The 57,671-nt window shown below is 33.6% G+C and carries 42 protein-coding genes, 1 pseudogene, 1 riboswitch and 1 other annotated feature (2 of these 45 cut by a window edge); of the genes and pseudogenes, 31 read left to right on the forward strand and 12 right to left on the reverse strand.

The genetic code is table 11. The features are described 5' to 3' along the window. From COI44_RS02310 to COI44_RS02355, 10 genes are all read left to right on the forward strand, one after another. A protein-coding gene (locus tag COI44_RS02310; protein WP_056473367.1) for a thioredoxin family protein crosses the window boundary here: on the forward strand, positions 1 to 276 show its 3' portion. The gene continues 42 nt to the left of window position 1, outside the view; the window shows 276 of its 318 coding nt (coding positions 43–318); the start codon falls outside the window, past its left edge; its stop codon occupies positions 274 to 276. Between the two features lie 17 nt (positions 277 to 293). Beyond that, entirely contained in the window at positions 294 to 1,091 is a 798-nt protein-coding gene (locus COI44_RS02315; RefSeq protein ID WP_286163717.1) for a DUF1444 family protein, read from the forward strand. A gap of 14 nt (positions 1,092 to 1,105) precedes the next feature. Next, the gene (gene ytpR, locus COI44_RS02320; RefSeq protein WP_098426472.1) at positions 1,106 to 1,711 is read left to right on the forward strand and encodes a YtpR family tRNA-binding protein; all 606 of its coding nucleotides are present in this window, start codon (positions 1,106 to 1,108) and stop codon (positions 1,709 to 1,711) included. 219 nt (positions 1,712 to 1,930) lie between these two features. Continuing rightward, complete coding sequence (locus COI44_RS02325; protein ID WP_098426473.1) at positions 1,931 to 5,329, forward strand: DNA translocase FtsK; 3,399 nt, start codon at positions 1,931 to 1,933, stop codon at positions 5,327 to 5,329. A 98-nt stretch (positions 5,330 to 5,427) separates the two neighbouring features. Further along, on the forward strand, positions 5,428 to 6,543 hold the full coding sequence (locus COI44_RS02330) for a nicotinate phosphoribosyltransferase (protein ID WP_098426474.1): 1,116 nt from the start codon (positions 5,428 to 5,430) through the stop codon (positions 6,541 to 6,543). A gap of 301 nt (positions 6,544 to 6,844) precedes the next feature. After that, positions 6,845 to 8,137, forward strand: a complete 1,293-nt coding sequence (gene murC / locus COI44_RS02335) for a UDP-N-acetylmuramate--L-alanine ligase (protein ID WP_098426475.1) — start codon at positions 6,845 to 6,847, stop codon at positions 8,135 to 8,137. A gap of 149 nt (positions 8,138 to 8,286) precedes the next feature. Then, the gene (gene solA, locus COI44_RS02340) at positions 8,287 to 9,435 is read left to right on the forward strand and encodes an N-methyl-L-tryptophan oxidase (protein ID WP_098426476.1); all 1,149 of its coding nucleotides are present in this window, start codon (positions 8,287 to 8,289) and stop codon (positions 9,433 to 9,435) included. 682 nt (positions 9,436 to 10,117) lie between these two features. Next, positions 10,118 to 11,485 carry an MFS transporter gene (locus tag COI44_RS02345; protein WP_286163718.1) on the forward strand — a complete coding sequence of 456 codons (1,368 nt, stop codon included), beginning with the start codon at positions 10,118 to 10,120 and terminating at the stop codon, positions 11,483 to 11,485. Positions 11,486 to 11,517: 32 nt separating this feature from the next. Further along, entirely contained in the window at positions 11,518 to 13,077 is a 1,560-nt protein-coding gene (gene hutH / locus COI44_RS02350) for a histidine ammonia-lyase (RefSeq protein ID WP_098426477.1), read from the forward strand. A 125-nt stretch (positions 13,078 to 13,202) separates the two neighbouring features. Further along, positions 13,203 to 14,414, forward strand: a complete 1,212-nt coding sequence (locus COI44_RS02355) for a helix-turn-helix domain-containing protein (protein WP_098426478.1) — start codon at positions 13,203 to 13,205, stop codon at positions 14,412 to 14,414. Positions 14,415 to 14,467: 53 nt separating this feature from the next. Here the strand turns inward: COI44_RS02355 and COI44_RS02360 are convergent, their stop codons facing one another. Beyond that, positions 14,468 to 15,241 (reverse strand): SDR family NAD(P)-dependent oxidoreductase, encoded by a 774-nt coding sequence (locus tag COI44_RS02360; RefSeq protein WP_098426479.1) that lies wholly within the window; start codon positions 15,239 to 15,241, stop codon positions 14,468 to 14,470. A 133-nt stretch (positions 15,242 to 15,374) separates the two neighbouring features. Here COI44_RS02360 and COI44_RS02365 point away from each other — a divergent pair, with 133 nt between their 5' ends. Continuing rightward, a complete protein-coding gene (locus tag COI44_RS02365) occupies positions 15,375 to 15,749 on the forward strand; it encodes a MerR family transcriptional regulator (protein WP_098426480.1) in 375 nt (124 codons plus the stop codon). A gap of 37 nt (positions 15,750 to 15,786) precedes the next feature. Here COI44_RS02365 and COI44_RS24430 read toward each other — a convergent pair whose 3' ends face one another. From COI44_RS24430 to COI44_RS02380, 3 genes are all read right to left on the reverse strand, one after another. Beyond that, positions 15,787 to 16,278 (reverse strand): WGxxGxxG family protein, encoded by a 492-nt coding sequence (locus COI44_RS24430; protein ID WP_098426481.1) that lies wholly within the window; start codon positions 16,276 to 16,278, stop codon positions 15,787 to 15,789. 72 nt (positions 16,279 to 16,350) lie between these two features. Then, positions 16,351 to 17,124 (reverse strand): cytochrome c oxidase assembly protein, encoded by a 774-nt coding sequence (locus COI44_RS02375; protein ID WP_179886984.1) that lies wholly within the window; start codon positions 17,122 to 17,124, stop codon positions 16,351 to 16,353. Beyond that, entirely contained in the window at positions 17,114 to 17,584 is a 471-nt protein-coding gene (locus COI44_RS02380; protein WP_098426483.1) for a DUF2243 domain-containing protein, read from the reverse strand. Before COI44_RS02380 ends, COI44_RS02375 begins: the two co-directional genes overlap by 11 nt. Before the next feature lie 154 nt (positions 17,585 to 17,738). On the opposite strand from COI44_RS02380, the gene COI44_RS02385 reads away from it, so the two are divergent. Further along, complete coding sequence (locus COI44_RS02385) at positions 17,739 to 18,971, forward strand: MFS transporter (RefSeq protein WP_098426484.1); 1,233 nt, start codon at positions 17,739 to 17,741, stop codon at positions 18,969 to 18,971. Between the two features lie 260 nt (positions 18,972 to 19,231). Here COI44_RS02385 and COI44_RS02390 read toward each other — a convergent pair whose 3' ends face one another. Further along, positions 19,232 to 20,098, reverse strand: a complete 867-nt coding sequence (locus COI44_RS02390) for an MBL fold metallo-hydrolase (RefSeq protein WP_098426485.1) — start codon at positions 20,096 to 20,098, stop codon at positions 19,232 to 19,234. Positions 20,099 to 20,237: 139 nt separating this feature from the next. Between COI44_RS02390 and ku the strand changes: the two genes are divergently transcribed. The 3 genes from ku to ligD (COI44_RS02405) are packed head-to-tail and all read left to right on the forward strand — an operon-like array spanning position 20,238 to position 23,289. After that, positions 20,238 to 21,074 carry a non-homologous end joining protein Ku gene (gene ku, locus COI44_RS02395; protein ID WP_098426486.1) on the forward strand — a complete coding sequence of 279 codons (837 nt, stop codon included), beginning with the start codon at positions 20,238 to 20,240 and terminating at the stop codon, positions 21,072 to 21,074. Positions 21,075 to 21,087: 13 nt separating this feature from the next. Continuing rightward, complete coding sequence (gene ligD / locus COI44_RS02400) at positions 21,088 to 22,032, forward strand: non-homologous end-joining DNA ligase (protein WP_098426487.1); 945 nt, start codon at positions 21,088 to 21,090, stop codon at positions 22,030 to 22,032. Between the two features lie 12 nt (positions 22,033 to 22,044). Beyond that, positions 22,045 to 23,289, forward strand: coding sequence for a DNA ligase D (ligD, locus tag COI44_RS02405; protein WP_098426488.1), 1,245 nt, complete (start codon positions 22,045 to 22,047; stop codon positions 23,287 to 23,289). A gap of 39 nt (positions 23,290 to 23,328) precedes the next feature. Here the strand turns inward: ligD (COI44_RS02405) and COI44_RS02410 are convergent, their stop codons facing one another. Both COI44_RS02410 and COI44_RS02415 read right to left on the reverse strand, forming a co-directional pair. Further along, on the reverse strand, positions 23,329 to 24,984 hold the full coding sequence (locus tag COI44_RS02410) for a ribonuclease J (protein WP_098426607.1): 1,656 nt from the start codon (positions 24,982 to 24,984) through the stop codon (positions 23,329 to 23,331). Between the two features lie 169 nt (positions 24,985 to 25,153). Then, entirely contained in the window at positions 25,154 to 25,360 is a 207-nt protein-coding gene (locus tag COI44_RS02415; RefSeq protein ID WP_069034689.1) for a hypothetical protein, read from the reverse strand. Between the two features lie 462 nt (positions 25,361 to 25,822). Here COI44_RS02415 and COI44_RS02420 point away from each other — a divergent pair, with 462 nt between their 5' ends. Continuing rightward, a complete protein-coding gene (locus COI44_RS02420; protein WP_098426489.1) occupies positions 25,823 to 30,112 on the forward strand; it encodes a S8 family serine peptidase in 4,290 nt (1,429 codons plus the stop codon). 579 nt (positions 30,113 to 30,691) lie between these two features. After that, positions 30,692 to 34,186: a S8 family serine peptidase gene (locus COI44_RS02425; protein ID WP_098426490.1), complete on the forward strand. Its 3,495-nt coding sequence runs from the start codon at positions 30,692 to 30,694 to the stop codon at positions 34,184 to 34,186. 155 nt (positions 34,187 to 34,341) lie between these two features. Here COI44_RS02425 and COI44_RS02430 read toward each other — a convergent pair whose 3' ends face one another. Then, on the reverse strand, positions 34,342 to 37,857 hold the full coding sequence (locus tag COI44_RS02430) for a S8 family serine peptidase (protein WP_098426491.1): 3,516 nt from the start codon (positions 37,855 to 37,857) through the stop codon (positions 34,342 to 34,344). 550 nt (positions 37,858 to 38,407) lie between these two features. Between COI44_RS02430 and COI44_RS02435 the strand changes: the two genes are divergently transcribed. From COI44_RS02435 to COI44_RS02460, 6 genes are all read left to right on the forward strand, one after another. Then, positions 38,408 to 39,013 (forward strand): DUF6944 family repetitive protein, encoded by a 606-nt coding sequence (locus COI44_RS02435; protein ID WP_098426492.1) that lies wholly within the window; start codon positions 38,408 to 38,410, stop codon positions 39,011 to 39,013. Positions 39,014 to 39,302: 289 nt separating this feature from the next. Further along, the gene (locus tag COI44_RS02440; RefSeq protein WP_098426493.1) at positions 39,303 to 40,022 is read left to right on the forward strand and encodes a sigma-70 family RNA polymerase sigma factor; all 720 of its coding nucleotides are present in this window, start codon (positions 39,303 to 39,305) and stop codon (positions 40,020 to 40,022) included. Positions 40,023 to 40,052: 30 nt separating this feature from the next. Beyond that, positions 40,053 to 40,637, forward strand: coding sequence for an ATP-dependent Clp endopeptidase proteolytic subunit ClpP (gene clpP / locus COI44_RS02445; RefSeq protein WP_098426494.1), 585 nt, complete (start codon positions 40,053 to 40,055; stop codon positions 40,635 to 40,637). Positions 40,638 to 40,835: 198 nt separating this feature from the next. Next, positions 40,836 to 41,327 carry a quercetin 2,3-dioxygenase gene (locus COI44_RS02450; protein ID WP_098426495.1) on the forward strand — a complete coding sequence of 164 codons (492 nt, stop codon included), beginning with the start codon at positions 40,836 to 40,838 and terminating at the stop codon, positions 41,325 to 41,327. An 80-nt stretch (positions 41,328 to 41,407) separates the two neighbouring features. Further along, the gene (locus tag COI44_RS02455) at positions 41,408 to 42,127 is read left to right on the forward strand and encodes a nucleotidyltransferase domain-containing protein (RefSeq protein WP_098426496.1); all 720 of its coding nucleotides are present in this window, start codon (positions 41,408 to 41,410) and stop codon (positions 42,125 to 42,127) included. A gap of 729 nt (positions 42,128 to 42,856) precedes the next feature. Then, a complete protein-coding gene (locus tag COI44_RS02460; protein WP_098426497.1) occupies positions 42,857 to 46,393 on the forward strand; it encodes a S8 family serine peptidase in 3,537 nt (1,178 codons plus the stop codon). 74 nt (positions 46,394 to 46,467) lie between these two features. On the opposite strand, the gene COI44_RS02465 is transcribed toward COI44_RS02460, so the two are convergent. Then, positions 46,468 to 47,586, reverse strand: coding sequence for a GerAB/ArcD/ProY family transporter (locus COI44_RS02465; protein ID WP_098426498.1), 1,119 nt, complete (start codon positions 47,584 to 47,586; stop codon positions 46,468 to 46,470). A 177-nt stretch (positions 47,587 to 47,763) separates the two neighbouring features. Between COI44_RS02465 and COI44_RS02470 the strand changes: the two genes are divergently transcribed. The 4 genes from COI44_RS02470 (at position 47,764) to COI44_RS02485 (ending at position 52,131) form a co-directional block, all read left to right on the forward strand. Further along, positions 47,764 to 48,219, forward strand: coding sequence for a GNAT family N-acetyltransferase (locus tag COI44_RS02470; protein WP_098426499.1), 456 nt, complete (start codon positions 47,764 to 47,766; stop codon positions 48,217 to 48,219). Positions 48,220 to 48,390: 171 nt separating this feature from the next. Continuing rightward, the gene (locus tag COI44_RS02475) at positions 48,391 to 49,374 is read left to right on the forward strand and encodes a ketoacyl-ACP synthase III (RefSeq protein WP_179886985.1); all 984 of its coding nucleotides are present in this window, start codon (positions 48,391 to 48,393) and stop codon (positions 49,372 to 49,374) included. A 490-nt stretch (positions 49,375 to 49,864) separates the two neighbouring features. After that, on the forward strand, positions 49,865 to 50,827 hold the full coding sequence (locus COI44_RS02480) for an NAD(P)H-dependent glycerol-3-phosphate dehydrogenase (protein ID WP_098426500.1): 963 nt from the start codon (positions 49,865 to 49,867) through the stop codon (positions 50,825 to 50,827). A gap of 176 nt (positions 50,828 to 51,003) precedes the next feature. Further along, positions 51,004 to 51,107, forward strand: a riboswitch (purine riboswitch). A gap of 199 nt (positions 51,108 to 51,306) precedes the next feature. Beyond that, a complete protein-coding gene (locus tag COI44_RS02485; RefSeq protein WP_483295458.1) occupies positions 51,307 to 52,131 on the forward strand; it encodes a 5'-methylthioadenosine/S-adenosylhomocysteine nucleosidase in 825 nt (274 codons plus the stop codon). Between the two features lie 83 nt (positions 52,132 to 52,214). Here the strand turns inward: COI44_RS02485 and COI44_RS02490 are convergent, their stop codons facing one another. After that, positions 52,215 to 52,793, reverse strand: coding sequence for a DUF2087 domain-containing protein (locus tag COI44_RS02490; protein WP_098426501.1), 579 nt, complete (start codon positions 52,791 to 52,793; stop codon positions 52,215 to 52,217). 488 nt (positions 52,794 to 53,281) lie between these two features. Here COI44_RS02490 and COI44_RS02495 point away from each other — a divergent pair, with 488 nt between their 5' ends. The 3 genes and pseudogenes from COI44_RS02495 to COI44_RS02505 all read left to right on the forward strand — a co-directional run bounded on the left by COI44_RS02495 (position 53,282) and on the right by COI44_RS02505 (position 56,157). Next, entirely contained in the window at positions 53,282 to 54,559 is a 1,278-nt protein-coding gene (locus COI44_RS02495; RefSeq protein WP_098426502.1) for an MDR family MFS transporter, read from the forward strand. A gap of 120 nt (positions 54,560 to 54,679) precedes the next feature. Continuing rightward, positions 54,680 to 55,381, forward strand: coding sequence for a hypothetical protein (locus COI44_RS02500; protein WP_098426503.1), 702 nt, complete (start codon positions 54,680 to 54,682; stop codon positions 55,379 to 55,381). A 254-nt stretch (positions 55,382 to 55,635) separates the two neighbouring features. Then, positions 55,636 to 56,157 (forward strand): annotated as a pseudogene (locus tag COI44_RS02505) (GNAT family N-acetyltransferase). Positions 56,158 to 56,234: 77 nt separating this feature from the next. Here the strand turns inward: COI44_RS02505 and COI44_RS02510 are convergent. Further along, positions 56,235 to 56,690: an ester cyclase gene (locus COI44_RS02510; protein ID WP_483295459.1), complete on the reverse strand. Its 456-nt coding sequence runs from the start codon at positions 56,688 to 56,690 to the stop codon at positions 56,235 to 56,237. On the opposite strand from COI44_RS02510, the gene COI44_RS24940 reads away from it, so the two are divergent. Continuing rightward, positions 56,596 to 56,799: a hypothetical protein gene (locus tag COI44_RS24940; RefSeq protein ID WP_483295460.1), complete on the forward strand. Its 204-nt coding sequence runs from the start codon at positions 56,596 to 56,598 to the stop codon at positions 56,797 to 56,799. The two genes, COI44_RS02510 and COI44_RS24940, sit on opposite strands and share 95 nt — an antisense overlap. Positions 56,800 to 56,846: 47 nt before the next feature. On the opposite strand, the gene COI44_RS02515 is transcribed toward COI44_RS24940, so the two are convergent. Beyond that, positions 56,847 to 57,332 (reverse strand): GNAT family N-acetyltransferase, encoded by a 486-nt coding sequence (locus tag COI44_RS02515; RefSeq protein ID WP_098426505.1) that lies wholly within the window; start codon positions 57,330 to 57,332, stop codon positions 56,847 to 56,849. A 189-nt stretch (positions 57,333 to 57,521) separates the two neighbouring features. Continuing rightward, positions 57,522 to 57,671 (forward strand) — a binding site (T-box leader) (it continues 82 nt past the right edge of the window).

Consider the following 57,671-nt stretch of genomic DNA (forward strand, 5'->3'; position numbering starts at 1 on the left):
CAAGGAGAAAAAGTGGTTTTCCAATTTTCAGCAAATTGGTGTCCGGATTGCAGATTTTTAGATATGTTCTTTCAAGAAATAATTGATGAAAATAAGGATTTTACGTTTTATTACGTAGATCGTGACCAATTTATTGAGGTATGCCAAAATCTAGATATTTTTGGAATACCGAGCTTTGTAGCGTTTAATAATGGTGAAGAAATTGGTCGTTATGTAAATAAGGATCGTAAAACAAAAGAACAAGTAGAAGAGTTTCTTGAAGGATTAAGAGGCTAATAAGGTAGGTAAAACAATTGGTTAAAAAAACAACACTAGACATAAAAAAAATGATAGAAAACCGCCTTGGAAATGAAGATTGGCGTTTTATTTATGATCGTGAAAAAGAAGACCTTCGAATTGAGGGGATTGAAAGTAATAAAGGGATGAGTGTCTCTTTAAATAGTGCAGTAGCAAAGTATGAAGCAGAAGGTGAAGCGGCTTTTAATGAATTAATTTATTATGTAAAAGAAGCACTTTCTGCTATGCACTCTGAAACTGTATTTCTTGAAGAACAAATTCGACCAGTTATTCGAGCTACATCGTTTCCGACAGATAAGGAAGAAGGAAATTTATTTGTAACTGATGAGCATACTGCAGAAACTAGAATTTACTACGCTATTGATTCTGAAAAAACGTATCAACTAATCGATGAAAATTTATTAGTAAAGTCAGGTTATACAAAGGAGCAGCTCCATTCTATTGCTTTATTTAATTTAAGAAAAATGCCCGTTCAAGTAAAAGAAGATATTGTTGCAGATAATACTTTTTATTTTGTACGTACAAATGATGGATACGATGCGAGTAGAGTACTAAACAGTACATTTATAAAAGAAATTCAATCAAAAGTAAAAGGTGAATTATTAGTAGGAATTCCTCATGGAGATGTACTAATCCTTGCTGACATTCGAAATAACATAGGTTATGATATAATGGCGCAAATGAATATGAGTTTCTTTGCTAGTGGGAAAATACCAATTACATCATTGTCATTTGCTTACGAAAATGAAAAGCTAATGCCAGTATTTATTCTAGGGAAACATAAGAAGCAATAGAGAGGAAGAAATCAGTGAATATTTTTTATAACAAAGAAGGAATCGGCGATACGCTATTAATTACATTAAAACAAATTCCATCAGAAGATCGTAAAGTTGAACGAAAAGGGAATATAGCACGCGTATATAGTGCAGTTACGAATGAAACGGTTGCTATTAATGTGTTTGAGGCATCTACTAATCTAGATGTTCAAGAAAATGGTATCGTTACGATTACTGAACATATTGTTAATACGGTTAATGAATTACTAACAAAAGAAGGATTTGAAGATACATTAGTATTAGACCTTTCACCTAAATTTGTTATCGGATATGTAATTGAAAAAGAAAAACATCCAAATGCTGATAAATTAAATATTTGCAAAGTTGACGTTGGAACAGATACATTACAAATTGTTTGTGGTGCTCCGAATGTTGAACAAGGACAAAAGGTTGTTGTTGCAAAAGTTGGTGCAGTAATGCCATCAGGCTTAGTCATTAAGGATGCTAATTTACGTGGAGTGGATTCATTCGGTATGATTTGCTCTGCACGTGAACTTGATTTACCGGACGCTCCACAAGAAAAAGGAATCTTAGTTCTTGAAGCTGATGCTGAAGTTGGAAAAGCTTTTTTTAACTAAATAAAATATATCTTCGTATAAATGCTAGGCCATTAATTGGTCTAGTATTTTTTATGTTTTCAATAAAAGAATTATTATTTTAATAATAATTTGATTAAATTATATATTTGATATGGAAATATGATTGAACTAGCGCAATTTGTAATAATAATGTGTTTTTTGTCATTATGTCACATGGTAAAATAAAAGGTATGAAAAGAAATAGAGAGAGTGAGAAAAATGAAAAATTGGTTAAAAAGCCTTTTTAAGGCGAATAGCCTTAATGAGATTGAAGAAGAGTTTGAAGAAGGGTATGAAGAAAAGCCTGTTGAGGAGAAAGTATATCAATCACACTCTATCGAAAAAAAGAGAAACGCTTTACATGAGCGTCCAAAATTTAGATTTCCAATTGAATTAGATGAAGAATTACCATCACCGATGCCGATAAAGGAAACAAAAATTGAACCAGTTTTTAAACAAGAAAAAAGTGATGATTTTTGGGAAAAGTCACCTAACAATTTAAATAAAGAATATAAACCTACATATAACCAGAGTAATACCTTTGTAAAAAATACTTTTCAAAGTAATCAATTCGATAAAAGTAATTTATCTAGTCGACTTGAAAAAAATCAGGTCTCAAAAAGTGAAGAAGAACCAGCAAAAGTAGAAAAAGAAGAAAAGGTCGATATTGTATTTCGTCCAAAAAGAAAAACACCATTTCGACCAAGTGAATATATTTCACCAATTTATGGATATCAAAAGCCTCCGATAAAAGATGAAAATGCAACTGATTATAATCTTTCTTCAACTATAGAAGAAATGAGAGTTGAATCTTCTAATGTACTTGAAAATTCGTTTGAAAAAGTTGAAAGCAATATTTTCGAAAAAGGAAGTTTCGGCAATCAAAATCAAGAAAAAATTGATGTGTTTAATCTAGTAGAAAAAGAAGAACTTCAAACTTCAGCTAATCAAGTTGAAAAAGAAGATTTACATGCTGAAGTACATCAAAATGAAATACAAACTCCGTTTAAAGAGGAAGAAGTACAACTTGAAACTCCAGAGATTGAAGCTGACGTTCTTCAATTAGAAACTGAGGTTGAAGAAACGAATGAAGTTGTACAGGATGATGCACATCAAATTGAAACATCAATGGAAGTGAAAGAGGAAGAAGTACAACTTGAAACTCCAGAAATTGAAGCTGAAGTGAAAAATGAAGATTTAGAAGTTGAAGTTCTTCAATTAGAAGCTAAGGTGGAAGAGGCGGATGAAGTTGTACATCAAATCGAAACAGAAGTAGAAGTGAAAGATGAAGTACAACTCGAAACCCTTAAAATCGAAGTAGAGGCTGAAGTTGAGATTGAAGAAGCACAGCCTGAAGTATCTATTCATGAGTCGAATGATCACAAAGTTGATACTTTGGTCCAATTTGATGAAAACGGAGACAAAGGTATTGATCTCGTTCAAAATAATGAAGAGAATGATGTTAAGTCGGAATTAACAGACGAGTCAGATGTGAATCTAAAAGAGATTAAGGAAGAAGCGGTACAGCATGAAAATTCAATTGTAGAAGCAAAAGTAGAAGAAACCGTTGAAATAAATCAACATGCTGTTACCAATTCTAATGAACAGATAAAGACTGAAAATGAAGCTAATAAAGAAGAATCTGAACCTAAACTAATCGAGAAACGTCAGAAAAAACGCCATTTTCCTTTTAATGTAATGATGCTTCGAAGTGATGTAGAGGCTTCAAGAAAAGCAAATATAATGAGACAACTTCGTGAATTACAAAATGAATCTGCTGCAACAGTAGAAAAGGTAAATGAAGAAGTTGAGATAAAACAAAATGAACAGTTGATCGAGAATGCTAGTTTATCTGAACAAAGTGAAATTTTATCTTCAGAGAAAGTTCAACCAATTGCAAGTGAAGCAATCACTCATGAATTTACTACTAAAGAAATTCAATATCAACCAGTTCTTGAAACAGAAGAAGTTGAGACAAAACAAAATAAACAGATGATTGAGAATGCTAGTTTATCTGAACAAAGTGAAATTTTATCATTAGAGAAAATTCAACCAAGTGTTAGTGAAGCAATCACTCATGAATTTACTCCTGAAGGAATTCAAGATCAACCAGTCCTTGAAACTGAAGAAAGTAAAACAGAAACGAGCTTAACTAAAGAGAGTGTTCAGATTGAGGAACCTCAAAGTTTAGATGAACAACCACCAGTACTTTATGAATTACCAGAATTAGATTTATTAGTTGAACCCCCAATTGAACAATTTAATGATGGGGATTGGGTTGAAGATCAAAAGCAACTACTACAAGAAACATTACATAATTTTAATGTAGGAGCTAAAGTAATTGCTGCAACTCAAGGTCCAACAGTAACTCGTTTCGAAGTTCAGCCCGACCCTGGCGTGAAAGTAAATAAAATAACGAACTTACAAGACGATATTAAATTGAGCTTAGCAGCTAGAGATATTCGTATTGAAGCTCCGATTCCTGGTCGAAGTGCAATAGGCATAGAAGTACCAAATAAAGAAAGTAAGCCTGTTTACTTAAGAGAATTAGTTAACCAGGATAAATTTTTGCAAAGTGAGTCACCTTTGACTGTTGCTCTTGGACTTGATATAGGTGGAGATCCTGTCTATGCAGATATTTCAAAAATGCCACACGGCTTAATTGCCGGGGCAACAGGATCTGGAAAGAGTGTGTGTATTAATTCAATTTTAGTTAGCATTTTATATAAAGCGAAACCTCATGAAGTGAAGTTAATTTTAATCGATCCTAAAATGGTTGAGCTTGCACCGTATAATCACATTCCACATCTTATTTCGCCAGTCATAACTGACGCTAGAGCCGCGACTGCTGCTTTAAAGTGGGCATGTGAAGAGATGGATCGACGTTATGATTTATTTGCTCATGCTGGGGCAAGAGATATTAAGCGATTCAATGATTTAGCGAAGAAAAAAGGTGCTTATAATGATGAGTTACCATACTTAGTCATTATTATTGATGAATTAGCGGATTTAATGATGGTATCTCCAGGGGATGTAGAAACTTATATTTGTCGTATTGCCCAAAAAGCAAGAGCATGTGGAATCCATTTATTAGTTGCAACTCAAAGACCTTCAGTTGATGTCATTACCGGTATTATTAAATCAAATATACCGACTCGTATTGCGTTTACAGTATCTTCACAAGTAGATTCTAGAACAATTATAGATATTGGCGGAGCTGAAAAGTTACTTGGACGAGGAGATATGTTATTCTTAGATAATGGAAAATCTCAAGCAATTCGATTACAAGGCGTTTATGTTTCAGATGATGAAATCGAACATGTTGTAGAGATTGTTAAAGACCAACAAAAACCGAATTACTTATTTAACCAAGAGGAACTTGTAGCAAAAGCAGATGCACAGGATGTTGATGATGAGCTTTTTGAAGAAGCAGTGGAGTTTGTCATTGATCAAAAAGGTGCTTCTGTTTCAATGTTACAAAGACGTTTTCGAATTGGATACAATCGAGCAGCTAGATTAATTGACCTAATGTTTGATCATGGCATTGTATCAAATCAAAATGGAAGCAAACCTCGTGATGTACTGATTACATCATTAGAGGAGTTTCGTTCTGAGTGATAAATTAAAAATTCGATAAAAATTAAGTAACGAATGTTAAAGTTTTTTTAACCCATACTAGAAAAAAAAGAACGATACTTTTCAGCAGGTGAAGATTCATGGAAAAAGAATTAGATTTAAAATTAAAAGGTAAAATAAGCCGATTAACGAACCAAACATTTAAATTTGATGAGAGAATCGGAGAAGGCTGGTTTTCAGCTGTATATTTTTTGAAAACTAGAGAAATCATTCGAAAAAAGAAGCCAGATACTGAAGTAACAATGCAATTTTTCCAAAGAGAAAGTGCAGTATTATGTGGCACGGATGAAGCCATTGCGATTTTACAAACTTTTGCAGATCATCCAGAAAATCTTATTGTTCATTCATTAAAGGATGGAGATATGATTGAACCATTTGAAACTGTCTTAACAATTAAAGGTAAATATGCTGATTTTGGCTATTTAGAGGGAATTATTGATGGGATTTTAGCTAGACGTACTTCTGTTGCTACAAATGTATACAATGTAAAACATTCTGCAAAATCCGCAGGCATTAAAAAGCCTGTTATTTTCATGGGAGATCGTGATGATCATTTCACGACTCAAGCAGGTGATGGTTATGCTGCATTTATTGGTGGTGCAACTGCACAAGCAACTCATGCAATGAATGAGTGGTGGGGCAATGAAGGTATGGGGACAATGCCTCATGCACTAATTCAAATGTATAATGGGGATGTTGTGGAAGCTGCGCGTGCATACACAGAAGTTTATCCACAAGATGATTTAATTGTCTTAGTAGATTATAATAATGATGTCATAAATGATGCTTTAAAGGTTGCACGAGAATATGGTAGTAAACTAAAGGCTGTACGTGTAGATACATCGAAAACAATGATTGATCAGTATTTTATTGGTAATCCAGAATTATTAGGAAGTTTTGACCCTAGGGGTGTAAATCCTCCATTAATTTTTGCTTTACGAAATGCACTAGATCAAGAAGGGTATCAGCATGTGCAAATTGTAGTAAGCGGTGGATTTACTGTAGAAAGAATCTTAGCTTTTGAGAAACAAGGTGTACCAGTAGATTTATATGGTGTAGGCGGAAGTTTATTAAAAGTTAATGTAGGTTTTACAGGTGATAATGTCGAGTTAAATGGTGTGCAACAAGCGAAAGCTGGAAGAAAGCTTCGTGAAAATCATCGATTAGAAAGAGTAGAAATGAGCCCTAGACTATAAAGGGACAAAAAATCAATTTGAGATTGATAGTATTTTAAAATAAGCAGATGACTTAAAGTATTTACTTTTCCATCTATTACCTCATAGTGCGACTTAAAATAAATAGTCCTATGGGAGTTAAAGTGATATAATACTAATTGCGTAAAAATTTAAGTTAGTTATCATTTGAAAAATAACTAGACTCGGCAAAGTAACAATGCATCAAATTTATAAAATATTGATGCCATTTCTTTTATTCACACATATACTGTCTAAGAGATAGGCCGTTGTATTAGTGATCGATTTTGGAGGTTCTTTTAATATGACAGTTTACCATTTTGTAGGGATTAAAGGTACTGGAATGAGTGCTTTGGCACAAATTTTACATGATTCTGGTTTGACCGTTCAGGGATCAGATTATGAAAAGCACTTTTTCACTGAAAATGAATTACGAAAAAAAAATATTACGATTTTACCATTTGATAAAGCAAATATAAAAGAAGGCCAATTCGTTATAGCAGGTAATGCATTTCCTGATACTCATGAAGAAATTGCAGCTGCTATTGAAAAAGGAATTCCGATGGCACGCTATCATAAATTCCTAGGGGAATATATGAATAAATTTACTAGCGTTGCAATTACTGGAGCACATGGTAAAACCTCTACGACAGGTTTATTAGCCCATGTAGTTTCTGGTGCGCGTCCAACTTCTTTTCTAATTGGAGATGGTACTGGTAAAGGTGAAAAGGACAGCGAGTATTTTGTATTTGAAGCTTGTGAATACCGTCGTCATTTCCTTTCATACTTTCCAGACTATTGCATCATGACTAATATTGATTTTGATCATCCGGATTATTATAAGAGTGTAGATGATGTATTCGATGCTTTCCAACAAATGGCGGATCAAGTAAAGAAAGGTATTATTGCATGTGGAGATGACGAACATCTTCAACGAATTTATGCAAAAGTACCTGTAATGTATTATGGATTTAACGAGGACAATGATTTCCAAGCTCGTAATATCGAAAAACATACAAATGGTACGACATTTGATGTATTTGTCCGTAATACGTATTACGCTACTTTTGATATTACAGGATATGGTGATCATAGTATTTTAAATGCTTTAGCAGTAATTGCGCTTTGTCATTATGAAGAAATCGATGTTAATATTATTAAAGCTAGATTATTAACATATGGTGGCGTAAAGCGTCGTTTCAGTGAAAAACGCTTCGGAGATCAAATGTTAATTGATGATTATGCTCATCATCCAACTGAGATCCAAGCGACGATTCAAGCAGCACGTCAAAAATATCCTGACCGTGAAATCGTAGCAGTGTTCCAACCGCATACATTTACACGCACAAGTAAATTTTTAGACGAATTTGCTGGTACATTAGAAAAAGCAGATAAAGTTTACTTATGTGATATTTTTGGTTCTGCACGAGAAGATAAAGGTACTTTAACAATTGAAGACCTTTCTTGTAAAATTGCAGGTGCTGAACTATTGACTGATGACAATATCAGCAATTTACAAATCCATAAAAATAGCGTATTAATTTTTATGGGTGCTGGTGATATTCAAAAATACCAAGCAGCATACGAAAAACTATAAAAACTATTGAACCCGTTTATGAATGATCATAAACGGGTTTTTTGTTATTTTGAAAAAGCTTGTTATACAAAAAATGCTTATATAAGAAGGTAAATTGTAAAGACAAAAAGAATATGTCATACGAATGAACAGGGTAAGGAGTGAAATGATTGAATAATCACTATGATGTAATTATTGTTGGAGCGGGCTCTATGGGAATGGCAGCAGGATACTATTTATCAAAAGGGAATCAGAAAATATTATTAATAGATTCTTTTGATCCACCACATAGCTTTGGAAGCCATCACGGCGATACTAGAATCATTCGTCATGCATATGGAGAAAGTAGAGAATACGTACCTTTAGCATTAAGGGCACAAAAATTATGGGAAGAGTTAGAACAATTGTCTGGAAAACAATTATTCTCGAGAACAGGCGTTTTATGTGCTGGTGCACCTGGCTCGACTTTTACGAATGAAGTAATAAATAGTGCAAAAGAATTTTCGTTGCCGCTTGAAATAATGGATAGTAATGAGATCAATGAAAGATGGCCCGGTTTACGTTTACCTAAAGGATTTATAGGTTGTTTAGAAACGTCTTCCGGAATTCTTTTTAGCGAGGAATGTGTTCGGGCGTATAAAGAACTATATATCGAGAAAGGAAATAGTCTTCAAACAAACACACCTGTTGTGGATATTGAGGTAGGTACAAATAAGATGCAAGTGCTTACAGAGAATGCTGTTTACACAGCGGATAAACTTGTAGTATGTGCAGGCGCATGGTCTGGCAAAATTCTTGAAAAGACAGGTATTCATATACCTGTAAAACCTACCCGTAAAACAGTTGCTTGGTTTGAATGTGATCATCAACTATATGATTCTAGTTCACTACCAGCATTTACGATCAATCTAATTGATCGTCATTATTACGGCTTTCCAAGTATTCATAATAGCGGACTAAAAATTGGTCGACATGATGGAGGGCAAATTGTAGACCCTGATCAATTTAATCGAGAATTTGGAGAATTTATTGAAGATGAAACGGATCTGAGAAATTTCTTAAGTAAATATATGCCACTTGCAAATGGTAGATTAGTAAAAGGGAAAACATGCTTATATACAATGACTCCGGACGAGCACTTCATTATTGACCAGCATCCAGAATACAATAATTTAATCATTGCCACAGGTTTCTCAGGCCATGGATTTAAGTTTGCAAGCGTTGTAGGCGAGATTATTGCTGACCTAGTAACAAACCAGAAAACTGCTTTTGATTTGAGTATGTTTTCATTAAACCGATTTTTAAGCAAGAGATTTTAATTTGAGGAAGTGCAAATAAAAATGTTCAAACTGCAAATAAATTTGAGATTGTGCAAATAAAAATGTTCAAACTGCAAATAAATCAGAGTAGGTGCAAATAAAAAAGCTCAAACTGCAAATAAATCAGGCAAATCTACAAATAAAAAAGTCAAATCTGCAAATAAAATTATGAAAACTGCAATTAAGTCGACCGAATCATGTAGAAACGGTGTGAATTGTTCAAAAAATAAAAGGAATAACAGAAAATAGATTGAGTTACAGTCAAATCTAATGAAAATTAATTAAAACTTCTAAATTAATCTTCAAAAAATGGTTCGCAAATCTATCACCAAAGTTCAACGTTAAAATGAAGTTCACTTTGTGTTCGTCCTTCTCGATGTTGATTTTGTTAGATTGATTATGATCGATTTCTGAGAGATAGCTAATATGCTATCTCTTTTTTAAATTCTTTTCAACCATAATTCTCATAATTCCTGCATCCCCTACACTTAATATTTTAGCAATATTGTGCTAGTAATCCGAAACTTTATCTAGAGATAATTTAAGGAGTAATATTTATAATTTATTAAAAATACTGAAAATTTTGGAAGCGCTTTAGAAACAGGTTAAGTAAGTAGTTATTTGATTACTTACTATTTTTTACAATTTTTATATCTGAAAAGTAAAAAAAGGGGGTATTCTTTTGAAGGAAAAAAAATTTATGATGGATGATGCACCGCTTAATAAATTTCATATTCGTATTACTGGACTTACTTTTGGATCGAATTTTTCGGATGGCTATGCTTTAGGAATTATAGGTATGGCACTTTCGCTACTAGGTCCTCAAATGAAATTAAATTCTGTATGGGAAGGATTAATCGGTAGTTCCGCATTAATCGGACTTTTTTTCGGTAGTTTGTTTCTTGGCGGATTATCAGATCGCATTGGTAGGCAGAAAATCTATTTAGCAAACTTTGTTATTATTACAATCGCATCTGCTTTACAGTTTTTTGTTCACGATCCATATACGCTTTTTGCATTAAGGATTTTAATCGGTATTGCACTAGGAGGAGATTATGCTGTAGGATCTACTTTACTTGCGGAGTTTGCACCTAGAAAGTATAGAGGTATGTTATTATCATCATTAAACGTTTTATGGACAGTTGGATATGTAGCTTCAAATCTAGTTGGTTATTATTTAGAAAAAACAGGTCCAGATGCATGGCGTTGGATGTTAGTGAGTGCAGCAGTTCCTGGTCTAATTGTCTTGCTTTTACGTTTCGGAACTCCAGAGTCTCCACGTTGGTTATTAAAGATGGGCCGTGTTGAAGAAGCACGTGCTATTGTAAGAAAGTATATTGGTGAAAATGCTGTAATGGATGAATCAGTGGATGCTAATTCTAAACATGCATACAAGGTTACAGATTTATTCAATAAGCAGCTTTGGAAACGTACTACATTTGGATCACTTTTTTATATGTGTCAGGTAGTTCCGTATTTCGCCATCTATACATTCCTACCAACTATTTTAACTAAATTGGGGTTTGAAGAAACATTTGGTGTAGACATGGTTCTAAACTTGTTCCTTCTAGTAGGAGCGTTAGCTGGTGTATGGTGTACTGAAAAATTAACTCGTAGAGGGTTTACAATTAATACATTTATTATTTTAACGATTTCATTATTCGCATTAACAGTCTTACCACAAGGTCTACATACAATCGCAATTATTGTGTTTGCAATTTTTACATTTGTAATGTCAGCAGCTTCTAATTTAACATTAGTGTATCCTGCTGAACTATTTCCTACCGAGATACGTGGAACTGGAGTTGGATTGACAACAGCAGTTAGCCGAATTGGCTCAGCTGTTGGTACATTCCTTTTACCGATAAGTGTTAGTTCAATGGGGATGGCACCTTCTATGATCGGAATGTCTATTATTCTATTCATTGGTACAATTGTTTCAATCGCCTGGGCTCCGGAAACAAAATCACTTTCATTAAATGAAGCTAGTAATCCATTGCTTGAAGGGGATGTAATTGAGCCGAATAAACAATCAGTTTCAAGTCACTAAACTTAAGATATTCAAAGTAAGAGGTGTTTTATATGACCAACAACGTTTTTATTCATCCAAAAAATATTAAAGAGGTTATTCTTGGAGATAGCGAGTTGTCGATTTATGAAGTGATTGCTGTAGCATGTTATGGTGCAAAAGTATCGTTTACAGAAAACTACTTTCTAAGAATAAATACTTCAAGAAATTTAATCGAAAAATTTCTTGAAGAAGAAAGAGCAGTCTATGGCGTAACCACGGGCTTTGGAAGCAATGTAACAGAAGTTATTTCAAAGGAGGATGCTCAGGCTCTTCAGAGAAATATTGTCCGTTCTCATGCTGTTTCTGTAGGTGAGCCTCTTGAGAAAGAAGTAGTAAGAGCTATCCAATTAATGATCCTAAATAATATAGGGCAAGGCTATTCAGGAGTTAGATTTGAAGTGTTAGAGCTAATTGCTGCTCTTCTTAACAACGATATTTTACCATTTGTTCCTGGTGAGGGATCGGTAGCATATTTATCTCCCGAAGCGCATATGGCCCTGGTTTTAATGGGTGAAGGAAAAGCTTGGTACAAAGGCAAGCTTCTAAATGGGCATGAAGCATTGGAGCGTGCAGGTTTAAAACCAGTCACATTTGAATGTAAAGAAGGAATAGCACTATTAAATGGTACTACTTCAGTAACAGCATTCGCTATACTCTCGATATATAATGCTATTCAAGCTGTAAAAACGGCAGATGTCACTGGTGCCATGTCATTAGAAGCGCTTAAAGGCACGATAAAAGCTTTAGATCAACGTCTACACTCAGTAAAAAAACATGAAGAACAAATGAATACAGCTATAATTGTTTCCAAGATTTTAGATGGAAGTGAGATAGTAGAGAAGTATAAAAACTATCGCTTACAGGATGCACTTAGTTTAAGATGTATACCACAAGTACATGGTGCAGTAAAAAAAGTATTTAAAAATGCATTGGAAAATATTAAAAATGAAATGAAGTCTTCAAGTGATAATCCGATTATTTGGCCAGAGGAAGAAGATGGCACAGCATTAATGGGTGGAAATTTTGATGCTTCATTTGTTGGAATTTATGCGGATACTATTTGTATTGGTATGGCGAATTTAGCCAAGATTGCAGAGCGTCGCATCGATCGATTAGTGAATTACCATGTAAGTGAACTTCCTAATTTCTTAGTTGTAAATCCTGGGTTAAACAATGGATATATGATTCCGCAATATACAGCAGCTGGATTACTTAATGAAATAAGAGTACTATCCCATCCAGCAACGATTGATAATACATCAACATGTGCAAATCAAGAGGATGTTGTTAGCTTTGCTTATTTCGCTGCTAGGAAGGCCTATCAGATTTCAAAAAAACTTGAACATATTTTAGCAATCGAACTAATGGTTGCCACTCAAGCACTAGAATTCCATGATTCACTAAAACCGTCACCGGTAACGGCAAGTGTATATCAGTTAATTAGAAATCAAGTTCCAGCAGTTGAAGAGGATCGCTATTTTTATCATGATATTGAAACAATCCGTAATCAAATTCATGATGGAGATATTGTTGAACTTGTTGAAGAGAAAATAGGGGTCATGGAATTATGAAATTTTTAATGGAGCAGTTATACTCTAAGAGTAGGACAGCTTCTTTTTTTATTGTTCAATCATTTTGATACTTACTACCAAACGTTCAACTAAGAAAAATCATAAGCTAAAAAGGAGAAATTAAGATGAATCGAGATGCTACTCAATCAGCTTTTTCAAATTTGTTACTTTCTGGTACGCTCGTCCATATAGGAACTTTTGATGAAGTTCAAAAAAGATGTGGTATTAATACTTATCCAAATATTGTAATGGTGATTTCGATTGATCGCTATCCTGATTTAGCAGAAGAAAACCCAAAGCAGTGGAAACAAGAAATTGGGCATGAACTAATCAACCAAATTGATCAGACGATCGGAGTTTCTTATTTGTGGAACTGGGTAGAAGAAGGTGTGCTTGCTCTTCTAATTGAACTAGATGATGTAGATAGTGAAATCGAGTTCAATAAAAAGATTTATAGAATGGCAGAAGAAATTCAAAATTCATTGGATAAGGTTCAGATTTCAGTTTCAATTGGAATAGGTAAAAAATATAGTGATCCTTATTTGTTATATCACTCTTTTGAAGAGGCTAGAAAGTCAATGTCAGGTCGTTTTTTTCAAGGGAACAAACTGATATTTCATAGTGGTATTAAACCAGTGGAAGAAAATACACTAAGAGCATTATCAACCGAAGACCGTATTGAATTATTAGCACTTGTTCGAATTGGTGATGAAGAAGGTGTAGTCAAGCAATTAAAAAGTTTCCTTGATAAGGTAGCTAATGCATGCCGATTAAATGAAGACGTATTTAAGACTGAAGTAGTCGATTTAATTATGTTAATCTCTAGGGTTGTAGTTGAGTCAGGCGTGAATGCAACACTAATCATGTCAAAAAATGCTCAAATGATCCAGGAATTATATCATATTATTCGCTATGATAAATTTGTAAAAAAGGTTTGCGAATATGCTTACTGGCTAACGATTCAAATAGCCAATGCATTTAATAATCAGATGAATCCTGTTATTCGTAAAGCAACTAAGTATATACGAGAAAATCATCAAATTAGTATAACACTGGAAGAAATTGCTCAATATTGTTGCGTAAGTAAATATCATTTCAGTCACCTATTCAAAAAAGAAATTGGCACAAGTGTGATCGATTTTCTAAATAGAATAAGGATTGAAAAATCAATGTTTTATTTAGAAATGACTGATTTAACCATGCAAGAAATTGCGACACGAATTGGTTTTCAAGATTCGAATTACTTTAGTCGTATATTTAAAAAATATATAAAAAGTAGCCCTTCTGAATATAGGGCTACTAAATATCCACATTTAAATTTAGTTTTAGAAAATTAAAATTAGGATGCAGAGTTAAGGTTGGAGAAGGTTCTAAAAGACTCTTCTTATCCTTAATCCTGCCTTTCTAATCTTGTAGCATAAGGGTAAAGTGGATCTAATAATTGGAATTCATAAGTAATTCCATCGACTTTTCCTACCACTTTTTCACTGTCATAAAGCTCCAGCATGAAACCGGCCATTTCTTTTGCAGTATGATATTTAGGTAGAACACCTTCAAATTTAATGTTTTCTTCTAAATCATAGGATACTTTTGCAAATTCTGTTTCAGTTGCAGCTGGTGCTAATACTTTAGCTTGCATTTTTGCACCTTTTTCTTTTAATTCATGAGCCAGCCCTTCTGTAAAGGCACTTACATAGAATTTAGTCGCACAATATGTGATGGCATTACCAATAATTGTATACCCTCCACCAGATGAAACATTGATAACTTGTGTACCTTCGACTGTTGAATAATCACGTACATATAGTGAAGTTAAAATCGTTAAAGCTTCAATATTCAAATTGAGCATACTTTCAATTTTTTCTAAATTTTGTTCACCAACAGAAGCGAAATTACCAAAACCTGCATTATTAATCCAAGTTTCAATCTCATATTCTTTCAGTCCTTCATATAAATTATAAGCATTTTTTATAACAGATAAATCAGCCGTTTTTATGATCACATCAAGATCTGAATTCAATTTAGCGATTTCTGATTTTAATTTTTCAAGTTCTTCCGTTCTACGAGCAACAATGATTAGGCTTTTTCCACGTGCAGCAAACGCAAGAGCTGATTCATAACCAATTCCTGAACTAGCACCTGTAATGACAGTATATTTTTTCATCTAAATTCCTCCTAATAATTTGGTTTATACTAAAACTTTAAATTAATTGTGTATCCGTTACGGATTCATTATACTGGTTAGAGTAAACTCTAAGTCAAACTGTTTTTATTTTTCACTCAAACTGGAGGTACTTATGTATTCAATTGGTGAAGTCGCTCAGATGTTAGGAATAAGCACACATACATTACGTTATTATGAAAAGGAACAGATCATACTCCCTGATCGAAATGAAAATGGTGAAAGACTGTATTCTGAATCACATATTCAGTGGTTAAGATTTGTCCTGAAGCTAAAAGAAACGCAAATGCCAGTTAATAAGATTAAAGAGTATGCACATTTATATACAGAAGGTGAGCACACATCTTTGGCTAGGTTGGATCTATTAGTTGAGCATAAACAGTCGATTGAACATCAGCTTAAAACATTAGAAGAAACGAATAAAATGTTAGAGCAAAAAATCAATTTTTATAAAGAGGTAATTCATAATAAAAACATAGTCCATAAATAAAACCTTATTGGGGAAAGCCCCAATAAGGTTATTATTTTTATTCGACTCTTTCCTTTTTTCGAAGACCCGCGAACCCTAATAATCCAAGAAGCCCAAGCCATCCATAATTGAAATGATTATTATCGTTATTGTCAGTTGTATTTAATGTGTTAGTAACAGGTGTAGGCGTTACACTTACATTTCGTCGATAATAGTTGCCATCATTATTTACTGGATTATTTACTCCATTGTTATTGTTATTTAACATGTCGTTTGTTGTATTTTTTATATTATTTTTAGTATTATAATATCCTTCTTTAACCGTGTTTTTTGTATCATAATACCCTTCTTTAACCGTATTTTTCGTGTCATTTACAACGTGGTTTGGATCATTAAAATTATTGTTAAAATCTCTTTTGATATGTTTACCATTATGATCATAGTTTGGTTCTAATTGTGTAGCGTCAGGTCCAGGTGAAGCAGCATGAACATTGGCTGAAATGATAAATGATAATGAAACAGTGCATAATGTAAGACAAATTTTATTCATCTTTAACCCTCCTTCTTTATGCAATAATATTTTGTGCATCTTTAGAAGGAATATATGTGGCAAAAAAGTCCATTAAATAAAAGCTCTTGTTTTATTCGAATTTGCTGAATGATACCAGAAATAACAAAGCGCGGTAATCAATAACAAATCAACAAAGTCCCCTCCATAATACATTAAGACCGCACCATATTGAACATCACTAAAACCGAAACTGTTTAATGGATTTGAAAAAAGAAACTTCGATAAAATATCATGACCTGCTAATGCAAGGATCATAATTGATGAGCGAAACAAATAGCTGAATTTATGAGAGAACGGTTCAATAGCAATGATTGAGATTGTAAATAAATATCCCGAAAAAAACAAATGAATATGTACAAAATTTAACCAAAAGGTACTCTCATGAATTAAGTTAAACACTGTGGAGGTATACAATACCCAAAGTCCTCCGATATTTAATAGCAATGCACTAATTGGATGAGTTAATAGTCGAACAGTAGCACTTCTTAAAAGACGTGTCACACGCCTTGCATGTTGAGTTTTTAATGATGTTAATAATAAAGTAATCGGTCTAGATAAAGCGATAAAAAATGGAGCGAGCATTCCTAGTAACAAATGCATAATCATATGGAAAACAAAAAGATGGTGACTTAGTTTTGCAATTGGTCCAATAACCGAAACTAATATACAAACAAAACCAGTTACCCATAATATAGAACGTAATTTTGGCCAGGGCTTTTTTTTATGTTTTTTCGCAGCAACCAAATATCCAACAATAAAAAGTAAAATGAATAAAATAATGAATAGATCAAACGAATTGAAGTAATTTGAAAAATTATCCCTCAAATTGACCACCTTTATTTCGAGTTTTAAGAATTAGAATGCAACCGATCAATATCATAATAGAAGCAGTAATATTCCAAGTTAAATCATAGGGCATAATATCGACGTTATATCTAATTTGATGAAGCTTCATCCATTTATGCTGAACTGTTCCGTCATAAAGTTGAAACAAACCTGCTCCGAGTAAAACTCCGCCGATCCATCTTTTAATATAGAGTGACTTTTTTCTCCTTATATTCGCAAACATAAATAAGGAGCCAATCGTTGCGAACCAACTAAAGGCATGAAAAAGACCATCAGATATAAGCCCCAAACTTGTTGTAGACTTATCGTAAAAATGATGCCAATGAAGAAGTTGATGAAAAACTGCTTCGTCAAAAAATGCCACCAATCCAAGGCCAAATAAAATTCCAGACCATAAATTTAAATGAGAATAATTAGTTGAATTCTCTAGAGTAGTCATAAAGACTCCTCCTTTCGAAATGGTATATTTTTCATTTTGCCCTTAATTTTACCTGTCAAATCATAATTAGTAAAAATTACAATTCAACCAAGAACCTTACTTGGGAAATATAAGGATTGTGATTGTTTTTAGTTACACAAAACACGGAGGTTATATGGATAAAAAACAAACGCGGAGTTTATGGGCGCTATCTACAGTACCTCTTGTAATGACTTTAGGTAATTCAATGTTGATTCCCGTACTTCCACAATTAGAAAAACAATTAAATATATCTGGCCTTAAAGTTTCAATGATTATTACTGTTTATTCAGTTTTTGCAATCATTCTAATCCCTATAGCTGGTTATTTGTCGGATTTATTTGGAAGGAAAAAAGTAATCATTCCAAGTTTAATTATTGCGGGAATTGGAGGAGCATTAGCCGGCTTTGTTTGTTGGAAATTAGAATATCCTTACGCGTGGTTAATTGTTGGCAGAATCATTCAGGGGATTGGTTCTGCTGGGGCAATGCCTGTTGTTATTCCGTGTGTGGGAGATATGTTTAAGGATGAAAATGAAGTTAGTAAAGGATTAGGCTTAGTTGAGACATCGAATACATTTGGAAAAGTACTAAGTCCCATACTTGGTTCAGTATTAGCAGCGGTTGTTTGGTATTTACCATTTTTATCAATACCGTTTCTTTGCTTACTATCAATTATTTTAATTTTAATTTTTGTAAAACCTCCAAAACAGCCTATGAGGGCAAAAAGAAAAGATAAAAGAAAAAAAAAGTTTAAAATGTTTATTAGATCAATTCGAAAAATATTTCGAAATAATGGCAAATGGCTTTATACCATATTTATATTAGGTGCCATTATCATGTTCATTTTATTTGGTATGCTTTTTTATTTATCAAAAATATTAGAAAAGCGTTATCACATAATTGGAATATGGAAAGGTTGTGTGTTAGCGATCCCACTCGCTGCTTTATCCTACACTTCTTATAAGACAGGTAAAAAAATTGGTAATCAAAAAGGTGCAATGAAAAAATGCATTGTGATCGGATTTATCTTAATAAGTATTGCTTTTGTCATACCGATTATCAATAAAGATATTTATATGATTATCACGAGTTTATTGATTAGTGGGATTGGAATCGGAATGTCGTTACCAAGCTTAGATGCATTAATAACAGAGGGGATTGAGAAGGAACAAAGAGGGACTATTACTTCTCTTTATAGTTCTTTACGATTTGTAGGAGTAGCTGCGGGACCTCCTGTTTTTGCCTATTTGATGAATAAACCAGATAATTATATGATGTATTTTTCCATAATCTTAGGAGTGCTAGGACTTATTTTGTCCATCAAATATATTAAGCCTAACCAAGATACAGAAACCGCTAAATCTTAAAACAAATCTAAAGTTTTGGGGTATTATAAATTATTACAAAGAAGAATTAATCAATATGAGAAGAAATATTTACAGGTAAAACATCGAGTAGAAAACGTAACTGAAACTCCGAAAGGTTTTCCAGTTCCAAAATTTCCTGATATGCCGAATGAACATTGCCCAGGTTTATATGATTTAAATAATTAAATTTTAAAACTCCTTACAAAAGTAGGGAGTTTTAATTTTACCTATAATTCTTGCCAACTAAGTAGCGCTAAATTTTAAACATACCGTCCATAATCAGGTTTGGCGATTGTGTTGAAGTTTTTAACTAAGTAGTCTAATTGTTCACTTAAATCGTCTTCTAACAATGGAAAGCCGTGACCTGTTATTGCTCTTTTAGGGTGTAGAGCCTGCAGTTTTTTTACAGAATTCAATGCTCCCTCCCAATCTGTCGTCAAATATCTAGGTGGACCATTTATTTCTCTTTGTTGAATTAGAACATTGTAAATAGCATCTTGTTTAACATTAACAAAGGCGTCTCCAGCAATCAGTAATTGATCATCATCTCTAAAAAGTGAAATATGTCCAGGTGAATGACCCGGTGTGTGAATCCATTGCCAATTTGGCATTTCAGGTACAGAACCGTTTGTAGGGAGAACATGGATAAATTCTCCTAAATTAATTCCTTCGTTTGGAAACAATGGAGATAACTTTGCAAGAAGTCCACCTTCAACTGTTCCATCTGGTTCTAGATAATTTTTTTCCCCAGTTAAATATGGTAACTCCTTTTCGTGAGCATAAACAGGTACATTGTATTCCTTTATTAAATCAATAATTGCCCCAACATGATCAAAATGTCCATGGGTAAGTATGATTGCTTTTAATTTGTGTTTTACACCGAATCGTGTTTCAGCGGAATCCAAAATATTATCAAATGACTTTGGCATACCGGCATCAATTAATACCCACTCACTTGATAAATTAGGATTACCGTAAAGGCAAAAATTCACAATTTGATTTGTTTCATAGTATAAATCATTCGCTAATTCAAACCCATTCCCACTCGATATAGATGTAATAGGCATATAATGAAATTCCTTATTCATTTTTTGTAGATCGTTTGAGTTATTCATAATATCCTCCATTTAAGACTTATATGCGGATTAACTTTTTTAGTCTTCTTTTATAAGTGTTTTTTATTCTGATGGAGATAAAAAGCAAATTGAATTAAACCCATTCATTTAACAAAAGCTAATCATAAAAATAAAAAAAGGTAGTGAAGATATGCATACAGTTTGGAAAGGTACAATCAGTATGGGATTAGTTACAATTCCAGTAAAGTTGTTTTCAGCAGTTGAGGATAAGGATATAAAGTTTCGTCAATATCATAAAGATTGTAAAACACCGATCTCTTATAAAAAGGTGGCCAGTTGTGACGATGAAGTTACTCCCGAAGAAATTATTAAAGTATTTGAAACTCCAAATGGTAGAGTTGTGGAAATAACAGAAGAGGAAATGAATAAATTAAAAGAAGAATTTGAACTAAAAACTGTATCAATCATTGATTTTGTCAAACTTTCAGAAATTGATCCAGTGTATTTTGATCGAACCTATTATATTGGTCCGGATTCTGGTGGAACAAAGGCATATGCTTTACTTTCGGAAATTTTGAAGAAAAGTAAGAAAATCGGTCTTGCAAAAATTACAATTCGTAGCAAACAGCGTTTAGCTGCTATTCGCCCATATAAAAATTCGATTATTCTTGAAACATTACATTTTCCAGATGAGATTAGAGCAATTGAAAATCTGCCAGGTGGTGTTCCTGAAAAGGCTGGATTGGCAGAGCGTGAATTACAGGCTGGTATGATGCTAGTTGAACAATTAACGACAACGTTTAATCCAGAAAACTATACCGATACATATCGAACAGCTTTAGAGCAATTAATTTCGGAAAAAGTTAATAAAAATGATTATATCGCGACAGGGCAGGAGAAACCGGCAGAACAAAAAAATGTTGTTGATTTAATGTCTGCATTACAAGCGAGTATCGATCGAACAAAAGGACAAGCAACACCTCCGAAAAAGCCTAAAACAAGAGCACCTAAAAAAGCAACGAGTTAAATAGGAGGTAGAAATGGAGCTAAATCCAATTTTTCCTTTTGAGCCTATTTCTTCAGATATTGTACCAATTGGTCCTGAGTGGATTTCGCAAATAAAATGGGACGGTACTAGAATCCTAACCTATTTTGATGGGAAAGAAGTTAAATTATTTAACCGAAAATTAAATGATCGTACAAATATTTTTCCAGAGCTAACAGATATAAAATCCTATTCGACTGCTAAATCAATCATTTTAGACGGGGAGGTCATCGCTCTCGATCAAAATGGCAATCCATCGTTTCATGAGGTCATGCGGAGGGATGGAATTAGACGCATGGATCGAATTGATTCAGCTATAGAAGCTGTACCTATTTTCTATATGATTTTTGATATTCTTTTTTACAATGGAGAATGGGTTACGCAATTATCTCTCCAAGAGAGACAAAATTTACTATCTGAAGCGGTCCATCCTAATAAGCAAATTCAGTTAGTTCCAAATAATACTGATGGAGTTGCCTTATTTGAAGTTGCGAAACAACATAATTTAGAAGGTATCGTATGTAAAAATATAAATAGTAAATACTTGATCAATGGAAAGCACAATGCGTGGCAAAAAGTAAAAAATTATAAGGACGTTATTGCTGTAATCGGTGGGGTAACGTATCGCTCTGGAATTGTAAATTCTATTTTAGTAGGACTTTATAACGAAGATAACCAACTCGTGTTTATTGGGCATGTTGGAACAGGGAAATTAACGAAATCAGAATGGAAAGACCTTACTACAGTCATTAATAAAATAAAAATAGAAAACAATCCATTCAGTAGCCAACCAAAAAGAGTAAAGGAAATTCAATGGATTCAACCATTGTTAACTGTTAAAGTTCAATTCATTGAATGGACTGAAGGTCATTCATTAAGACAACCAAGTATTCAAGCTTTTATCGAAAAAGATCCTAAAGAATGTACTCTTACAGATTAGGGGAAGTAAGATATGAATCATTACTTTTTTCAAAAACGTAATAAAATTTATACAGGCATTTTTTTTATTTTAGGTTTCAATATAAAAGAGGAAACCTTTTTAGTGGGACTTAAAAAAGAAAATGATATTTTGCAAATAGGGTCCTTCTCAAATGGACTTAGCGAGGAAGAGAAGGGTATATTGATTAAAGCAATTGAAGCAAATAAAAAAAGCAAAAATGGTAATATAAAATTTGTTGAGCCTGGGATTTGTATTGAACTTGAGTTTCAAAGTATAGAAAACAACCAATTAACAAATACAAAATTTATATCCTTTCAATTAAAGCATGCATGGAATGAATGTACTTGGGATGGATTACTATTGGGTAATCTTAATTTGGAGGAAGAATTAACACTTACCAGTCCTGAAAAAGTAATATGGAAGGATCCATATATAAATAAAGAGAGCTTTGTTTCGTATTTAGCTCAAATATCCACATATATGCTTCCATTTCTAAAAAATCGTTTATTAACAACGATTCGTTTTCCGAATGGAATAGACGGTGAATCTTTTTTTCAAAAAAACCGTCCAGACTATGCTCCGAGTTTTATTAAAACCGAAGAACATGAGGGAAATAATTTTATAATCTGTAATGATGTATCAACATTGCTATGGTTAGGAAATCAATTAGCAATCGAATACCATATACCTTTTCAAACATATAAAGCCAATAACCCGATTGAAATCGTATTCGATTTAGATCCACCTAATATAGATGCATTTCCTTTAGCAATAAAAGCTGCATTGGAAATGAAATTAATCTTTGATTCTTTTCAAATAAAAAGCTATCCAAAGGTATCTGGAAGTAAAGGAATTCAAATTCATATTCCGATTAAAGAAAATTCTCTTACCTATGATGAAACAAGAGTATTTACATCTTTTATTGCACATTATTTAATTGAAAAATTTCCAGATGATTTTACGATTGAAAGATTTAAAAAAAATCGAGGGAATCGTCTTTATATTGATTATGTACAGCACGCAAAAGGAAAAACCATTATTTCCCCATACTCTACAAGGGGAAAGGAAAAACCAACTGTTGCAACGCCTCTTTTTTGGGATGAGGTAAATGATGAATTAAAAATCGAAACTTTTACAATCCCGTTTGTACTAAATCGGTTAGAAAATAGTTCTTGTCCAATGAATGGTTATTTTGATCAAGAAAACATTTCTTTAATTGACTTAATTTCAAAAATTAAAGAAAACGAATCAAAGTAAAAACTCCCTAATTATATTGTAAGGGAGTTTTTTTAAATTCTATATTTCAATGATTATTGGTAAAATCATCGGTTTTCTCTTTGTTTTCGTAAATAAAAATTGTCCAAGAGACCTTTTAATATTTTGCTTCATAACTCCCCATTGGAGTTTGTTCTCATCAAGTAATTCGTTTATGGATGATGTGACGATTTGATTTACTTCTTTCAATAAACTTTCTGAATCACGCGCATAGACAAATCCTCTTGAAATGGTATCAGGACCTGAGATAATTTTTCTTTCCATTTTATTAATGGTGATGACGATTACAAGCATACCATCTTCAGCAAGTTGTTTTCGATCTCTAAGGACAATGTTACCGACATCTCCTATACCCATTCCATCAACATAAATATTTCCAGCTGGAATTCTTCGGCTTTGAATTGCTTCTGATTGTAGAATATCGACAACATCACCGTTTTTAATGATAAAAATATTATTTCGTTTGACACCAACAGATTCAGCAAGTGAACGATGATGGTGAAGCATTCTGTACTCACCATGAATTGGAATAAAATATTTTGGCTTCATTAATGTAAGCATAAGCTTAAGCTCCTCTTGATAAGCATGACCAGAAACATGCATTCCAGTCGAGCTTCCTGAACCATAAATAACATTTGCACCGAGATTGTAAAAATTATCGATAATTCGAGAAACGCCGCGCTCATTACCGGGAATTGGTGAAGCAGCTAAAATAACAGTATCACCGGGATAAATGTCAACGCCTCTAAAGCTTGAGCTAGCTAGTCGAGCAAGTGCTGCAAGGGGTTCACCTTGACTACCTGTACATAAAATTGTAATTTCTTCTGGCGCAAAATTATTAATTTCATCTTTATCAATTAACATACCTTCTGGGATTGATAAGTATCCTTGCTCCATCGCAACTTGAACAACATTCACCATGCTTCTACCTAGTAGAGCTAATTTCCGATTTGTGATAATCGATGCATCAACTATTTGTTGCACCCGGTGTACATTAGAAGCAAATGTTGAAATAATGACTCTTTGTTTTGCCTTCATAAAAGCATCTACTATATGCTCACCAACAATCCGTTCGGATGGTGTTGAACCTGGCCGTTCAGCATTTGTGCTCTCTGATAAAAGTAATAAAACTCCTTTACTACCTATTTCTGCCATTTTATGAATATCTGGATATTGATTGTTAACAGGAGTTAAATCAAATTTAAAATCCCCTGTATGCACAACAGTTCCTTCAGGCGTTTCAAATACGATGCCTAAGCAATCAGGAATACTATGATTTGTTTTAAAAAATGAGATCGAAAAATGTTCAAATTTAATAACTGAATCAGAATCTATTAAAATGAGTTCAGTTTCACCTAAGAGACCATGCTCTTTTAATTTAAGCTCAATTAATCCAAGCGTTAATCTCGTTGCATAGACTGGAATATTCAATTGCTTCAATAGATAAGGGATTCCACCAATATGATCTTCATGACCGTGCGTAACAAATAATCCTTTAATCTTTTCTAGATTCTCCAATAGATAAGTTATATCAGGAATGATTAAATCAACACCTAATAAACTCTCGTCTGGAAACTTAGAACCGCAGTCTATTAGAATAATTTCTTTTAAGTATTGAATAGCATACATATTTTTTCCAATTTCATTAATTCCACCTAAGGCAAAGACCGATAGCATACTTTTTGTTGGACTCAAAATCGTATTCCTCCTAGTACATTGAAAAGTATAAACATTTCCTTTTAAGAAATTGCCATATTTTTCTTAGTATGTACGTTTGCATTAAAATCATTCAATCGACGATTTGGGTAAAAAAAATGAGCCGGTGCAAACCTGGCTCATTTTTCTATTACTCTTCGAAATAATTTTTAAATGGTTTTTTAGGTGTATGCGTTTCGTTACGATAATAAGGATTATCAACAGTAGAATCTTTAGGATCCAAATTTGTTTTAATCACTAATGACGGTCCCGTTGTACCATGTTCAGCAATAATCCGATCGTTTAATTCATTAAAATCAGGAAGTTTTTTATTCCCTGGTTGTAATGGTTCAGACATAAAACCACCTCCTGACAATAGGATGGTTTCTCTAAGGAAAATTATGTATTTGGTAAAGAAAAAAGATAGGACTTAAATAAGTATCAAATGAAGAAAATAAAAATTTATTTGTTGAGACACTTACTTCTAGGTTGAATGAGATTGAAAAAGAGACGAAAAGAAATCGGGTTGAAAAGGTCATTAAAAAGATTAGTTAAAATAAATGAAATAAGCCACAAACGCTTAATAATTTATCATTCGTGCTTTTTGTTTGAAGAACCATCTTCAATTTCTATTATCGTAATGTTCATTTGTTATAAAAAAGGATAGGATTGCAGATATTCATTCTGCTTTCTTGTCCTTTTTTTGTTGGAAATGTTCGAATTATAAAAAAATGTAATTTGATAAAATTTATGAAATCTAAAATTCTGTCAAATCTCAATATAATGAGACTATCAAGAGAGAGAGGAAGATGGGGGAAAGATGAAAAAAATCAAAAAAAATGTTACAACTGTGGCACTTACAACAGGTCTTGTAGCAAGCGTATTTAATCCAATGTCTATTACACACAATGTTCATGCACAACCAGTTTCAAAAGTGGAGCAAGTTTTATCAGCTCTTACACCAGCTCAACGTGAGGCAATTAAACAATTAAAAGTTAGTGACAAAGAAGGACTTCAAGTATCTCCAGATTTAGATTTAACAAGTGATGCACAAACTTCAGTTATTGTTGAATTTAAGGACAAGCCTGCACAAACAGCGGTAATGGTAGCTGAGACAGCAGGTTCAAATCTTTCTGAATCAGATGCACAAGCAAAAGTAGATGCTTCACACGAAACGTTTGGTCAAGATCTAAAAACGATCTTCAGTAAAGAACTAAAAGAGAAGAAAAATCCATACAAAATTAAACGTTCATACAAAAAAGTATTTAATGGGGTTTCAATGACACTCCCTGCTAATAAAGTAAAATCATTACTTAAATCGAATGCCGTTCAAGCAGTATGGAGTGATTTACAAGTTCAGTTAGATGATCCAACTGTTAAAGAACAAGCGTCTGGGCAACAAAGACCAACTCATAATATGGTAACTTTCCCTGGCGTTGAAAAACTTCATGAAGAAGGTTATACAGGTAAGGGCGTGAAAATTGGTATTCTTGATACGGGAATTGATTACAATCACCCGGATTTAAAAGGTGCATTTAAAGGCGGCTATGACTTCGTTGATAATGACAATGATCCAATGGAAACAACATATGCTGATTGGAAGAAATCTGGACTACCTGAAACAAGTGGTGGTGAAGCTTTTTATACTGAGCATGGAACACATGTAGCTGGGATTATTGCGGGACAAGGTAAAAATAATGCGGACTATGCGGTTACGGGTGTTGCCCCAGATGCTGACATTTATGCTTATCGTGTTTTAGGTCGATATGGATCTGGGCAAACTTCAGCAATTTTAGCTGGTATTGACAAAGCAGTATCAGACGGTATGGATATCATCAGTATGTCACTTGGAGCAAACTACAATGATCCATTATATCCTACGGCAATTGCGGTAAATAATGCTGTACTTTCAGGTGTAACAGCGGTAGTTGCAGCAGGAAATTCTGGTAATAAAATGTATACATTAGGTTCTCCAGGAAATGCACCTTTAGCAATCACAGTTGGAGCAAGTGATACGTCTGTTACGATTCCACAATATACAGCATCAGCTCATTTATCAACTGGTGATTCACCAACTGATCTAAAGCTAGCTGCCCAAGGAGATTCTGATAATATAGCGGATTTTCAAGGTCAAACATTGAAAGTGGTAAACGTAGGATCTGGTGCAGATACTGCTTATTATAAACGTGATGCGGATGGTGGTTATACGATACCGATTGATGTAAATGGAAAAATTGTTATCGCACAACGTGGTAACCTAGGCATAGCTGATATCGTCAATACAGCTAAAAAACACGGAGCAAAGGCGGTATTTTTAATCAATACGCCTGGAGATACATTACAAGATGTATTTTTAGGTAACACATACGGATATATTCCAACGTTTTTAATAAACAACCAACAAGGTACAGCTATAACAAGTAAACTACTTCTAACTGAAGCTATGAAAGGAAATTCGATTGACTTTACATTCGGTAATATGAGTCAAACTGTCACACAAGGTAATAAATTAGCAGACTTTAGTTCTCGTGGTCCATCACGTGTGCTATATGATATAAAACCAGAAGTAACAGCACCAGGTGTCTCTGTATTCTCAACAGTACCTGCATATATGCATAAGGACGATAATGGGAATGCATTAACAGATTATCAAAATGCTTATGAGCGCTTATCAGGTACATCAATGGCTACACCGAATGTTTCTGGGGTAGCAGCATTGTTAAAACAAGCTCATCCAGATATGACGCCAGCAGATATTAAAGCATCACTTATGAATACAGCTGATCCTTTAAATGATAAATATAGTGTATATGAAGTTGGTGCTGGCCTTGTTAATCCATACAAAGCTGTGCATTCTCAAATGGAAATTCAAGTGAAAGACAAAACGAAGACGTATAACGGTAATGGTAATTCAGAAGGTACGATTACACTTGCCAGTAAAGGAATCAAAACGATTAAAAACATTACTGGTGCATTAAGTTTTGGTGAACAGTCTACTGATGGAAAGGATTTAGCAGATCAACGTTCAATGACTTTATTTAATAAAAGTTCTGAAGATAAAACGTTTGATGTAAAAGTCCAATTCCAAACATTGGATGGAAGATTTACAAATGACTCTAGAGCAGACCAAGACGCTGCTGCTAACGGCGTTACATTAGACGTTAAATCAACGGGTAAAGTGAAACGTTACAGCAGTGCGAATATGGATGCTACAATTAATGTTCCTAAAACTGCTAAACTTGGAACATATGAAGGCTATGTAGTATACACGAATCAAAAGAATCCTGATGAAACATATAAAATTCCATTTGCTATTCATACAGTAAAAGAAGGAATTGATTATGTTAAAGGAGCTCCAGAAGCATTTACCCTACCATATGAAGCAGGTAGTAATGCAACAAGATGGTCGATTGGAGTTAACTTTAAGCTAAACTCCCATATGCGTAACTTTGATTTCTTCCTAGTAGATCCAAAAACAAACGAAGAGATTGGTTACCTTGGTTCAGCTGATGGAATGGGCGCTCAAGAAAATATTGACTATTATTTCCAAGGTGTATTGAACAATGGTCAATATTATCCATTAACTGGAGATCCTGATAACCCAATTGCATTTGATTATAAGGAAGTTGACCCAGGATTATGGAAAATTAGATTAGTAGGTACAAATGATAATGGTGAAACCTTCACTAGTGATGCACCTGTTTATTATGGTGAGAAAGAGCCAAAGGTTACGATGAACTATGAAGCAGGACAAATCGTTGAAACAGCTAATGCAACTGATAAAACTGTTACGGTAACAGGTGCGGCATTTGATAAAGACATAGCTGAAATGCAAGCTGCAGGAATTACTGCTTCACAAGGCGAGAATAAAATGTATTATTATAATCCAAATAATTCTGCTGAAATTAACATCCCAGTAGACCAAAATGGAAACTTCAATAGTTCAATACCATTGGCTACAGCTGGTCCAGTATCATTGCCAATTACACATTATGATTTTTATGACCGAAATAAATCAACTGTTGAAAATTATGGAAGTTTTAGAGACGTTTATTTTGTGAAAAAAGGCACTGCTTATTCTACAGCAGTTTCGGATAAACAGAGAATCAACATGGGAGATACAACAACAGTAACGTTCTCATCAAAAAATGTAGGAACTAAAGTGAAAAAAGCTGAATACTCATTCTTATATCCAGTCCAGTTCTTAGATACTGTAAGTGTTAAGCCGCATGGAACATATAGTGGAAAACTAGATGTTCAATATACAACTACTTCTTTTAACAGTACTTACAATAAAATGACGATCACAGCAACAGCACTTGGTGACCTTGCGACTACAGGAATTACTGGAGATACTTCTTTAGTAGACTTGACGTTTAAAGCAAAAGACCAATACTACAAAGGTCCAATGACATTTGAAGATTCAACTGGGTCATCTACTTTCTTTAGTGCTATTTATACGAATGTGGATGATAGTAAGGTAACAACACAGGGTATCCAACCTTATTTCTATATTACTCCTACTTATTCCCTAATGAGGAGTTCAGTTCAGCCAGAAGGATTAGTTACAGGAATTGGTACGGCTGGAGTAATTGTTGCGAAAAAGATTGACTTTAACAAAGCTGGAACAAAAATTAGTGTAAAAGATTCTAATGGTAAAGAATATGGAGTATCTGATCCTCTAGGATATAGCTCAAGTGCTCCAAACGGCTTTACGACTAGATTACCGATCACAGATAAGCCATTTACATTATCAATTGACGTTCCAGGGCATTTCACATTCAAGAAAGACTTTACAGTTGGCATTAAAGAAGACGGTAAAGTTACTGCAGGATCTAAACCAGTTGATTATGATTATATCCCTGGTGGAGATGTAAATAAAGATAATGTAATCGACGTGAAAGATGCTCTATACATCCAAACATATTGGGGCACAAATAAGCGTGACGCAGATATCAACTATGATGGTGTAGTAGATGAGCAAGATATGCAGTATGTAATTGATAACTACTCTATGCAAAATCCATGGAACGACAATGCACCAAATGCAGTTAAGAAATATAAAGGTGAAACTTTAGATGATGTTTTAACTGACCTGGGTTTAGAGTAATTGAATAATAGGATTATCGTAAAATCGGTGACAACAACATGTTGTTACCGATTTTTTTATAACTGATCATATCTAAGAGGCAATCTACTTTATTCCACCGAAGGAAGGCGTAATGAAATTTAAACAAGAGATCCTCTATTTCTACATAATGAATTACTGTCAAAAATACCATTTTCTAAGTAGTTCTTTATATACATTTTAATTAATTACTAACTAAATTTTATTAGTGCTTTTAGAAACTATTAACAATACTGGTTTATTACCCCAAATCTTTATAAGTACTCCACTAATAAATTATCCTTTTAAAGTAGTTATTAACATTTTTCGAGGTAAAGACCCTAAATTCTATTTAAAAGTCGTTTATTAGACAATCTTTTTAACCGAAATTGCCAACTTATAATTCTATCGAACTATGCTTCATTCCCCCAATTTACTGTGGAAAGTGGAGTATGTAAAATTCATATTGTATTTATTTTTTACTAGGAATGATTAGTAATCTGTCATTTTATTAATTTACTAATTTTATAAAAGTAGCAAAATAAATATAAAATTTAAAACGGAAAAAAAGGAGCAATGTTAATGAGCAAGCGAAATTTTAAGGCTTTTAAAGTAATGTCTACTGCGGCTGTAACATCCTTACTTTTTTCATCATTCACAGTGTTAGCGGAAACAAATAGCAATTCGAATCAGCCAGAAAATCAAATTATCGCAGCTAAAGATCTACCAACTAATCAGGAGAACGTATCAGAACAGCAAGTCCAAAAGCAAGATCATTACCAATATTCACCTAACGATTCAGTACGAGTGATTGTTGAAATGACAGGAGAACCTGTACAAAGTGGCAAAGGAAATGAAACGGAGAAGGAAAAATTAAAGCAATCTCAGCAATTATTGATTCAAGAGATGAAGAAAACGAAAAATATGAAAATTAAAGAGCGTCATCACTTTGTGACAGGTATTAACGGATTTAGTATGGATACAGAATATAAAAATATTAAAGAAATTGAAAAATTACCAGGAGTAGCTAGTGTCCAAATTGCGCAAGTCTATCAACCAGCAGCAAATCCAGGTGCATCTATGGTACAAGCCCAAAAGGTATGGGAAGATTTAGGTTACCACGGTGAAGGTATGCTAGTTGCAGTTGTAGATTCAGGGGTCGACTATAAACACCAAGATCTAACTCTATCTGACCATGGAAAAGAGAAAGCAAAATATAACTCTACTAATATACAAGCCAAATTTGATGAAACAGCCGTAAATGAACGCTGGTATTCAGATAAAGTACCAACTGGCTACGATTGGGCTGACGATGATCAAGATGTTTTCCCTTATGCCAGCTCACATGGTATGCATGTAACAGGAACGATTGGAGCAAATGGTGCTGATGAAACAGACGGAGTAAAAGGAATTGCACCAGACGTGCAAATACTAGCAGAAAAAGTCTTTTCTGATTATTCTTCTGTGGGGGCATATGCGGATGATATCGTAGCAGGAATCAATCATGCAGTCGAAATGAATGCCGATGTTATCAACTTAAGCCTAGGCACTGACGGCTCGTTTGTGACTGAAGACGATCCAATCCAAAAAGCAATTCATAATGCCACAGAGAAAGGGGTATTAGTAGTAGCAGCTGCTGGAAACGCATACTACAGTTCGAAGAGTGGTACTGTTAAATATAATTCTCTTCCTTATGCTCAAGATCCAGATATTGGAGTAGTAGGTGCACCAGGTTCAAGTCCTTTTGCTTTGCAAGTTGCTTCTTATGAAGGCGATCAAGTCCATATGGATACACTTAATTTGTCGAATGGAAAATCACTAATTTATAAACGTATTTCAGGTGCTCAAATGGCTGATGTATTTCCTCAGAATCAAGAAGCGGAGTTAGTGTATGTAGGTAAAGGGGATACTCAGGATTACACTGGAAAAGACGTAACAGGTAAAATAGTAGTAGCTGAACAACAATATATTGGAAGTGAAGCCTATATACAATCCCCTGCTGTACAGAGGGGAGCAAAAGGACTTATTGTAGTTCCTCTAGCAACACAAGGTGATTATGCTTCATTAAGTCTTAATTCGGGTTACTACATGCCAGGTTTAAGTATAGGGATTGCAGATGGTAAAGGTTTAATCGATCGCTTGAAATCGGGTGAAAAGATTACGGCACGAGTAGGTAAGGGAACATGGATTGATAATAAAAATAAGGGGAAAATGTCTGAGTTCTCTTCAATTGGAGCACCACATACCCTTGATTTTAAGCCTGAAATCAGTGCTCCAGGTGGAAAGATTTATTCTACTGTTGTTAATAACAAATATGATACATACAGTGGTACATCCATGGCCTCACCTCACGTTGCAGGTGGTGCGGCTCTTGTTTTACAGTCTCTTTATAAAAAAGGACTAACGCATTCAGAAAGTGCAGCTTTAAAAGCGAAGTTAGCGTTAATGAATACGTCGAATATATTAATGGATCCAAGAACAAATGGAGAAGTTCCTTATTCTCCACGAGTACAAGGATCTGGTTTCATGCAAATTAAAAATGCGATTAATACGCCTGTCGTTGTCTCAAGAAAAGACACTCCTTTAGAACAAGCTGGTGCTGTAGCATTAAAAGAAATTGGCAAAAATACAAGTTTTAAATTAAACGTTGAAGCCTTTGATGCACCTAAAGATAAAAATAATAGTGCCGATATCGAATACAATGTTTATGTAGATTTACTTAAAGATAAAACCGAAACAAAGCAAGGTGATTTTGACAAAGACGGTACGATGGATTTAAGAGATTACTTAACATTAACTAGTGAACGAATAGATGGAGCAACAATTACAGTTAATGATAATAAAGTAACCGATAAAACTGGATCATTACTAAAAATTAAACCTGGTCAAACAAAAATGCTAACTGTAAATGTTTCTTTACCTGATTCTATAAAGAATGATAGTTTCGTAGAAGGCTTTGTTCGCCTAGTTCCAGTGGATAAAGATAAAGCAGTTCCTATATCAGTTCCATACATGGGCTTTTACGGGAAGTGGGACGAACCAAGAAATATTGACGCTCCGGCATGGGACAAAAATGCATTTTTACGGGAAACAGCTCTATTCCCTTACTGGGGTGAGAAGAACTGGCTAGGAAGGCCAACAGATATACCAATTGGTTATGATAAAGCGACCAAAACTTTCAAGGAAGAAAGAATGGCCGACTCTCCATTTGCTGCAAATCAAGGTGTTTACTCGATTTTTACCGCGCTACGTAATTTAAAACAAGTGCATATGTATGTTGAGGATGTAGCAGGTAAGCAAGTTCGAGACCTTGGTAATTACAGTGAAGGAACGGAAGTACCATATCATTTTAGAAAAAATATAATGGCAAATGGTGACTTCTGGTATCCAGGATATGGATGGGATTTGAAAACCGAAGACGGAAAATATGCACCAGATGGAAAGTATCAATTTGTTATAGAGAGTACATTAGCTTATGATGGGGCACGACCACAAAAGATGAAAATGCCAATCTATGTAGATTCAGTAGCACCAAAAGCAGAAAATATTCAAGTCAACAAAACACCAGACAATAAATATCAGATTACTTGGGACATGAAGGATAATGAAGGGGGAAGCGGCTTAACGAAATCTTATGCTTATATCGACGGTATTTATAAAAATATATCCCCAACACAAACGTCTCTAATCGTAAATAGTGAGCCGAAAAGTATTAACTTTATGTTATTTGACTGGGCAGGTAACGTTCGTGATGAAATATACGGCGAAAGCCCAATGTTACAAGAAGAATTATTCCTTTCAGTGTTGGATGTATGGGCTAGACCAATAACACCAGAGGAACCGGGTCATATTTTAGGAGTCGGAGTGAAAAAATTAAACTGGAAATTTACGATTGAAGATCCTAATGGAAAAGTGGTCGATACTTGGACAGAAAAAAACACAGAAAATGCTTATAGAGTATGGGCACCAACAGCTGATATGCCTGCAGGAAAATACAAAGTGACATGTGAGATGGAAGACGAAACAGGACTTAAAATTAATGCAAAAGTACGATATATGACAGTTGTAAAACCTTAATATAATCTATTAAAGTAAAAACCTCAATCCGCTATGAGTCTAAGTTGGATTGAGGTTTTTACTTTCGGAAATAGAGTTAAGCCCATAGTACGAGTGGGTTTATAATAATAAAAAAAGCTATCAATCCCTAAAAACAGGAATGATAGCTTTTTTTATTATTGTACTACAGTTACTTTACTAGGTGTAGAGGTAATTTTAAATCCATCCTTCGTAACTACGTCAGCAGAGATATAGTAAGTGCCATTCGGAAGGTCAGACTTTGGTACCCACGTTGTATGGACTTCTTTTTCATTTTTAATTGCAAAAGTATCGACGATTTTACCATTTGCATCTTTTACATTAAATGTCCAGTCGCTTCTGTTTTGTGCAAAGAAATCAACATCTGCTACTCTATTTTTGTTTAGATTAGTAGTAGGGTATACACTTGTATTTGATAGAACCATCCACTCACTCATATATTTTGAGCTTTGATCTCCCCAAACTGTATATGAATGATTAAAAGCATTGTCTGCTCCGATTACTACAATACTTTTTGGCTCCGTATTTACAAGCAATGTTTGCGCGGAACCTGGGAAATAATAATTTCCATCAACCCAAACCGATGAAGCGACATATCCACTTCCGTTCTCGTTATCTGTACCTTTCCATGAAATTTCATATTTACCATTAGTTGGTGTTACTTTAATATCAGTAACTTTAGGTAATGTTGAATCGACTTTTACAGGCATTTTAACTTCTTGTGGTCTTGCACCTGGATAGTCAAGAGTTGTTCTGATTACATATTGGTAAGTTCCATCAGGTACGATATTTCCTGAATCATCAGTCATATTCCAATAGTAGCTATCAGTGTAATAATAATCGCCATATGACATAATATTTTTTCTGAATTTCCATGGTTGTCCTGTGTATTCACTGAAGTCACCTAAATATTTGATCATTTTTCCTGATGGGTCTTCAATATACATCTCAGTTTTTTGTAAATTTCGTAATGCTGTAAATCCAGCATATATACCATGTAAATGATAGTTTGGAGAGATGGCAATTTTATTTAAATTGAAAGTTCCAGTTTTACCATCATACCCCTTTGGTGCACTTCCAGAATATTCATCCCATAGTGCTGTATAGCCTAAAAATGCATCTTTATCCCATGCTGGGGCATCAATATTTCTTGGTTCATCCCATTTACCATAAAAGCCCATATATGGAACTGATATAGGAACTGCTTTATCTTCGTCCACAGGAACTAGTCTTACAAATCCTTCTACAAAACTATCATTCTTTAATGAATCAGGTAATGAAACATTTACAGTCAACATTTTTGTTTGACCAGGTTTAATTTTTAATAATGAGCCAGTTTTATCTGTTACTTTATTATCATTTACTGTGATTAAAGCACCTTCTATACGTTCACTAGTCAGTGTTAAATAATCTTTTGAATCCATCGTTCCATCATTATCTAAATCAAACTGTTTTGTTTCAGTTTTATCTTTAAGTAAATCTACATAAACATTGTATTCGATATCAGCACTATTATTTTTACCTTTTGGTTGATCAAATGCTTCTACATTTAATTTAAAACTAGTATTTTTACCGATTTCTTTTAACGCGACTGCTCCAGCTTGCTCTAAAGGAGCGTTTCTATTTGTGACAACGACAGGAGTGTTTATTGCATTTTGAATTTGCATTAAACCTGAGCCTTGTAAACGTGGAGAATATGGAACTTCTCCATTTGTTCTAGGATCCATTACAATATTAGATGTATTCATTAAAGCAAGCTTAGCTTTAAGAGCTGTGTCCTCTGAGTGTTTTAGTCCCTTCTCATAAAGCGATTGTAATACTAACGCTGAACCACCTACAACATGCGGCGTTGCCATCGATGTACCACTCATCACTTCATAATCATTACCTGGCACAGTGGAATAAATATTTCCTCCAGGAGCAGAAATTTCTGGTTTAAAATCTAATGTTGAAGGAGACCCGTAAGATGAAAAGCTAGACATTTTGTTTTTGTTAACATTATCTACCCAAGTATCGCCTGCTAATTTCATTTTAACAATTTGTCCACTTGTTAATTTGTTAATTAACTCTTGTCCGACTGCTTTACCAGTTGTAGCAGCTGGAATTGTATATGGACTAAAGCTTAAGTACGAATAATCATTCAAAACATCTGGCGGAATAACAATGATTGCTTTTGCTTTATATTTTGCTGCATTAAATTGAGCGAAAGAATATGATGTATATTGATTTTTCATTTTTACTACGACTATTTTTCCAGCTAAGTCTTTATTAGTAAAATCAGTAGCTTTCGAACCTTCGCCTGCATATACCAACTCATACTCTTGACCTGGTATTAAGTTTTTAGAAAGCTTAAAATTAACACTAGGAGCAAACATTGTTTGATCTTGGAAAGGTAGTTTAAACCCAGTTGCATCACCTAATGTATTTAAATGCATTTTAGTATTTTCATAGGATGCAACCGATAAAGCGAATGGACTTACCCCAGGTGCACTTACTGTTCCAATATCAGGATTATCTGCGTATGGTTGCATTGCTGAAGGGAAAAGAAGATTATGTTTTGTACTGTATGCAGAATTACCTGCCGCAACAACTACAAGACTTCCCTGTTCTGTTGCAACTCGGATCGCTTTTTGAATAGGGTCATCCACTTCACTAACATCACCTGAATCGACGCCTAAACTCATATTGATTACATCTGCACCCATTGTTACAGCATGTTCAATACCAGCAATAATATCATCCTCATATGCTGATTCGTCATTATCTGAAAACACTTTTTCTGCCAATAATTGTGTACCTGGAGCTATACCTTGAACGCCACCAGTTGAGTCATCACCATTTGCACCGACGATACCTGAAACATGTGTACCGTGTGGACTTCCGTCGCCTCTAGGAATTACATCTGTATCATGATCAGCCCAGTCATAACCAGTAGGTACTTTATCTGTGTACCAAACGTCACCTACAGCAGTAGCATCTAATTTACTTTGAATTCCACTTTTCGTTAATTTTTCTTTTTGTTTGCCTTTTTCTGTGATCGTCATATCTTTATGGGTGTAGTCAATACCTGAATCGATAATCGCTACAAGTAGGCCTTCACCTTGATATCCATATTGATTCCAAACCTTTTGAGCTTGTACTAATTCTTTACTTGCTGCCATCGTTTCATGGTATGTTCTAGCAACATGAACGCTAGTAACACCTGGAGTTTTCTCAATCTCATTCAAGTTCTGATATTCTGTCTCAACACTAAATCCATTAAATCCTTCATAAAAGCGTTGTTTTAGCTTTGGTGAATTTGTATTTGATTTATTTTTCTTTTGAATTTCATCCATAACTTGATCTTGTTTTTCTTTGTATAATGATTTTTTATTTGTTGGAGTAATTTCAGTAGTAGATGGTTGATCAACTTCTACAATAAAACGGACCTTATCAGTTGGTTTATAAGCTTTTTCAGATTTTTTGGCATCAGTGTACAAGTTTTCTTTTTCATTTTGAGTTTGATTGAGTATTTGCGGTTCTTGATTGTCGATTGGTTGAGATGTAGAAGTAGTTTCATTGTTGTACGCGAGAGCAGTGTAGGATGAAAAAATCAAAGTTGTTAGAGCTGTAGTAGTCATTACTTTAAACGCTTTCAATTTACTGTTTTTCATTAAATCGCTCCTGTTCATTATGATAATTTGTCAATAATTGTATTTCTTAAACACGCTTTTAAGAGAATAGTAAGTTTTAAAGGATGAATGTTTGGAAATATTAAACTAACTCTTACATTGAGTGATAAATAAATACAATATTTAATATATATCCAGCGAAATTTTAAGTAAATTGGGGAAATTCCATGTTTTTAATGTGTGAATTTCATGACTGAAAAAAAAAAATAGACAATTTTCGAACTTCTTTAAATATTCCAAGACAATTATTTTTAGGGAACCTGTTAGAATTTGTTGAAAAATCATTATTTGTTGGATCCTTGATTTGGGGAAATTTTGTCAAAATCAATTATTTCTTAATGATTCGATTAAAAATGTTAAAGTTTTTTAACCAAAATATGTGTAGGCTGAGGTTTGAAAACACACGATTATTTTTAAATCACAATTAAAAAAGGGGAGCTTAGAAGAAACTGTTACTTTAAAATAGGCACATAATGGGACTCTCATTCATAATACTACGATAAAGGTTACTTTTAGCAGGATGGTGGTTGAAATGGGAGACGAGTCTAAAGCATTAGTGGGCTCTGTGATTGTATCGATTGGAACAATCGCAGCTGCAATTGGCTCCACGCCATCCAACTATATAAAAAGTAGTGTTCGTGATGACCTATCTATAATTGGGAATATTTTACAGGCTACAGGAAATGGAATTGATGCGGATGTTGAGGGTACTGTACTCAGACCAGTCGGAAAATTAATAGGAGCAAGCGGAAATATTACTGTTACTTCAGGACTGGTTTTTGACATTCCAAAAGAAGCATCCTATAAATTATTCATTGTAGGAAACTTGTTACAAGCTTTGGGGCAAGGAGTTAATATTGGAGACGTAATTGACCTTACGCCTTTCCCGGGCCAGGCCGAAAATATTGTAGGGAGCCTAACATCATTTATCGGAAACTCGTTACAGGCAATAGGGTGGTCCGAAGCATTATATGATATAAAAGGGGATGAAAAGAAGCTTAGTTATTATGAGGAATATCTAAAAAAAACAATGGTCTCAGAATCCGAATCATTGGTTGCAACAGGAAGTTGGATCCAAGCAATTGGTACTGTTATTTCAGTAATCGGGGTAGTAAAAGAAGTAAGTGGCGTAAATTAATCGAAAATATTAATTTATCGGATACTACTAAAATTTGCAGAAAAACGAACTTAACAAGTTAATACGTACATTAGGATAGCTTGGATAAATTTGTTCACGCTTTATTTGTATTGATCGGTTTTTAGCTTAAGTATGTTAAAATGCATTAAAAGTAGAAAACAAGCGATAATTATAGAAGAGTTTTTAGTTTAGTTACATAAATTAAATAAAAAAACTTTTTTCCCCCGTATCTTTTTATACTTCTATTCCGTTTATAGGTTAGAGAGTGTTAATAAAGGAGTGAACATAAATGTCTAGTAAGTTTAGTCTTCACAGCACAGAAAAGGAAGAACAGGATGAAGCAACAGATGAATTTTATTGGCAGAAGTACTATCCTAAATTGCAACGCTATTGTCGGTTTCTAGCCCAAAATGAATGGGATGGTGACGATATTGCACAGGAAGCATTTTTTAAAGCAGTAAAATATTATAATAAAGAAAAAATGAATTCGGCTTTATTAAATAAAATAGCTTACAACCATTGGATTGATACTTTACGAAAAAGAAAAGAAGAAACGATAACTCCTGATTTTGAACTTTCTAAATATGCAGTTAGTCATTCGATTGATCATAAAATGAATAGCGTAGAGCTCTTACTTAAACATTTTACTCCAAAACAAGCAGTTATCTTTTTTCTAAAAGAAGCATTTCAATATAAATCCAAAGAAATAGCAGACATTTTAGGAACGACTGAAATAGCCATAAAATCTAGTCTGCATCGAGCGAAAAAGCGTCTAGATAAAACGAACAAAGAGGAAGAATCCCTTTCTGTTGAATATTTTTGGAATGAGGAAGAACGCATGAAGCTTGAAGAAATTTTTCATTTAGCTTTAGAAGTCCAAGACCCTACAGTCTTAATTCAAGCGATCCCTTCCTTTGATCGTATTATTGAAAGTCCTAAAATGCTATTCGGTAATTTCCAATCGTTCCGTAAACAAACTCCTTCAAGCACTCTCTGCATGGCTGCATAGCCAATTAACGCTTTTAAGGAGGATTTTTAAATGACGACAGTTCCTTATGTAATTGAACAATCTAATCGTGGTGAACGTTCATATGATATTTATTCCCGTTTATTAAAAGATCGAATTATTATTATCGGTGATGAGATAAATGATCATGTAGCAAATAGTGTAGTTGCACAATTATTATTTTTAGCTGCAGATGCACCTGATAAAGAAATCTCACTTTATATAAATAGCCCTGGTGGGTCAACTTCAGCAGGATTTGCGATTTATGATACGATGCAATATATAAAGCCAGATGTTAGAACAATTTGTACAGGAATGGCAGCGTCTTTTGGTGCGATGCTTTTGCTAGCGGGAACAAAAGGGAAACGTTTTGCACTTCCGAACAGTGAAATCATGATTCATCAACCGTTAGGAGGAGCAAGAGGCCAGGCAACAGAAATCGAAATATCTGCTCGCCGAATCTTAAAATTACGTGAGCATATTAATCAAATAATTTCTGACCGAACAGGACAGTCAGTCGAGAAAGTAGCAAAGGATACAGATCGAGATTATTTTATGAGTGCAGAAGAAGCGAAAGAATATGGAATAGTTGATGAAATTCTGTATCCTAATAATTAAATAAATGATCAATGAAAAAGGTTAGCGGTGCTAGCCTTTTTTTGTGCATTGAGGAACCTAATTTGTTTTACTTCAGATATTTTAATAGATACATTTAAATTATTTAGAACGAATAAGCTAATTTTCTATGAATAGCATTAACTAGTACGCTTAAGTTTAAGCTTAAAATAATGTAAATATCAGATGGGGAGGGTTAAAATGACTTTCGAACAAAAGAGTATAGCCGACTTTATGCACCGAGGTATTACAGAAGAGAATACTTACTTCTTTTTAAATGATTTTACTTCTATATTAGTAAGTGGGGAAGATACAAATGGGGTTTTTTGTGTCTTGCATTGCAACGGTAAAAAAGATGGTGGACCCCCTCTTCACGTACATGAATTAGAAGATGAAACGTTTTATGTATTAGTGGGAGAAATTACTTTTTTTATTGGGGATCATACAATTTTAGCTAAGGCTGGGGATTATGTATTTGCACCCCGGGGAATTCCTCATACGTTTAAAGTGCGCTCTGAAAATACTCAATTCATTGTTACTGCTTATCCTTCAGGTTTTGACCAATTTGTAAAAGAACTATCTGTTCCATTTAATAAAGGATTCAATAAACCGATAGGTCCTCCATCAGATGAAAAACTTCAGAAGTTGATTGAGGTGTCAAAAAAATATAAAATATCTTATCCAAATTTATAAATTTAATAGAAGACTATTTTCTACTTGGAAACTTTTGTATTCTTTAATTAAAAGGTTTTCTTAGGAAAGAGGATACGAAAATGAAGCATTTAAATAAGCTAAACCCAATTGAAGCAGCACAACACTTTATTAAACAGTACTTTCCAAAGTGTCAGGGAGCATTACTAGCAGGTAGCGTAGTCCGCAGCGAAGCAACAGAAACATCTGATCTTGATATTGTTATATTAGATAAAAGCTTTAGCTCTTCATATAGAGAGTCATTAAAAGAATTCGGTTGGGATATAGAAGTCTTTGTACACAATTTAACATCTTATAAACAATATTTTAAAAGTGATTATGAGAGGGCTAGACCTTCGCTTCCACGAATGGTTTCTGAAGGAATCATTTTAAGGGATGAAGGAATAATTGAGGATATTAAAAAAGAAGCAAATGATATTTTAGATAAGGGACCAGAAAAATGGTCAGAGGAAATAATTAAAGTAAAGCGATATTTTATTACGGATACACTAAATGATTTTATAGGTTCCTCAAATAGAGCGGAAGAATTATTTATAGCTAATACGCTAGCAGAACTAGTAAGTGAATTCGTTTTAAGAACAAATGGTAAATGGATTGGTTCTTCAAAGTGGCTTGTTCGCTCGTTAAAAGAATATAACGAGGATTTCACAAACTGTTTTGTAGAGGCTTTTGATTCGTTTTATAAGACTGGTGAAAAGAATAGAATAATCAAATTAGTTGATGGAGTTTTGCAACCTTTTGGCGGACAGCTGTTTGAAGGATTTTCTTTAGGAAAAATATAGTTTTTAATTTAAGCGTAAGTTTGTTAAGGAAAAGGAGTCATCTTTGAAATGCTCAATTGTTAGACACAACTAACAATAATATCTTTAAGATAAAAACTAAAAGGATCGTCTTCTGTTCAATACAGAGTCTAATCCTCATTAGTAGCATAAAACAATTTGTCTAACTTTTTGGGTTCACTTCAATGTGGCTCTTTTTTATTTTGGAAAGATTTAAAAGCTGAAGTATGCCTGCTTTAAAGTATTATAGGTTCCTGTTGAAACATAAAACTATTAATAAAATTCATAATTTTTAGATATTTATCTCACTTTATGATAGGTCATTTATCCTGTTTTTTCGTCAAGGTAATAGAATTTTAGCTAAAAAAACAGTTATAGTATCTGATTTTTCCCAATTTTCAACTTAATAATTCTATCCGAAAAATAAAAAATCCGACAAAAAAATATAATTTTTTCCATGATATAACATATTTTTACCGCGATTTACATATTTTTGTATGTATTTTACATTTTTGCGCGCGAATTTGATTAAAAAGTTTGTTAGTGAACTAGGTTGATTTCCCCCAATACCCCTCCATTGGCATGAGATGTAAAATTTTAATGTATTAATTAATAGCCACGTAAGTAGGTGAATAGTAAAACTTTATTCGATTTTTAACTATTAATCTCTTTAGATTCAAAGTGGATGTAATTAAATACAAAATAAGAATATATGTATATAGGAGAGTTGTTATGAAAAACGGAAATTTTAAAGCGTTTAAAGTTATGTCTACTGCCGCTTTAGTATCATTACTTTTTACATCATTGGCTTTTGCAGACAACGATAACGTTACACCTCAAACTGATTCAACTGATGGAAGCTTAGAACAAGTAGCATCTTTATTTAATAAGAATAGGTTAGATTTATCTCAAGAAAACTCAATGTATAAAGAAGGCAACAGCCAAGAAGCTACAACAACGTTCAAACCAGATGAGAAAGTTCATTTAATCGTTGAAGTAGATGAGCCAGCGGTTAGTGAGCAAGCGACACCTGAGCATAAAAAAGTAATGTTTAAAGAAAAGCAAGACAATGTAATTGATGAAATTTCAAAAGAAAAAAATGCTAAATCACAAGCAGCTTTTAAAGTGAGACACCGTTACTTTGAAGGTTTTAATGGATTCAGTATTGAAACAGAATATAAAAATTTAAAAGATATCCAGTCGATTCCTGGCGTAAAGCATGTTGCAGTTGCTAGAACATTCCACGAAACGATGGCAGCAAGTAAAGAATTAGTACAAGCTCAAAAGGTGTGGGAGCAATATGGTTATAAAGGGGAAGGCTTATTAGTTGGGGTTGTAGATTCTGGTATTGATTGGACTCACAAAGATATGACACTATCAGATGCAGCTAAAGCGAAAGAAAAATGGACAAAGGATAAATTTGACCAGTTTGCAGGAACAACAGCTGTAAATGAAACTTGGTATTCAGATAAAGTACCATCTGGATATGACTGGGCAGACAATGATACGGATGTCATTCCTGGACCAAAAGGTAGCATCCATGGTACGCACGTTTCTGGAACGATTGGAGCAAATGGTGATGATGCGAATGGCGGAGTAGCTGGTATTGCACCTGGAGTTCAACTACTAGCGGAAAAGGTATTTTCTGATAACGGTAATCCCGGAGCTTCAGAGGATGATATTATCGCAGGAATCGAGCATGCTGTTACAATGGGCGCAGATGTAATTAACATGAGCTTAGGTACAGATGCAGGAAGAGTAGACGAAAATTATGATCCAATCCAAAAAGCAATCAGAAATGCGACTGAAAAAGGTACCCTTGTTGTAGTCGCTGCTGGAAATTCAGCATACAGTTCAAAGGCCTTACTAGTTCCTTCAACATTACAACCATATGCGGAAAATCCTGATATTGGAACGGTTGGTTCACCAGGAGTAAGTCCATTTGCATTATCAGTTGCTTCCTATGAAAATACTAAAATTCATATGAATGCAATTTCAGATGGAAGTCTAGCGGTTCCTTTCAAGGACCATACTCAATATGGACAAGCATTTAACGTATCTAATAATCTATTACCGAATACAAATTATGATTTGGTATATGTAAATGAAGGAAAAAAAGCGACTGATTATCCAAAAGGAAAAACGAATTACATTGCCGTAGTTAAACTTTTAAATTCATATAGTACAGTTTCATCTATACAATTTACTGCAAAGGCAGCAGGAGCAAAAGCTATCATTATGATACCACCTTCAAACTGGCCTGATTATGCAACTCTACCAGTAACTCCATCTGCAACACCAACTGCTTCAACAAGTAAATCGATTGGTCAGGCATTATTAGATAAAATGAGTAAAATGCCTACTGGGCAATATTTAAGTATGAAAAATATCGGCGATTATTGGGTAGATAATCCAGATAAAGACACGATGTCTTATTTCTCATCAATGGGTACGACACCTACATTAGACTTTAAACCAGAAATTTCGGCTCCGGGTGGAAACATTTATTCAACAATTCCTGGAAATAAGTATCAAGTAATGAGTGGTACATCAATGGCTACACCACATGTTGCAGGTGGTTCAACATTAGTATTACAATCACTTTATGAAAAAGGATTAAAACACTCAGAAGATACAGTTTTAAAAGCAAAAGTTGCATTAATGAATACATCTAAAATCGTGATGGATCCAAGAACAAATAGTGAAGTTCCATATTCACCACGTATTCAAGGTTCAGGTTTAATGCAAATTCAAAATGCGATTAATACACCAGTTATTGTGACAAATCGAAACGCTCCTTTAGAACAGGCTGGTTCGGTAGCATTAAAGGAAATCGGACAAAATACAAGCTTTAAATTAAACGTGGATGCTTTTAATGCACCTAAAGGGAAAAATAATAGTGATGATATTGAATACAATGTATATGTTGATTTATTAAGAGATAAGACAGTAACAAAGCAATTTGATTTAGACCATGATGGACAATTAGATTCAAAAGATTATTTAACCTTATCAAGTGAACAAATTAAGGGAGCAACAGTCACTGTAAATGATAATATCGTAACAGATAAAATAGGATCTACATTGAAAATCAAACCAGGTCAATCAAAAATGTTAACGGTTAATGTATCATTACCAGATTCATTAAAGAAAAATATTTTTGTTGAAGGCTATGTTCGTCTTGTACCAGTAGCAAAAGACCAAGATAAAGCTGTAACGATAACTATGCCTTATATGGGCTTCTATGGAAAATGGGATGAGCCACGAAACATCGATGCTCCAGCTTGGGAAAAAGATTCCTTTGCAGGTCGTACAGCACTTTGGAATGATAGTACAGAGGGGGGAGCGCCATTAGGATATAATGGAAAAGGCTTTGATTTAAATCATATTGCTTTCTCGCCAAACTATATAGATAATGGAATTTTTGGTGGAATGAGCGTTTTACGTAATTTAGATAAAGCTGAGATCTCTATTGAGGATTCTACGGGCAAACAACTCAGATATCTAGGTGACTATAGTGAGTATACTGGAACTGGAGAACCTTGGAAATTTAATAAAAACATAATGTTTAATCAAGATTATGGTTATAATTTATATCAATGGGATATGAAAGACTTATCAGGTAATTTTGTTCCTGATGGTACTTACTATTATGTAATTAAAACAACTTTAGCCTATCCAAACGCTAGACCACAAACTGTTAAAATGCCAATGATCGTTGATTCAGTTGCACCAAAAATTTCTAATATTAAGGTAACTCCAAAAGACGGTAAATATGTCATTACATTTGATGCGACAGATAATGCAACCGACTTTAACTTTGCCGATATTTATGTAAATGGAGCATTTTATGAACTAAGACCTGGCGAAACGACTTTGACAGTTAATTCAGAACCAAAAGGTATGGTATTTAGATCTATTGATTATGCAGGAAACATGGCTTGGACAACATGGGGAGATCAAAGTTATAATAAACAAAGTATGATAATGACAACTTGGGGCATTTCTCCATCTACTGGTGTAAACCAATCTAACCCAGCTAAAATTTCTGTTCTCGGTTATAATAGAATAGACTGGACGATTAATATTAAAGATGCTAGTGGAAAACTTGTCGATTCAGCGACATTCGAAAATGAGCATACATTTAGGACACCATGGGCACCAGATAAAGATCTACCAAATGGCACATATACAGTTACTGTAGATGGCGTTACAAAAGACGGCTTTAAAGTAACATCAACGCCTAAAACTATAACGGTTGTTCAGTAATCTAACATTTGAAAATATAATAAACAAAAAGGCTCAGTGGAAACTGAAGCCTTTTTGTTATGCCTTTTTAACCGTTAATTGTAATTTAAGTCGTCTTTATTATTTTTTAGTTTCCCTTGGAACAGAAGAATTAGTAATAAACTGATCGGAATAATGATTTGAAGTGGAATGTGAAGTAAATACGGCACTAAATGAATTCCCTCTAAATGGTGTTCAAGAAAACTAGAAGCCATCCATAAGGAAGTAATAACGGTAATAACGCCAATAGGATAAACTAGCTGATCGGTTTTCTTTACATTAAATAAATCTGCAGCCCCGGATACCGCGCAATAAAAGTAAATTGTAATTTTTACAAAGGCATTGCATACTGCAATTACAACAATGAAAGTATCCAATCTTTGGATGAAATCCGCAATATTAATATAACTAACTGATGTTAGAAGTGGATAGGTTGTTCTTTCAATAACGGAAGGACCTAAAATAGCAGTATTTAAAACTGCAAATAAGGTTAAGATAAGTCCCGAAAATAATAAGGCCGGTATTCCTACCTTTATTGCTAAATCTTGTTTATTTAAATGCGGCATAATCATTGTAAATGTTAGAACCTCACCAAAAGGTATTGTTAAAGAAATAGGAGAAGCTTTAAATACTGGTTTCCATCCGTTTTCTAAAACGGGTCTTAAATTATCGATTTTTATTAATTTTGAAATGATTTCAAATCCTATAAATAAGAAAACAAGAAACATGATCACGATAAATATAAATTCACATGAACGAGCGAATGTTTCTAGTCCTTTAGAAATTGCATACATGGTTAATAGCATCATGATTAATCCAATTGAAATTAAAGAAGAAGCATTATATAAAGTGATTGTTAATAAATCCTCAAAATCACGTAAAGCTCGTGCAGCAATATACAGAAAATATAAGACATATATTAATGCTAGTATTTTTCCTACATATTTTCCTAAAATAATTTGAATATATTTTGTAAAGGGGAGATCAGGAAATAATGAATATAACTTAATATACACTGCAAAGATTAAACAAGCTGCAATGAGTCCTATTAATAAACTAATCCATCCATCTTGTTTAGCTTTAGCAAATATTTCGACTGGTGGAGAAGCACTGACCCCAAACATAAAAATCATACAAAAGAATTGAAAACCACTTATATTTAATTTACGATTCATTTGAATTCCTTCTTTTGACTACTAATTTTTCTTCTAGATGTTTATTTTTTCCATAAAATTCTATTTTATTTAAGATTTTATCAACTAATTTTTTTTGACTAAAAATCTAGCTAGAAGTTTATCAAAATTTAGTATAATAATAGCAATCATAAATAAGAGGAATGAGGTGGTCATTTCGTGGAAATTAAGGTTGATGATTTAACTGGAACTGAAGTTGCTATGTTAATTAGCGAGCATCTACAAGGTATGACACAGCATTCTCCACTTGAAAGCATACATGCTTTAAATCTTGAAGGATTAAAGAAACCAGAAATTACGTTTTGGAGTGTATGGGAACAAAATGAATTAGTTGGATGTGGAGCTCTAAAAGAACTTGACCCATTACATGGGGAAGTAAAATCAATGAGAACTTCTTCGGCCCATTTAAGAAAAGGAGTAGCAAGGCGCATGCTCCAACACATCATCGAAGAAGCGAAAAGTAGAGGCTACAAGAGAATAAGTTTGGAAACAGGTTCAATGCAGGCTTTCGATCCAGCAAAAAAACTATATGAACTCTTTGGATTTAAGTATTGTAAACCTTTTGCTGATTATAAAGATGACCCTAATAGTGTTTTTATGACATTAGAATTGTAATATTTTTTACGTAAAGTTGCTGTTGTAGCAACTTTATTTAGTTTAATCCCCCAACTAATCTCCCCTAAATTAAAAGACTGAAAAAATTTTAAAATAAAATTAGTACCTAGTATTAATATCTGGTGATATAATATTGGAAAGATGTTAAAAAATATGACTGAGGTGACCATAATGCATAATTCAAAAGCACGTATCACTGCAATAGGTTCATATGTACCAGAAAAAGTATTAACAAATAAGGATTTAGAAAAAATAGTTGAAACAAATGATGAATGGATTGTAAAGCGAACTGGCATAAAAAAGAGAAGAATTGCTAATGAAAATGAATACACAAGTGACTTAAGCTTTAAAGCAATAAAAGACTTGATGGAAAAATACAATAAGTCTGTTGAAGATGTTGATATGGTTATCGTATGTACTTTAACGCCAGACTTCAAAACGCCAAGTGTTGCTTCAATTATTCAAGCAAAGCTTGGGATAAAAAGTGCTGGGGCAATTGATTTAAATGCTGCTTGCGCAGGTTTTACTTACGGATTGTATATGGCAAACGGATTAATTACATCCGGATTAAATCGAAAAGTTTTAGTAGTTGGGGCAGAAACTTTATCTAAAATAACCGATTATGAAGATCGCACAACTTGCATTCTATTTGGTGATGGCGCTGGTGCAGCATTAGTAGAGTATGATGAAGAACAACCTAGCTTCATTTCCTCTTACTTAGGATCAGAAGGAGAAAAAGGCAAACATTTATATTGTTCAAATTTATCAAATCAAATGTTTGGAGAAGAGATAATTAAAAACAATCATATCATTCAAAATGGACGCGAGGTATACAAATGGGCAGTTACGACAGTACCAAAAGGAATGCAAGCTGTACTAAACAATGGATCCACTTTATTAAATGAAGTCGATTGGTTTGTTCCACATAGTGCAAATTTAAGAATGATTGAATCAATCTGTGAAAGAAGTGAATTTCCAATTGATAAAACATTAAATAGCTTAGTAGAGTGCGGAAATACATCATCAGCCACGATTCCATTATCTTTAGTTAAGGGAGTAAAAGAAGGAAAACTTAAATATGGAGACAAGGTTTTACTGTATGGTTTTGGTGGTGGATTAACTCATGCAGGGTTACTTATTAATTGGACTTTGTAAAACAGCAAAAAGAAGCAAAAAGGTTCCTCTTGAGGGGTTCATGAGGAAGTAAAACAGCAAAAAGATGGTGTAAGGTTCCTCATGAGGGGCTCATGAGTAAGTAAAACAGCAAAAAGATGGTGTAAGGTTCCTCATAAGAGGTTCATGGGGAAGTAAAACAGCAAAAAGAAGCAAAATGCTTCCTCATGAGAGGTTCATGGGGAAGTAAAAAGGCAAAAAGATAGTGTAAGGTTCCTCATGAGAGGTTCATGAGGAAGTAAAAGAGCAAAAAGAAGCAAAAAGGTTCCTCATGAGGAAGTAAAAAATCAAGAAAATGAAAATAAGTTCCTCTTAACAGGCTCCAGTAACAACCGATTAATAAAGAGACTAAGTGACAAACTAATTTTTCAGCAATCCGAAGAAGTCTAATAGGTTCACAATTAGACTTCTTGTTTGTTTTTTTGTTTAGTCCAGTTACTCGATAAAAAATTTTTGGAAGGAAGAGTAATGTATGAATGTTTCTGTCTTAGGTTGCGGTAGATGGGGAACTTTTTTAGCTTGGTACGCTAATCGAGTTAGCCATAATGTCATTCTATGGGGAAGAGAAAACTCTAAAAATTTTATTGGCTTAAATCAGACAAGAAAAAATGACTATTTAAGCCTACCAGATGGAATTGAGTTAACGAGCTCTTTAGAAGGTGCATTGTCATTTGCAGAAGTCATTATTATATCAATTAGTGCCCAAGAGCTAAGAACATTTGCAAACCGCTTAAGTCAATATAAAGAAATACAAGGTAAAACTTTTATTCTTTGTATGAAAGGCATAGAATCTACTAATGGAAAAAGGCTGACACAAGTCTTTCGTGAAGAAGTTGGTAAAATTAGTAATGTAGCAGTTTGGGTAGGACCTGGTCATGTGCAGGACTTTGTAAGAAATATACCAAATTGTATGGTTATTGGTTCGGAGAATATTGAAGTGACAAAACAGATTGCTAAAGCATTTAACAGCGAGTTAATCCGATTTTATTACGGCCAAGATTTAATTGGTAATGAAATTGGAGCTGCAACCAAAAATGTTATGGGAATAGCTGCAGGAATGCTAGATGGATTGAATTATAGTAGTTTAAAAGGATCATTAATGGCTAGAGGTACTAGAGAAATTTCTCGTTTAATAAGAGCCATGGGGGGAAATGATTTAACAATTTACGGTTTAAGTCATTTAGGAGACTATGAGGCAACACTCTTTTCAATGCATAGTCATAATCGAAAGTTTGGACAGGCATTTGTTGAAGGAAAACCGTTTGATAAATTAGCGGAAGGGGTTTCTACAATTAAGGCTTTAAAGGAACTTTCTGATCAGTATGATGTTGAACTACCGATTTGTAACGCATTGTTTGAAATTATTTATGAACATAAAAATGCGAAAGACACTTTAGAGGAATTATTTTTAAGACCAATAAAATTTGAATTCTAAAAAAATGAAATTTTATTTCGGTTATTTTAGAAAAAGATAATAAATCTATTGTTTTTTTACTATTTTCACAAAATGAACCTGTAATTTTCCTTAAAATACGAACGTTATTATTTATTTTTTTAAAAAAGTTCATGTTTTGCATTGAAAATATATTTCGAGTTTGATATATTAGCAGTGTAATCATTCATAACATTACTCGTATATGCTTAGTAATATGGTCTGAGCGTTTCTACCTGGTTCCCAATGAAAGAACTAGACTACGGGTTAAAGTATACTTGGTTTCATTTTTTGTAACCAATCATGATGGTTGGCATTTATTGCTGATCTATACTTTATCTTTCGTAGGTCTAGAAGGTAGAGATTGTTCTACTTTTTCTAGACCGTTTTTTTTGACTAAAACATCGAGTGTGATCATCATCAAGGGGGAAAAAACATTGTTAAAAAAATACGGTTTATTAGGAATCATTTCGGCACTATTAATCTCTGTATCTGTAGGTTATAACTTTAAATCGAACACTGCAGAAGCAAAAACAAAACATCTTAAACCAATTATTATTGAGGGACCAATGCCAATTGAGGCTGAAAAGTTTGCAAGTCAGCTAAAAAATGTAAAAATTGAAAAATCAGGTAGTTTTGTATTTTACAAAGGTACTTTAGATAATTATCCAGTTATTGTAGCAAAAACAGGTAAAGGTATGGAAAACACTGCTGCTGCTACAGCGATTGCAATTGAAAAATATAAACCAATCGCAATTATTAACCAAGGTACATCTGGTGGTCATGATGCAAATTTAAATGTTTTTGATATCGTATTAGGTAAAAATACAACTAATATTGGTTCTTTAAAAACAGAAACGAAGGACGAAAACCAAGGTATTGATGCAACGGAGTGGAAACCAATGGACTTAATGGCTTCAGAAGGTAGTGCAGGTGAAGATCCAAATGCTGAAAAACCACGTTTTTACGAAGGTAATAAAGATTTATTAGCAGCTGCAAATGCTGTGAAAAACAAATACACTAAAGGTAAGGTTGTAGAAGGTACAATCGGATCTGCAGACGTTTGGAACAATGAGGTTGATCGCATTAAATGGTTCCATACTAAATATGGAACTTCAGTAGAAGAAATGGAAGGCGCTGCTGCGGCTCAAATCTCTCAAGCATATAATGTAGCTTTCTTAGGAATTCGCGTATTATCAAACAATAAAACAAATGGCGGTAAATATGATTCAACTACAGCTGATGCTTGTCAGGGGTATGTAATGGAAGTAGTTAAGAAATATATTTCTACAAATCCAAGTAAATAATCATTTAGAAAAAGAGATAGTTTAAAGTATCTCTTTTTCTTTTTTTAGGTTCTGTTCATAGATTTTATTATACTTTTACCCAGTTATTTTAACCACCATAATTCAACTGGATTTAATTCATACTGATTATTTTCGCGATACATATATTGACACATAATGAGCTCTCGTCTCAATGTAGCGTAATCTTCATGAAATTCCTTCAAATATTCATTGATTTCTTTTTCTTGATAAACTCTACCAAATTCTAAGCCTTTAATCATATGCGCTAAAACGACAAGCTTTTTCTTTCGTTGAGCAGGATAATTTTTAAGTTTGCCTTCCTTGGTAAAGAAATTATTGATAATGCTTGAACGTTCACTTTCAGTAACTGACATTTCCATATTGGAATCTCCTCCTGTTCCTACTGTAAAAATTGCTTTCGCATTCATTTCTAAAATTTTAGTATTTAGAGAGAAATAGATTGTATTTTTATCTCGGCGTTCTTTAATCAGACCAACCTCTCTAAGCTTTGACATATGATGGGTAATTGTTGGGGGTTTAAGACTTAATTTATTAGCAATTTCTTGCCCACTTAAATGACCTTGCTGAAGTAAAGCAATAATGCGTACACGAGTAAGATCACCTAAAGCTTTATGGAAATCTACAATTTTACTTAATTGCACTTAATATACACCTACTTTTATACTTATCTAATTAGATAATAGTCTAATTAGAGTTTTATTTCAATAAGTAGTATTCACCATAAGTAAATTTAGTTATTTTTTACTAAAATTTATATTTAAATTAGATACGAAATTTTGTTGTGCAGTATGTAAAAGAATCAGGAATCTTACTATTTTACTTCGAAGGCACTAAGGTAAAGAATGTGGTGAAAATAGTGAGGCTATTATTTTATATGAACTAGGAGCATTACAAACAATACTCATACAGTTTTTTAAAACAAGTCAAATTGGTTTGCTTTAGACATTCCAATTTTTCTCATTTATATAGGGAAAAAGTATTAGGGTTGCATATTGGCATAATCGGAAATAACTGCTATGCTAATTAAGTGAAAAGTTTAAAAAGGGGGAATTTTCATGCAAATAATGGGTTTATCTGGTACTAGTTTAAAACGAAGGGGATTTAATAGATAAAGAGAGGTAGAAAGAGCGTGGGGATACTAAAGTTTCACAAAAATATTAAAATTCGATTACTTGAATCGTTCTTAAGTTCGTCAATTGGAAGCATGATTTTTCCATTTATGGCGATTTATTTATCTAAGCATTTTGGGGTAAAACAAGCAGGATTACTTTTGCTTGTAAATGTATTTGTCGGCATTATTATGAACTTTTTTGGTGGTTATTTTTCGGATCAGTTTGGCCGAAAAAAGACGATAGTGTTTGCCGAAACAATTCGGTTACTCGCGTTTATTACGATGATGCTTTGTAATTCACCTTGGTTTTCATCACCTCTTATTACATTCTTTATGATGACTTTAAATAGTATTTGTTGGGGACTAGCAGGGCCTGCAAATCAAGCAATGTTAATAGATGTGAGTAAGCCAGAGGAACGAAAGCTTATGTATTCAATCATGTACTGGTCGAACAATTTATCAATTGCGATTGGTGGTATGCTTGGAGGATTTTTATTTAAATCATATTTATTTGAATTATTATTAGCACTGTCAGTTGCGTCACTTGTTACATGGGTCTTAATTACGTTCTTTGTTGAAGAAAGCTTAGTTACTGAAAAGACGGAAACAAAGACGATTGCTCATCATGCTCAAAAAATGATTTCAAATTATCGTGACGTTTTTCAAGATAAGCTCTTTATTCTTTATGTACTGGCAGGTTTGCTAGTACTTTCAATGGAATTCCAATTAACAAATTATATAAGTATTCGATTAGCGAATGATTTCCACACACAACATTTATTGAACTGGACATTTGGTGGAATCGAGATGAATGGTTTCCTACGTACAGAAAATACGATACTAGTAGTTGTAATGGCACTTTTCGCTTCTAAAATAGTAGGAAAATTGGATGATCGGAAAACGTTAATATGGAGTTGTATTGCATTTGTTGGTGGATATGCAGTGATTTCATATAGTAACTCTATTTGGCTATTATTTATAGCAATGTTCATCGCAACAGTTGCGGAAGTATTAAGAGTACCGGTTCAACAAAACTATATGGCTAACTTGCCAGCTGACGAAACAAGGAGTTCCTATATGGCGGTTGCAGGTTTAACATTTAATTTAGCGATGTTTATCTGCTCGATAACCGTTTCTCTAAGTGCATACTTATCGAATTTCGCGACATCTTTCTTTTTAACAAGTTTAGGTGTAATCGGTATTCTTATATTTGTACGAATTACTCCTGCATTAGAAAGAAGAATTAAGGGAGAAATATTGCAGGAGCAGGGACAGACTGCAGGAATAAATTCTTAAGTTACAGGGAGTTGCCTTTTGCAGCTCTCTTTTTTTGTAGAGAAGGTGAATAGGCAAATCCTTTAGCTTGAGGTTATCTTTTCCATATTAGGACAACTTAATGGTAAAGGTGGTGTTTTTATGAACCGACGTTTAATCGTTGTTATAATCAGTACTTTTACATTTTTTACTTGTTCTTCCGTAAGTGCGCGACAAGCTGAACGAGTGGTTATGAATGGCATTCCAAGTGATGTATGGCAGGAAAATATCTATTTAATCGCTGACCGAATTGATCAGAAAGAATACCGGAATTTTGATGTTCAAATTGGAAATGAAGGTTTTTTATATCACTTCCCAACATGGAAAAGTGGGAAGTATGGTACGAAAATGTTTAGTGAAGATTTAAATAAAGATAAACAAAATGAAGTTATTATCGTATTGGATAATTTTAATGATCCGATTCATTTATTGCAAATTAGTACTAACGATGACCAAAGCCATGAATATAAGGAAGTTCCAATTGAATCGGTGCCTGACGCCGTTAAACGTCTTGTAGAAATGGAGAAAAAAGGGGATATTGTAACCATAACAACAAAACAAAAAACTTATAAAGTTAATTTGAAATCGTTAGGGTTTAAAGATACGTCTTCTGACGATAGTGTATATACCCATGTACCAGTGGACTATATGGTTGAAAAGAAAAAACTAGTTGCCGATGCTGTCGTAATGATTTCAACCGACGGTGGAGGAGCAATTGGAAATTTGAAGCTTTTTTATGATTGGAATGGAAAAAAATATGAGGTTCATACGATTACTTTTGAGAAGTATAATCGGAAAAGATAGTAAGAGCATCTGTTGAGGTGCTTTTTTTTTGTTAAAAACAGGGAAATGTAAATAAAAAAGAGTAATCGCAATTAAAAAAAGCAAAATCACAATTAAATCTTTGAAATGCTCTTATAAGTAGCTAGTTTAGTTAGTTTAATTAGGAGATTACTACTTTTTACGTCACTACAAGGAAAAATCAAGAAAAATTGAAGGACTTTTCATCACTATGAAGGTATATATATTTTTAAAAAGAGTGGTGCGAGGTGGAAGATTTGATTATTAGGAAAGCTACAATGTCAGATGCGAAAGGCATTGCTAAAGTTCATGTTGATAGTTGGAAAACTACTTATCGAAATATAGTTCCTAACGAGTTTTTAGAGAAGTTGTCATAGGAACAAAGAGAAAAATTGTGGAATCATAATCTTTCAAAAGAGGGGGATTATGTAGTTGTAGCTGAAAATGATGACGGGGAAATTATAGGTTTTGCAGATTGTGGAAAAAGAGAGAGGAATCAAGTCGATCACTCTGGTGACTTAACATCTATTTATCTTCTTGAGGAATATCAAGGTAAAGGAGTAGGAAAGCAATTAATGAAACAATTATTCCTTCAGTTTCAAAAATGGGGGTATAATCGGGTGTTCGTCGAGGTTTTAGAAGACAATAAAACGCGCTTTTTCTATGAATATTATGGTGCTGAGTTATTGAAAACAGATAAGATTACATTCTCAGGAACTGAATTGAATTTACTAATTTATGAATGGGAAAATGTAAATCAAGTATTAGCTAAATTGTAATAAAATTAAATTTTATTATTTAATAAAACACAAAAAAACTACCAATTATTCAATAAGAATAGTTGGTAGTTTTTTTGTTATTTTGGTCCTAATTGACTCATAAGAGTTGTTGTATCAAATAATCCACGATGAGATAAAATTTTACTATTTTCTACTTTGAATTCTCTAAATAAAGATACTTTTACCGAATTTCCGGTTGGGGCATTTCCTCTAAAAAATCCAGGGTTTGTTCCTGTGAATTCCAGTCTTGAGATAACAGTTTCTCCTTGGGAGACAATTTCTTTAATCGTGTAATGGCTATCTGGGAAGCCTGTGAAAATTACGTTAGCGAATTGTTTTAATCCTTCTGTTGAACCGTAAGAGTAATCTTTGTAATCAAGTGATAAAAAATTGGTGGTGGATCTTAGTAGGGAAGGGGTACAAAGATGTGAAACGGTAATTGATCCGAGGTTTAAAGTACAAACCAGGGAGGACGGAACTGGGTGGATTGAAGATTGGATTACACAAACTGAAATACCATTTTTAGTCCAAATATTCATTGCAATCGGAAAAGATGCGTCTGTGAAGGAACCGACCGTGCTAATCCAAAGTATAAGGGAAAAGCTTTCTGAAGTATTGGAGTGGTATAAAATTGAATCATAAAGTCTTATATAAATAGCAAAAAAAACTGTAATAAAGCTATCGCCTTATTACAGTTTTTTTATCATGTTATACCATTTTACTCCACCATGTGTTGAGCTAGAAATACCGTTATTGATGTAGCCATGGTTTTCGTAAAATTGAATTAAGTTTTCTTTACATGTAAGAGTTATTGAATCACGTTTATTTTCTTTTGAAACTTTTTCGATATGAGAAAGCAATATTGATGCGATCCCTTTATTTTGGTTTTGTGGAGCAACTGCTATCCCTAAGATACTTTGATGACCACCAGTAGATGGATTTTTTTTAATTTCGCTAAATAAATCATCTGTAATGAAAGTCTCATTTATAACAGGACCGTTTACTAAACCAACTAATTTACCATTTTCCTCAGCTACAAAAAAACTATCGGGAATTAATTTAATGCGTTTTTCGAATGCCTGTTTTGTTGCTGCCTCTTCTTTTGAAAAACAAAGATGCTCAATTTCTACCAGTTCAGTTAAATCTTCCAATCTTACATTTCGTATGTTTAGCATGATTTTATTCCCTCCATTTTTCTTAATTATATTATATTAATTTTATAGCTTACAAACTATTTAAACTAGCATTTTGTATAGTGGTTGAACAAAATGAAATAAAAAGATGTTGACAGAATTATGAAATAACCCCTATAATACAAAACATATTAAAAAAAGAAACAAGCTACTAATGTTAGATTAATATAGTTTTAAGCAATGAAGGGAATATAAGTAGTACTTATCTCAATGTAATAGAGAGCTGATGGTTGGTGGAAATCAGTACAAAGATAAGGATGAATTTCGGTCCTGGAGCTATTTTTTTCGAAGTAAAGTTTAATCTTTACTGAGGGAAAAACG

The sequence above is a fragment of the Bacillus sp. AFS088145 genome (genome assembly GCF_002564465.1).
Taxonomy (GTDB): Bacteria; Bacillota; Bacilli; order Bacillales; family Bacillaceae_G; genus Gottfriedia.

Coding starts and splice junctions, on each gene's coding strand:
- COI44_RS02325 (WP_098426473.1), top strand. CDS start 1,931: ATGAAAAATTGGTTAAAAAGCCTTTTTAAGGCGAATAGCCTTAATGAG.
- COI44_RS02330 (WP_098426474.1), top strand. CDS start 5,428: ATGGAAAAAGAATTAGATTTAAAATTAAAAGGTAAAATAAGCCGATTA.
- murC (WP_098426475.1), top strand. CDS start 6,845: ATGACAGTTTACCATTTTGTAGGGATTAAAGGTACTGGAATGAGTGCT.
- hutH (WP_098426477.1), top strand. CDS start 11,518: ATGACCAACAACGTTTTTATTCATCCAAAAAATATTAAAGAGGTTATT.
- COI44_RS02355 (WP_098426478.1), top strand. CDS start 13,203: ATGAATCGAGATGCTACTCAATCAGCTTTTTCAAATTTGTTACTTTCT.
- COI44_RS02360 (WP_098426479.1), bottom strand. CDS start 15,241: ATGAAAAAATATACTGTCATTACAGGTGCTAGTTCAGGAATTGGTTAT.
- COI44_RS02365 (WP_098426480.1), top strand. CDS start 15,375: ATGTATTCAATTGGTGAAGTCGCTCAGATGTTAGGAATAAGCACACAT.
- COI44_RS24430 (WP_098426481.1), bottom strand. CDS start 16,278: ATGAATAAAATTTGTCTTACATTATGCACTGTTTCATTATCATTTATC.
- COI44_RS02380 (WP_098426483.1), bottom strand. CDS start 17,584: ATGACTACTCTAGAGAATTCAACTAATTATTCTCATTTAAATTTATGG.
- COI44_RS02385 (WP_098426484.1), top strand. CDS start 17,739: ATGGATAAAAAACAAACGCGGAGTTTATGGGCGCTATCTACAGTACCT.
- COI44_RS02390 (WP_098426485.1), bottom strand. CDS start 20,098: ATGGAGGATATTATGAATAACTCAAACGATCTACAAAAAATGAATAAG.
- ku (WP_098426486.1), top strand. CDS start 20,238: ATGCATACAGTTTGGAAAGGTACAATCAGTATGGGATTAGTTACAATT.
- ligD (WP_098426487.1), top strand. CDS start 21,088: ATGGAGCTAAATCCAATTTTTCCTTTTGAGCCTATTTCTTCAGATATT.
- ligD (WP_098426488.1), top strand. CDS start 22,045: ATGAATCATTACTTTTTTCAAAAACGTAATAAAATTTATACAGGCATT.
- COI44_RS02410 (WP_098426607.1), bottom strand. CDS start 24,984: ATGCTATCGGTCTTTGCCTTAGGTGGAATTAATGAAATTGGAAAAAAT.
- COI44_RS02415 (WP_069034689.1), bottom strand. CDS start 25,360: ATGTCTGAACCATTACAACCAGGGAATAAAAAACTTCCTGATTTTAAT.
- COI44_RS02420 (WP_098426489.1), top strand. CDS start 25,823: ATGAAAAAAATCAAAAAAAATGTTACAACTGTGGCACTTACAACAGGT.
- COI44_RS02425 (WP_098426490.1), top strand. CDS start 30,692: ATGAGCAAGCGAAATTTTAAGGCTTTTAAAGTAATGTCTACTGCGGCT.
- COI44_RS02430 (WP_098426491.1), bottom strand. CDS start 37,857: ATGAAAAACAGTAAATTGAAAGCGTTTAAAGTAATGACTACTACAGCT.
- COI44_RS02435 (WP_098426492.1), top strand. CDS start 38,408: ATGGGAGACGAGTCTAAAGCATTAGTGGGCTCTGTGATTGTATCGATT.
- COI44_RS02440 (WP_098426493.1), top strand. CDS start 39,303: ATGTCTAGTAAGTTTAGTCTTCACAGCACAGAAAAGGAAGAACAGGAT.
- clpP (WP_098426494.1), top strand. CDS start 40,053: ATGACGACAGTTCCTTATGTAATTGAACAATCTAATCGTGGTGAACGT.
- COI44_RS02450 (WP_098426495.1), top strand. CDS start 40,836: ATGACTTTCGAACAAAAGAGTATAGCCGACTTTATGCACCGAGGTATT.
- COI44_RS02455 (WP_098426496.1), top strand. CDS start 41,408: ATGAAGCATTTAAATAAGCTAAACCCAATTGAAGCAGCACAACACTTT.
- COI44_RS02460 (WP_098426497.1), top strand. CDS start 42,857: ATGAAAAACGGAAATTTTAAAGCGTTTAAAGTTATGTCTACTGCCGCT.
- COI44_RS02465 (WP_098426498.1), bottom strand. CDS start 47,586: ATGAATCGTAAATTAAATATAAGTGGTTTTCAATTCTTTTGTATGATT.
- COI44_RS02475 (WP_179886985.1), top strand. CDS start 48,391: ATGCATAATTCAAAAGCACGTATCACTGCAATAGGTTCATATGTACCA.
- COI44_RS02480 (WP_098426500.1), top strand. CDS start 49,865: ATGAATGTTTCTGTCTTAGGTTGCGGTAGATGGGGAACTTTTTTAGCT.
- COI44_RS02500 (WP_098426503.1), top strand. CDS start 54,680: ATGAACCGACGTTTAATCGTTGTTATAATCAGTACTTTTACATTTTTT.
- COI44_RS02515 (WP_098426505.1), bottom strand. CDS start 57,332: ATGCTAAACATACGAAATGTAAGATTGGAAGATTTAACTGAACTGGTA.